At 63.0% G+C, this 57,671-nt stretch carries 43 protein-coding genes and 1 tRNA gene (2 of these 44 running past the window's edge); 14 read left to right on the top strand and 30 right to left on the bottom strand.

Going from position 1 to position 57,671, the window contains the following annotated elements:
• Both GYH35_RS27700 and GYH35_RS27695 read right to left on the bottom strand, forming a co-directional pair.
• A protein-coding gene (locus GYH35_RS27700; RefSeq protein WP_202624773.1) for a TonB-dependent receptor crosses the window boundary here: on the bottom strand, positions 1-1,218 show its 5' portion. It extends 1,104 nt beyond the left edge of the window; only the first 1,218 of its 2,322 coding nucleotides appear in the window; it begins with the start codon at positions 1,216-1,218; its stop codon lies off the left edge, out of view.
• A gap of 86 nt (positions 1,219-1,304) precedes the next feature.
• Positions 1,305-4,019, bottom strand: a complete 2,715-nt coding sequence (locus GYH35_RS27695; RefSeq protein WP_161830096.1) for a LuxR C-terminal-related transcriptional regulator — start codon at positions 4,017-4,019, stop codon at positions 1,305-1,307.
• 199 nt (positions 4,020-4,218) lie between these two features.
• Here GYH35_RS27695 and GYH35_RS27690 point away from each other — a divergent pair, with 199 nt between their 5' ends.
• Positions 4,219-5,427, top strand: coding sequence for an acetyl-CoA C-acetyltransferase (locus GYH35_RS27690; RefSeq protein ID WP_161830095.1), 1,209 nt, complete (start codon positions 4,219-4,221; stop codon positions 5,425-5,427).
• Between the two features lie 23 nt (positions 5,428-5,450).
• On the opposite strand, the gene GYH35_RS27685 is transcribed toward GYH35_RS27690, so the two are convergent.
• Genes GYH35_RS27685 through GYH35_RS27665 form a run of 5 tightly spaced genes read right to left on the bottom strand, consistent with a single transcriptional unit; the run spans position 5,451 to position 13,542 of the window.
• Positions 5,451-7,562, bottom strand: a complete 2,112-nt coding sequence (locus GYH35_RS27685; protein ID WP_161830094.1) for an acetate--CoA ligase family protein — start codon at positions 7,560-7,562, stop codon at positions 5,451-5,453.
• 23 nt (positions 7,563-7,585) lie between these two features.
• Complete coding sequence (locus tag GYH35_RS27680) at positions 7,586-9,250, bottom strand: AMP-binding protein (RefSeq protein ID WP_161830093.1); 1,665 nt, start codon at positions 9,248-9,250, stop codon at positions 7,586-7,588.
• Positions 9,250-10,392, bottom strand: coding sequence for an acyl-CoA dehydrogenase family protein (locus tag GYH35_RS27675; protein WP_161830092.1), 1,143 nt, complete (start codon positions 10,390-10,392; stop codon positions 9,250-9,252). Before GYH35_RS27675 ends, GYH35_RS27680 begins: the two co-directional genes overlap by 1 nt.
• 7 nt (positions 10,393-10,399) lie before the next feature.
• Positions 10,400-12,544, bottom strand: a complete 2,145-nt coding sequence (fadB, locus tag GYH35_RS27670; RefSeq protein WP_161830091.1) for a fatty acid oxidation complex subunit alpha FadB — start codon at positions 12,542-12,544, stop codon at positions 10,400-10,402.
• A gap of 32 nt (positions 12,545-12,576) precedes the next feature.
• The gene (locus GYH35_RS27665) at positions 12,577-13,542 is read right to left on the bottom strand and encodes an NAD(P)H-dependent flavin oxidoreductase (protein WP_161830142.1); all 966 of its coding nucleotides are present in this window, start codon (positions 13,540-13,542) and stop codon (positions 12,577-12,579) included.
• Between the two features lie 129 nt (positions 13,543-13,671).
• Here GYH35_RS27665 and GYH35_RS27660 point away from each other — a divergent pair, with 129 nt between their 5' ends.
• Genes GYH35_RS27660 through GYH35_RS27650 form a run of 3 tightly spaced genes read left to right on the top strand, consistent with a single transcriptional unit; the run spans position 13,672 to position 17,166 of the window.
• On the top strand, positions 13,672-15,315 hold the full coding sequence (locus GYH35_RS27660) for an acetyl-CoA acetyltransferase (protein ID WP_161830090.1): 1,644 nt from the start codon (positions 13,672-13,674) through the stop codon (positions 15,313-15,315).
• Positions 15,312-16,079, top strand: a complete 768-nt coding sequence (locus GYH35_RS27655) for an enoyl-CoA hydratase/isomerase family protein (protein ID WP_161830089.1) — start codon at positions 15,312-15,314, stop codon at positions 16,077-16,079. The genes GYH35_RS27660 and GYH35_RS27655 overlap by 4 nt, the downstream gene beginning before the upstream one ends.
• 4 nt (positions 16,080-16,083) lie before the next feature.
• Positions 16,084-17,166: a phosphotransferase family protein gene (locus tag GYH35_RS27650; protein ID WP_161813447.1), complete on the top strand. Its 1,083-nt coding sequence runs from the start codon at positions 16,084-16,086 to the stop codon at positions 17,164-17,166.
• Positions 17,167-17,660: 494 nt separating this feature from the next.
• Here the strand turns inward: GYH35_RS27650 and roxA are convergent, their stop codons facing one another.
• Positions 17,661-19,691, bottom strand: a complete 2,031-nt coding sequence (gene roxA, locus GYH35_RS27645) for a rubber dioxygenase RoxA (RefSeq protein ID WP_202624771.1) — start codon at positions 19,689-19,691, stop codon at positions 17,661-17,663.
• 116 nt (positions 19,692-19,807) lie between these two features.
• Entirely contained in the window at positions 19,808-20,785 is a 978-nt protein-coding gene (locus GYH35_RS27640; protein ID WP_161813446.1) for a DNA-methyltransferase, read from the bottom strand.
• 135 nt (positions 20,786-20,920) lie between these two features.
• Here GYH35_RS27640 and GYH35_RS27635 point away from each other — a divergent pair, with 135 nt between their 5' ends.
• Both GYH35_RS27635 and GYH35_RS27630 read left to right on the top strand, forming a co-directional pair.
• Positions 20,921-21,679 carry an alpha/beta fold hydrolase gene (locus GYH35_RS27635; protein ID WP_161830088.1) on the top strand — a complete coding sequence of 253 codons (759 nt, stop codon included), beginning with the start codon at positions 20,921-20,923 and terminating at the stop codon, positions 21,677-21,679.
• Positions 21,680-21,768: 89 nt separating this feature from the next.
• Positions 21,769-22,692, top strand: a complete 924-nt coding sequence (locus GYH35_RS27630) for an alpha/beta fold hydrolase (RefSeq protein ID WP_202624769.1) — start codon at positions 21,769-21,771, stop codon at positions 22,690-22,692.
• A gap of 5 nt (positions 22,693-22,697) precedes the next feature.
• Here the strand turns inward: GYH35_RS27630 and GYH35_RS27625 are convergent, their stop codons facing one another.
• The 7 genes from GYH35_RS27625 to GYH35_RS27595 form a co-directional block, all read right to left on the bottom strand.
• The gene (locus GYH35_RS27625) at positions 22,698-23,111 is read right to left on the bottom strand and encodes a type IV pilin protein (RefSeq protein ID WP_280178309.1); all 414 of its coding nucleotides are present in this window, start codon (positions 23,109-23,111) and stop codon (positions 22,698-22,700) included.
• Between the two features lie 17 nt (positions 23,112-23,128).
• On the bottom strand, positions 23,129-26,842 hold the full coding sequence (locus tag GYH35_RS27620; protein ID WP_161830086.1) for a pilus assembly protein: 3,714 nt from the start codon (positions 26,840-26,842) through the stop codon (positions 23,129-23,131).
• Between the two features lie 22 nt (positions 26,843-26,864).
• Complete coding sequence (locus GYH35_RS27615) at positions 26,865-27,425, bottom strand: pilus assembly PilX family protein (protein WP_161830085.1); 561 nt, start codon at positions 27,423-27,425, stop codon at positions 26,865-26,867.
• The gene (locus GYH35_RS27610; protein WP_161830084.1) at positions 27,422-28,420 is read right to left on the bottom strand and encodes a prepilin-type N-terminal cleavage/methylation domain-containing protein; all 999 of its coding nucleotides are present in this window, start codon (positions 28,418-28,420) and stop codon (positions 27,422-27,424) included. Before GYH35_RS27610 ends, GYH35_RS27615 begins: the two co-directional genes overlap by 4 nt.
• Positions 28,417-28,890, bottom strand: coding sequence for a type IV pilus modification protein PilV (pilV, locus tag GYH35_RS27605; RefSeq protein WP_161813440.1), 474 nt, complete (start codon positions 28,888-28,890; stop codon positions 28,417-28,419). The genes GYH35_RS27610 and pilV overlap by 4 nt, the downstream gene beginning before the upstream one ends.
• Positions 28,887-29,432 carry a GspH/FimT family pseudopilin gene (locus GYH35_RS35190; protein WP_161813439.1) on the bottom strand — a complete coding sequence of 182 codons (546 nt, stop codon included), beginning with the start codon at positions 29,430-29,432 and terminating at the stop codon, positions 28,887-28,889. The genes pilV and GYH35_RS35190 overlap by 4 nt, the downstream gene beginning before the upstream one ends.
• Before the next feature lie 269 nt (positions 29,433-29,701).
• Positions 29,702-30,106: a GFA family protein gene (locus tag GYH35_RS27595; protein ID WP_161813438.1), complete on the bottom strand. Its 405-nt coding sequence runs from the start codon at positions 30,104-30,106 to the stop codon at positions 29,702-29,704.
• A gap of 89 nt (positions 30,107-30,195) precedes the next feature.
• Here GYH35_RS27595 and GYH35_RS27590 point away from each other — a divergent pair, with 89 nt between their 5' ends.
• From GYH35_RS27590 to GYH35_RS27565, 6 genes are all read left to right on the top strand, one after another.
• Entirely contained in the window at positions 30,196-30,888 is a 693-nt protein-coding gene (locus tag GYH35_RS27590; RefSeq protein ID WP_161830083.1) for a helix-turn-helix transcriptional regulator, read from the top strand.
• Positions 30,889-31,047: 159 nt separating this feature from the next.
• Positions 31,048-32,403 carry a sensor domain-containing diguanylate cyclase gene (locus GYH35_RS27585; protein ID WP_161830082.1) on the top strand — a complete coding sequence of 452 codons (1,356 nt, stop codon included), beginning with the start codon at positions 31,048-31,050 and terminating at the stop codon, positions 32,401-32,403.
• A gap of 432 nt (positions 32,404-32,835) precedes the next feature.
• Entirely contained in the window at positions 32,836-33,408 is a 573-nt protein-coding gene (locus GYH35_RS27580) for an HNH endonuclease (protein ID WP_161830081.1), read from the top strand.
• A gap of 186 nt (positions 33,409-33,594) precedes the next feature.
• Positions 33,595-33,666 (top strand) — tRNA-Ile (locus tag GYH35_RS27575).
• 361 nt (positions 33,667-34,027) lie between these two features.
• Positions 34,028-35,173, top strand: a complete 1,146-nt coding sequence (locus GYH35_RS27570) for a slipin family protein (protein WP_161830080.1) — start codon at positions 34,028-34,030, stop codon at positions 35,171-35,173.
• A 147-nt stretch (positions 35,174-35,320) separates the two neighbouring features.
• Positions 35,321-35,788: a nitrate reductase associated protein gene (locus GYH35_RS27565; RefSeq protein WP_161830079.1), complete on the top strand. Its 468-nt coding sequence runs from the start codon at positions 35,321-35,323 to the stop codon at positions 35,786-35,788.
• Positions 35,789-35,792: 4 nt separating this feature from the next.
• Here GYH35_RS27565 and GYH35_RS27560 read toward each other — a convergent pair whose 3' ends face one another.
• The 7 genes from GYH35_RS27560 to GYH35_RS27530 all read right to left on the bottom strand — a co-directional run bounded on the left by GYH35_RS27560 (position 35,793) and on the right by GYH35_RS27530 (position 44,375).
• Entirely contained in the window at positions 35,793-36,002 is a 210-nt protein-coding gene (locus GYH35_RS27560) for a formate dehydrogenase subunit delta (RefSeq protein WP_202624767.1), read from the bottom strand.
• Between the two features lie 5 nt (positions 36,003-36,007).
• Complete coding sequence (gene fdhD, locus GYH35_RS27555) at positions 36,008-36,838, bottom strand: formate dehydrogenase accessory sulfurtransferase FdhD (protein ID WP_161813431.1); 831 nt, start codon at positions 36,836-36,838, stop codon at positions 36,008-36,010.
• Positions 36,831-39,713: a formate dehydrogenase subunit alpha gene (fdhF, locus tag GYH35_RS27550; protein WP_161830078.1), complete on the bottom strand. Its 2,883-nt coding sequence runs from the start codon at positions 39,711-39,713 to the stop codon at positions 36,831-36,833. The genes fdhD and fdhF overlap by 8 nt, the downstream gene beginning before the upstream one ends.
• A 14-nt stretch (positions 39,714-39,727) precedes the next feature.
• Positions 39,728-41,269, bottom strand: coding sequence for a formate dehydrogenase beta subunit (locus GYH35_RS27545; RefSeq protein ID WP_161830077.1), 1,542 nt, complete (start codon positions 41,267-41,269; stop codon positions 39,728-39,730).
• Positions 41,266-41,757 (bottom strand): formate dehydrogenase subunit gamma, encoded by a 492-nt coding sequence (locus GYH35_RS27540; protein ID WP_161813428.1) that lies wholly within the window; start codon positions 41,755-41,757, stop codon positions 41,266-41,268. Before GYH35_RS27540 ends, GYH35_RS27545 begins: the two co-directional genes overlap by 4 nt.
• Before the next feature lie 245 nt (positions 41,758-42,002).
• Positions 42,003-42,851: a class I SAM-dependent methyltransferase gene (locus GYH35_RS27535; protein ID WP_161813427.1), complete on the bottom strand. Its 849-nt coding sequence runs from the start codon at positions 42,849-42,851 to the stop codon at positions 42,003-42,005.
• 69 nt (positions 42,852-42,920) lie between these two features.
• Positions 42,921-44,375, bottom strand: coding sequence for a Gfo/Idh/MocA family protein (locus GYH35_RS27530; protein WP_161813426.1), 1,455 nt, complete (start codon positions 44,373-44,375; stop codon positions 42,921-42,923).
• A 347-nt stretch (positions 44,376-44,722) separates the two neighbouring features.
• Here GYH35_RS27530 and GYH35_RS27525 point away from each other — a divergent pair, with 347 nt between their 5' ends.
• Both GYH35_RS27525 and GYH35_RS34685 read left to right on the top strand, forming a co-directional pair.
• Positions 44,723-47,791, top strand: a complete 3,069-nt coding sequence (locus tag GYH35_RS27525) for a TonB-dependent receptor domain-containing protein (protein ID WP_161830076.1) — start codon at positions 44,723-44,725, stop codon at positions 47,789-47,791.
• A gap of 65 nt (positions 47,792-47,856) precedes the next feature.
• Positions 47,857-51,639 carry a glycoside hydrolase family 43 protein gene (locus tag GYH35_RS34685; protein WP_202624766.1) on the top strand — a complete coding sequence of 1,261 codons (3,783 nt, stop codon included), beginning with the start codon at positions 47,857-47,859 and terminating at the stop codon, positions 51,637-51,639.
• Here the strand turns inward: GYH35_RS34685 and GYH35_RS27515 are convergent.
• The 7 genes from GYH35_RS27515 to GYH35_RS27485 form a co-directional block, all read right to left on the bottom strand.
• Positions 51,636-52,454, bottom strand: a complete 819-nt coding sequence (locus GYH35_RS27515) for a hypothetical protein (protein WP_202624764.1) — start codon at positions 52,452-52,454, stop codon at positions 51,636-51,638. The two genes, GYH35_RS34685 and GYH35_RS27515, sit on opposite strands and share 4 nt — an antisense overlap.
• Positions 52,444-53,421 (bottom strand): 2-hydroxyacid dehydrogenase, encoded by a 978-nt coding sequence (locus GYH35_RS27510; protein ID WP_407700230.1) that lies wholly within the window; start codon positions 53,419-53,421, stop codon positions 52,444-52,446. The genes GYH35_RS27515 and GYH35_RS27510 overlap by 11 nt, the downstream gene beginning before the upstream one ends.
• A gap of 12 nt (positions 53,422-53,433) precedes the next feature.
• Positions 53,434-54,567 carry an FMN-dependent L-lactate dehydrogenase LldD gene (gene lldD, locus GYH35_RS27505; protein WP_161813422.1) on the bottom strand — a complete coding sequence of 378 codons (1,134 nt, stop codon included), beginning with the start codon at positions 54,565-54,567 and terminating at the stop codon, positions 53,434-53,436.
• Positions 54,568-54,680: 113 nt separating this feature from the next.
• Complete coding sequence (locus GYH35_RS27500; RefSeq protein ID WP_161813421.1) at positions 54,681-55,523, bottom strand: oxidoreductase; 843 nt, start codon at positions 55,521-55,523, stop codon at positions 54,681-54,683.
• A 38-nt stretch (positions 55,524-55,561) separates the two neighbouring features.
• On the bottom strand, positions 55,562-56,116 hold the full coding sequence (locus GYH35_RS27495; protein ID WP_161813420.1) for a cytochrome P460 family protein: 555 nt from the start codon (positions 56,114-56,116) through the stop codon (positions 55,562-55,564).
• Positions 56,117-56,271: 155 nt separating this feature from the next.
• Positions 56,272-57,000, bottom strand: coding sequence for a DUF899 family protein (locus tag GYH35_RS27490; protein ID WP_161813419.1), 729 nt, complete (start codon positions 56,998-57,000; stop codon positions 56,272-56,274).
• A 91-nt stretch (positions 57,001-57,091) separates the two neighbouring features.
• Positions 57,092-57,671, bottom strand: partial view of a glutathione S-transferase family protein gene (locus GYH35_RS27485; RefSeq protein ID WP_161813418.1) — the 3' portion only. 35 nt of this gene lie beyond the right edge of the window; the window shows 580 of its 615 coding nt (coding positions 36-615); its start codon lies beyond the right edge, outside the window — the gene reads right to left on this strand; it ends in the stop codon at positions 57,092-57,094.

Raw genomic sequence — 57,671 nt, 5'->3', positions numbered from 1 at the left:
CGCCTGATTGCCCCACAACAGCTGATGCGTGGCATCGATGTCTTCATCGGCGAAGTACGCGCCGAACACGTAGTCGGCCGAAGCCAGCGTGCCGTTGTAAGTGAGCTCCTGCGAGAAGAAGTCGGTGCGGAAGCTTTCGTTGATGGTGAGGACGTTGGCGCCGGTGAAATCGGCGTCCATGCCGTCCTGCTGAATCTTCCAGCTGCGGTACGCGGTCACCGAGTGCAGCGAGTTGCCCTCGCCCAGCTCCCAGTCGGCCTGCAATACCACGCCTTTATCTGTGACTTCCTGACGCGTGTCGTTGCTCAGCACCTGCTCGTAGTCATCGAAGTCCGCCGACGGCGGATTCAGTCCGCGCGCCCGGGTGAGAAGGTTGATGAAGGGCTGAAACGGTCCATCCACATCGTCGACCTGACCGTAACAGCAGTTGCTCTTCTCCTCGGAGTAGTCGGCGATCAGCCGCAAGGTCAGCGCATCGGTCGGCTCGACCAACAACTGCGCCTTGGCCGCGCGCGGCTTGCGTTCGTTATAGGAGTCGCCAGTGTTCGGGTTCTCGATGAAGCCATCGGCCTCCGACCACAACGCCGCGATGCGCGCCGCCGCCCGGTCCCCCATCGGAATATTCACGGCGCCACGCGCGAGCATCGTGTCGTAGTTGCCGTAAGTCAGCTCGAAGTCAGAATTGAAATCGCCCAGTGTCGGTCGGGTGCTGTTGATGAGCAAGGCGCCGGCGGACGTGTTCTTGCCGAACAGCGTGCCTTGCGGGCCACGCAGGACTTGCAGGCCGTCGATGTCGAGCCAGTTCTGCAGGGCTTGACCGGCGCGCGTGCGGTACACGCCATCGACGAACACGCCGACGGCGCCTTCGAAGGCCCGGCTGTTGCCGACCGTGCCGATGCCTCGAATACGGATGTTGGCGCTGTTCGCCGCGCTGTTGCTGCTATCGAATGAAATGCTCGGCGAGATCTGTTGCACGTCGCCGATGTTCTCGACTCGCGCGGCCTCGAGCGTTTCCGCCGTCACTGCGGTCACGGCGACCGGCACTTCTTGCAGGTTTTGCGCGCGTCGCTGAGCGGTGACGATGACCTCTTCGGTGTGCGCACTGGCGCTCTGGTTCGTGTTCGCGACGCTCGATTCCTGCGCAACCGCGGTTCCCGCCATTGCCAGCATGACCGCCAGTGATCCGCCCACCCGCTTGTACCCCAACTCGATAGTCATCGATTGTCCCCCGCCTCTTATTGATCAGGGCGAAGAGTGCGCCTGGGGCGGGTCGGCCCGACTCGTCGGAACTGACGATCTGGGTGTCAGGCGATGAGGTTCAGCTTGCGGGCCACGGCGATGGCCTGGGTGCGGTTATGTACGCCGAACTTGGCGTTGATATTGCGCAAATGGGTGCGCACCGTGGTCTCCGACACGAACAGGCGGCCGGCAATCGCCAGATTCGACAACCCCTCGGCCAGCAGCCGCAGAATTTCCAGCTCCTTGCGGGTCAATGCCTCGGTGGCCCCGGGCGTCGGGGCCGGCGCTTCGACCTTTTCGGTGCGCAGGCCAGCGAGCCGTTTCAGGTACTCGGCCAGGTTCGCGGTTTCGTCGAGCTCGTTCTGCTGGGCCAGCGACAACCGCTGCAACAGCCGCTGCATCGGCTCGCCCTCGTCGAGGAAAATCCTCACGAACCGTTCGCGTGCACCCAATCGGAGCGCGTCGCGAGCCATGCGCAGCGACGCCTTCGCGTTACCCGCCTTGTCCAGCGCGAGCGCCAGCAGGATGCGAAGCTTCAGGGCGCGGCGATGGCGCTTGGCGTTCTCGGCGCGCTCCAGTTCCTGTTTGAGTTGATTGACCGCTTCGTCTGCCGCGCCGCTGTGAATCATCAGGCGCAGCTGGCCTTCCAGCAACGTGTCCATGTCGTTGCCAAACAGCGCGCGGGACATCACTGGCGTCCAATCCACCGCCGCACGAGCCCTTTGCAATGCTTCACGCGCGCTCTTCACATCATTGCGCCACAACGCCAGTCGCGCCCGCTCCAGCTGCGCGTTCGCAACCAGGCGCGCCAGACTCATGCGATGACCGAAACATTCCATCTCGGTGACCGCCAGCAGCGCGCGATCGTGATCGCCGGCGTGATGAGCAATGCGTGCCAGGCTGCGATGGCCGCAGATGAGATGATCCGTCATCCCCAGTTCCTGCATCAGCGGCACATACACGCTCAGCAAGCGCTCCGCCTCCGCCAGCTCGTCCTGCTCGTAAAGCACTTCGGCGAGCAGGATGCCGGCCATGGCGTTGCCGTTCGTATCGATGAGGAACTTGCGCGAGCCGACGGCGGAGGAATGTTTGAAGCGCGCGGTCGCCTGCCTGAGCCGGCCGTGCAGCAGGTCGATCGCGCCTTCCACACACTGCGCGAAGATGGTCATGAACGGACCGGCCGGCGCATCCTGCTGACCTCGGCTGCGATCGAGCAGCTCGCGCGCGTTCGTGTACTTGCCCATGATCATGTGCAGATTCGCGAGCGACGTGCGCAGGATGCTGAAGGGAAATACCTGCTCCGCCGTGACCCGGTCGAGCGCGCCTTGAGCGGCGTCGTACGCCTCGTCGAAACGATCGAGCATCGTGAGCAACATCGGTCGCAAGGCGAGCGCATGCACTTCCAGATGCGGAGGCAGCGGCCCTTGCTCTTCGATGCGCTTCAGCATCTGCATGGCTTCCTGACCGCCCTTCGTGAAGGACAACGACCAGGCGTGCATCAATCGCAAATGCGGCCAGTTCGCCAGCTCCTGTGGCGGCACCAGGTCCAGCAGGCGCGCCAGCAGCCGGATGCGCCCGCCTTCCAACAACTGCTCGGCGATGCGTTCCAACATCGGCAACGCATAGTCGAAATCGGCCGACGCCAGCGCATGCTCGACGGCCGGCACCGGGCGATTCTGCGCGTCGTACCAACGAGACGCGGCACGATGCAGATCGGGGATGTCTTGCGGATACTGCCTTTCCAGCTGAGTGCGCAGGAAGCCTGCGAACAGACTGTGATAGCGGAACCACTCGCCGTCCTCGCTGATCCGTTGCACGAACAGATTCGAGCGTTGCAACGATTCGAGAATTTCTCGACTGTCGCGTTGACCGCGCACGGCGTCGCAGAGCGGCGCGTTGAAATGATGAAGCACACTGGTGCGCACGAGAAATTCACGCACGCTCTGGCTTTGCTGAGCGAGAACCTCCTCGGCGAGATAGTCCGCGACCAACGCGTTCGAGCCGGAGAAGTGCGACACCAACTCGACAGAGCGCTCACTGCGTTCGAGCGCGAGCGATGCCAGCCACAACGCAACCGGCCAGCCTTCAGTCGCGCCTTGCAGCCGTGCGATATCGGCGCCGGGCACATTCAATCCACGCTTGTCGCGCAGATAGTCGCCAGTCTCGGCGACCGAGAATCGAAGCTGCATCGGGTCGATCACCAGCAATTGACCGCGAGCGAGCAGCCGGGGAGCGCCGATGTCCAACATCGTTCGCGAGCCGATCACGACACGGCAGCCTTCGGGCAGGTTCTCGATCACCTGTCGCAACACCGCGAGCGACGCTGCGTTCTGTAACGACTCGGCATCATCGACGAAAAGCACGAACGGGGCCGGCGTGCAGGCAATGCGCTCCATCAAATCGAGCGCGATCACACCAGCGGCAACATCGTTCTCAGGCTCGGTGCCGGGCGCGATGCCGCTCAGCAACTTATCGAACGACGCGTCGAGGAAGGCGAGAAAGCGCCCGACATCGTTGTCGGCCGCATCGACGGTCAGCCAGGTGGTGGTGACGCCCTGGGCGCGCAAGCCGTCCATGACTTGCAGCATCAACGTGGTCTTGCCGAAGCCCGCCGGGGCTTGAATCAACACCACGCTCTCGCCGCCGGCACGGCACAAGCGTTCCTGCAATTCCTTGCGCAGAATCTGCGAAGCAGGCAGCGTCGGCGGCGTGGTCTTCGCCAGCAGCAAATGATTGCGCACGCCCGAGACGAAGTCAGAACGATTTTTTGGCAATCCCACGTACATCTATCGACCCGCGGCCGCCGGCTCAGCGCCCGGCGCCCAACCCCCTCATGAATCGACTATGTTTGATTCGCTCGCCGCCCAGTTCAGCGGGTTTGGCCGCGGCTGCAATCGTCAGATCCGACGAAGTGTTGAGCCGGCCGCTGCCTAGAATACGGGATCGCTCCCTCCAACGTACCGTCCCGAGGAATCGATCATGCCCGAAGCTTACATTGTTGCTGCCGTTCGCACCGCAGGCGGACGCAAGGGAGGCCGCCTGTCCGGCTGGCATCCCGCCGACCTCGCCGCCCAGGTGATCGACGCCCTCGTGGCTCGCGCCAAGGCGCCGAGCGACGCCGTCGACGACGTGATCATGGGCTGCGTCAGCCAGGTCGGCGAGCAAGGCTTCAACGTGGCGCGCAACGCCGTGTTGTCGTCGTGCTTGCCCGAAAGCGTGCCGGGCACTTCGGTGGATCGTCAGTGCGGCTCGTCGCAACAGGCGATTCATTTTGCCGCCCAGGCCGTCCAATCCGGATCGATGGACGTGGTGATCGCTGCCGGCGTCGAGAGCATGTCGCGCGTGCCGATGGGCCTGTCGGTCTCGCTGCCCCAGAAGCATGGCTTCGGGTTTTATGTCAGCCCGGGCATGCAGGCTCGCTATCCGAACGTCGAGTTCAGCCAGTTCCTGGGCGCGGAGATGATGGCGCGCAAATACGACCTGTCGAAGGATCAGCTGGATGAGTACGCGCTGAAGAGCCACCAGCTCGCGATCGCGGCGACCCAGGCCAAGGCGTTCGACAACGAGATCGTGCCGGTGCAGATCCGTCGCGCTCCGGTCACCATGCCGAGCGGTGAGATCGTGACGCCTGCCGCGACCGACGATCTGCACACCATCGACGAAGGCATTCGCTTCGACGCCAGCATCGAGGGCATTCGTGCCGTGAAGCTGCTGGCCGAGGATGGGCGCGTCACCGCCGCAACGGCGAGCCAGGTCTGCGACGGCGCCGCCGGCGTCATGATCGTCAGCGAGCGCGGCTTGAAGAAGCTGGGCGCGACGCCGATCGCTCGCATCCATCACATGAGCGTGATGGGCCATGATCCCGTCATCATGCTGGAAGCGCCCTTGCCCGCGACTCAGAACGCGATCCGGAGGGCCGGCATGAGCATCGACGACATCGATCTGTTCGAGGTCAACGAGGCGTTCGCGCCGGTGCCGCTGGCGTTCTTGAAAGTCACCGGCGCGGATCCGCAGCGCCTCAACGTGCATGGCGGCGCCATCGCGCTCGGTCATCCGCTGGGCGGCTCGGGAACAAAGCTTATGACGACGCTCGTGCATGCGCTCCATCGTCGTGGCAAGCGTTACGGACTGCAGACCATGTGCGAAGGCGGCGGCATGGCGAATGTGACGATCGTCGAAAGACTCTAAACTCTCGTGAGTTGCGCCGAGCGTTACGCGCTCGGCGCGCTCCATTCCGCCCAGCCATCCAGCGCCTCGATCCGCTCGCCGCTTGCGCGCAGCGGATTGATCTCCAAAGACACCAACTGCGGCCCCAGTGCCAGGGCCGCATCGCCAACCGCAGCGATGACGGCAGCCGCGGCGCGACGGTCGACCGCCGGGGTCCCGCGGAAGCCATCCAACAGCGCTTTGCCTCGCAGCTCATCTAACATCGCAAGCGCATCCGCTTGCGAGATCGGCAACAAGCGCAAGCTCGTATCGCGCAGTGCTTCGACCCAAACGCCGCCGAGACCCACGGTGATCACCGGTCCCCATTGCGGATCGCGCATCGTGCCGACGAACAATTCAACGCCGGCCTCCCGCATCGGCCCGACAGAGACGCCTTCGATGCGTGCATCAGGCACCGCTCGTCGCGCACTCGCGAGGATTTGCTCGTACGCCGCCGCGACGTTGGCATCGCCGGTGATATCGAGCTTCACGCCGCCCACTTCGGTCTTGTGGGGAATGTCGGGAGACACGATCTTCAGCGCGACAGGCGATCCAAGCGCACTCGCATGGTGGACCGCCTCCTGCGCGCTGTTGACCACCTTCGCCGGCACGACGGGAACGCGACGGGCCTGCAGATATTCAAGCACCTGGCGCTCGGACTCCGGACGCGAGTCGAGGCCCGGCAACGCGCACTTGTTATTCGCCGACGACCGTACCTCACGCGCGAGCTTCGACCATTCGATGGCTCTCGCTACCGCTCGGATACCGTGCTCCAAACCACAGGGAAGATAGTTGCAGCCCGTGGCTTCGATGATCTCTTCGCTCAACTCTGTGAAGGGCCGCACGGTGTGACTGATCAGCAACGTCGCACGATCGGCACGAGCCTGCGCCGCCGCCACTCCCGCGAGCAGCTGTCGCAACAGCTTGCTGTCATCAGCGGCCGCCGACGCTACATCCAACACAGCAAGGACCGCAGCGAACTCTGGCTCGGCGGCCACGGCGTCGAGGGACTTTTCGAGCAACGATGGATCGAGCAACGCGCCGCCGGTGACATCCAAAGGATTGTGGGGCGTCCCAAAGTTCGGCAGCGCGGCCGCGAGACGCGCCGACGTTGCCGACGACAAGGACGGCAGGCTCACACCTGCATCCGCCGCGCGATCCGCAGCGATCTCGCACAAACCGCCCGACAAGGAGATCAATCCCAATCCGCCTTCGGGCAACTTGCCCCAACGTGCCAGAACCTCGGCGGTGAGAATCAAATCTTCGAGCGATGTCACTCGCACCAGCCCGAAGCGACGACAGACCGCATCGAACACACGATCGTCGCCGACCAACGATCCCGTGTGTGCCTGCGCCGAGCGAACGGTGACTTCGCTGCTGCCGACCTTGAGCACCACGATGGGCTTGCCGGCTTGCGACGCCCGCAAGCAAGCGCGCGCGAAGGCAGGAGCGTCACGCACCGATTCCAGGAATAGCGCGATCGAACGAGTGGCCGGATCATCGACCAGATAATCGATGACCTGCGCGACACCGACGCCCGCTTCGTTGCCGGTGGACACCATATAAGTGAGCCCGATGCCCTGCCACTGCGCGAAATAGGACATCTGCGCGGCCAGCGCGCCGCTTTGAGAGACGATGGCGATCTTTGCGTCGCGAGCTCGTTGCGACCGCAGGCTCACTGTCCACACCGGCGCCTTGTTCGTGTAGTTCACGAACCCGAGACAGTTCGGCCCCAGCAACGAGATGCCATGCTCACGAGCGAGAGCCATCAGTCGTTCCTGCAGCTCACGACCGGCGGCGCCGGACTCGGCAAACCCGGCGCTCAGAATGATGGCATTGCGAATGCCCGCGGCACTGAGCTCTGGCAACGTATCGAGCAGCGTTTCCGAGGGCACCATGAGCAGCGCGACATCCACCGGCTCGCCGATCTCACGAATCGTGCTCACGGCCGGATGTCCCAGCACCTCGCCGCCCTTGCGATTGACCAGGAAGATCTTTCCGTCGTAACCGAGCGTGCGCAGATTCGCGAATGCGGCGCGCGTCCAGACGGAGCGCTCGGTCGCGCCCACGAATGCAATGGAGCGCGGCGAGAACAATGCAGCGAGTGGATGTGACATGCCGTCGTGGTCGGTCGTCGAGCTCAGGATTCCCAGATCACCGGCTGCGCCAGGTCGCGCCACTGCGCGGCCCGTGCGAGATAGCGGTCCTCGATCTGACTGCGACGAATCTTCATCGTCGGCGTGAGCAAGCCGCTCTCGATGGTCCACGGCTCTTTGACCACCACCAGGTACTCCACCTGTTCGTGATCTTCGAGCGATCCATTGACCTGCTCCAGCAATGTCGCGAGCTCGCGATCGAGCTGCGTGTGAGTAGCCGCGTCCGCTTGCGCCTGGCGATACTTGTCCGCCGCCACCATGAGCAACGCGAAGGGCTGCGGCTCGCCGTGACCGGTAACGCAGATCGCTTCGACGAACGGATGCGCGCCCAACCGATTCTCGATCGGCACCGGCGCGACGTACTTGCCCTTGCTCGTCTTGAACAGCTCCTTGACGCGGCCCGTGATACGAAGCCGGCCCGCTTCATCCAGTTCGCCGCGGTCGCCAGTGCGAAAGAAGCCGTCGGACGTAAAACATTGCTGTGAATCTTCGCTGGCCCGGTAGTAACCGAGCATCTGCCCGGGACTTTTCACCAGCACTTCGCCGTCCTCGCCGAGCCGACACTCGACACCCGGCAGAGGCACGCCGACATAGCCAGGACGCACATCCTCGCGAGGGCTCGCATGAGAAGTCGCGGCATTCTCGGTCATGCCATAGACCTCGATCAGATCCAGCCCCAGCTCGCGGTACCACGAGAGGATTTGCGCCGGCAGCGGCGCGGCGCCCGTGAATCCCAGCGTCGCGGCATCGAGGCCAAGACCCGCCAGGATGTTCTTTTTGACGATCGGGCCTTGCACCGGATCGGAAAACAACAGCTTCTGCTTCTCCGGCGGCACCTGCTGGTTCACGGCTTGATAAAACTTGGTCCACAACCGCGGCACCGAGAAGAACCGGGTCGGACGCGCCCGCTTCAGATCCTGCGCGAATGTTTCCAAGCCGAGATTGAAGAACGCCTGGAAGCCGAACACCAGCGACGGCACTTCCAGCGCCACGCGCTCGGCGATGTGAGCGAGCGGCAGATACGACAGCATTCGATCCTCGGTGCTCGTGCCCCACAACGATTTCGTGGTCAGGCACGGCGCGATCAAGGAATGGAAGCTGTGCATCACGCCCTTGGGGTGGCCCGTCGTTCCGGACGTATAGATGATGGTGGCCAGCGCGTTCTCATCGCGCTCGACTGCCTTGGCCAGCGGCTCGCGGGCGGCAATGAGATCGCCCCATCGCGGGCTGACGCTCGCGGGAGACAGCGGCAGGCCGATCTTCGGCAGCGTGGCCGGCAGCACGCGCTGTACGTCGTTCCAACTATCCGTCATGCCATCCACTCGCCCGATGAAGATCAGGCGAGCGTCGCAATGACGCAGCACGTAGTCCGCGGTTTGTGAGCTCGCGCTCGGATACAGCGGCACACTCACATGGCCAGACATCCAGATCGCCAGGTCCGCCATGATCCAGTGCGCGCAGTTCTTGCCATAGATCGCAATGCTGCTGCCGGCGGGCAATCCGAGCGAATGCAGATGCGCCGCCATGCGCCGGGCTTCGTCCCAAACGCGCGCCCAGCTGTATTCGACGACAGCGCCGTCCGGCAGCGGCTGCGTCATGTAGGTGCGGTCGGGCGTGGTGCGGGCCCAATGTTCCAGACGCTCCAACATCACAGCGTCCTCGCGATCAGTTCCTTCATGATCTCGTTGGTGCCGCCGTAGATGCGGCTCGCGCGGTTGTCGATAAAGGCGCGTGCGATTGGATACTCCAGCATGTAGCCGTAGCCGCCATGCAACTGCAGGCACTCATCGACGACGTGACACACGAGCTCGGAGGCCGTGAGCTTCGCGGTCGCCGCGGCCTCGGGACTCAGCTGATTCTGCAGCACCAGTTCCAGACAGCGATCGACGAACGCTTGCGTGACGGCGATCTTCGCTTTCAGCTCCGCCAGCTTGAAGCGCGTGTTCTGATATTCGGCGACCGACTTACCGAACACCTTGCGGGTGCGGGTGTAATCGATCGTCCATTTGAGCGCGGCCTCGGCGGCCGAGATCGAGAGAATGGCGATGATCAGCCGCTCCCATCCCAGCTCTTTCATCAGCTGCGGAAAGCCCTGCCCTTCCACGCCGCCGAGCAGATTGGAGCGTGGCACGCGCACATTCTCGAAGAACAGCTCGCACGTGTCCTGCGCCTTCATGCCCACCTTCTTCAAGGGCGATGCCTTGGTGAAGCCGGGCCGGCCATTCTCGACCAGGATCAGGGAAATGTCCTTGGAGCCCGAGCCCGAGTTGCCGGTCTTGGCCACCACCACGACGATGTCGGCGAGATAGCCGTTGGTGATGAAGATCTTGTTGCCGTTGATGATGTAATCGTCGCCATCGCGCTCGGCGCGAGTCTTCACCGCCTGCAAGTCCGAACCGGTGCCGGGCTCGGTCATCGCAACGGCGCCGACCGCCTCGCCGCTCGCCATCTTGGGCAGCCAGGCGTGCTTCTGTTCTTCGGTGCCGAAATTCAGGATGTAGTTCGCGACGATGTCCGAGTGCACGGCGAAGCCGGGCCCCGTCACACCGGCATAGCTCTGCTCCTCCATGAGCACGGTGCTGTACAGGCGGTCGCCGCCCATGCCGCCATATTCCTCGGGAACGGTGAGGCATAGGAATCCCAGCTCGCCTGCACGCCGCCAGATATCCCGGTCGACATGTTGCTGCTCCTCCCAGCGCGCGTGGTGCGGCACGCATTCTTCTTCCAGGAAGCGCCGGACATTCTTGCGGAACTCATCGTGATCGGCAGTAAAGATGGTGCGAGCGAGCATGATTGCCTCAGTAATACTTCCGTCGTTCACGCGCCATGGAGCGCATCGCGGGCGTGGCTTGATATTGCGGCCCGAGGGCAGCGTAACGCTCCGACAGCTCGATCACCCGTTCCAGGCCGAGCCAGTCGGCGTACTTGAGCGCTCCTCCCAGGTACGAAGGTAAACCCACGCCAAGCAGTAACGCCATATCCAGTTCGGCGGCGCTGGCCACGACCCCCTCCTCCAGGCACAAGGCCGACTCGATAATCAGCGGCAACATCATGCGCTCGACGATTTCCGCGTCGCTGAACGAGCGCGGGCCGTCGGTTTGCACGTCCTGCAATAGCACGCGGGCCACCGGGTCCGGATGCTTCACCGGCTTGCCCTTGGCGCTGACTTCGTAACGATAAAACCCGAGGCCATTTTTCTGACCGAGCCGGCCGTGCGCGACCATGAGTTGCAAGGGATCCTTCCAGGTCCGGCGCAACCGCTCGGGGAAACCGGCACAAATGATCTCCGCCACATGCACGCCGGTATCCATGCCGACCACATCGTTGAGATACGCGGGGCCCATCGGCCAGCCGAATGCCTCCATGGCGACATCGATCTGTTCATAGTCCGCGCCATCCGCGAGCAAACGTCCGAACGCCTGCATGTACGGCGTGAGGATGCGATTGACCAGAAAGCCCGGGCCGTCACGCACGACGATGGGCGTTTTCCCCATCGAAAGCGCGTAGCTCACCACTGTGCCGACTGCGGCGTCGCTGGTCTTCGCGCCGCGAATGACTTCGACCAGCGGCATCATCGGCACCGGATTGAAGAAATGCATGCCGACGAAATTTTCCGGACGCGCAAGCGGCGCGGCGAGATCGTCGATACGCAGGCTGGACGTGTTGGACGCAATCACCGCATCCGGTCGGCCGGCGTCCTCCAACTCTCGCAGCACCCTGTGCTTGATCTGCAGATTCTCGACGACGGCTTCGACGATCACATCGGCCGTGTTGAAGTCTTGATACGTCAGCTGCGGGACGATGGACGCGAGCACGCCGTCCGCCTTCTCTTGAGTAAGTCGTCCCGCTGTCACTTGTTTGCTGAGCAGCTTGCGCGCTTCGCCGATGCCCAGATCGAGCTGCCCCTGTGCGATGTCCTTCATCACCACCGGAACGCCGCGGCTCGCGCTGGTGAACGCAATGCCGCCGCCCATGATGCCCGCGCCGACCACGGCGGCACGCTGGACTTTCCGGCCGCTGCTCGCATGGCGCTTGGCCGCTTTCTTCACGAGCTGTTCGCTCAGGAAGATCTGCACGAGCGATCCGGCCGCTTGAGTCTTCGCGATCTTCGCGAATGCGGCGGCCTCGAGCGCCAGCGCACCGTCTCTGTCTAATGGCATTGCCTCCTGCAGCAGCTGCAACGCCGACATCGCGGCCGGCTGATGCTTCGGCATGCGCGCGACGAGCGTGCGTTCGGCTTCTTCGAAGACTGCATTTGTATCGACACCCTCGGTTCGAACCGGCCCCAGCTTCGCCGATCGGCGAGCACGCCAGTCGAGTTCACCGCGAGCGGCGCGGCCCAGAACTTCCAGCGCCGTTTCGCGCAGCGCTTCCGGTGCTGCGACGAAATCGACAACGCCTGCTTTCTCAGCCGCTGGCGCCTTCGATGGCTCACCACCGAGAATCCAGCGAAGCGCCACCTCGATTCCCGCGACGCGCGGCAAACGAACAGTGCCGCCGAAGCCAGGAAACAAGCCGAGCTTCACCTCCGGCAAGCCCACCTGGCCATCCACGGCCATCACGCGATAGTCCGCCGCGAGCGCAGCTTCAAGTCCGCCACCGAGCGCGAAACCGTTAATCGCAACGACAACTGGCACTGGCAGTCCTTCCAGCGCATGAAACACGCGATTGGAAGCCATGTTGCTCGACATGACTTCCTGCTGTGGCTTGCTGAACAATGCACCGAAGCCGCCGATATCGGCGCCGACGATGAATGACTGCTTCGCACTCGTGATCAATACGCCGCGCAGCCCCTCATGAGCCGCGGCCGCCGCGATTGCCTGCTGGAGTTCGCTGACGGTGCGCTTGTCGAACTTGTTGATCGCATCTTCCTTACGATCGAAACACAGCTCGACAAGGCCGTCCTGGAGCGCGCTGACGCGAATCGACTCGCCCTGAAACATTGGAATCCGCCTCTCCTCGCGCTCGCGCGCTATCAATTAAAACTAGCCGTGACGTGCCGCAGCCGCTCGCGGCATTCGTTCACCATGCGCTCGATGAGCTCGGCGCAGGTAGGAACGTCATCGATCAAGCCCACCACCTGGCCGGCCGCGATCACGCCGCCATTCGGATCGCCGGCGACCAGCGCTTCACGCCCGCGCTGGCCCGCCACCAGATGGCGGATGTCTTCGAACTGACAACCCTTCGCTTCGGCCGCGACCACTTCTTCGGAGATCGCGTTTCTGAGCACGCGCGCGGTGTTGTGCATGGTGCGAAAGATCAGGCGGGTGTCGCGCTCGCTCGCTGAGACCAGCGCCTGTTTGATGTTGTCGTGGATCGGCGCTTCACGCGTCGCGCAGAATCGAGTGCCCATGTTGACGCCGTCAGCCCCTAACGCGAGCGCAGCCGCCATGCCGCGGCCGTCACCGATTCCGCCGGATGCAATGATCGGCACGGACAACCGGCGTGCAGCGGCCGGAATGAGCACCATGCCGCCCACGTCATCGTCACCGGGATGGCCGGCGCACTCGAAACCGTCGATCGAGATCGCATCGGCGCCGTGCTTCTGCGCCGACAATGCATGTCGCAACGACACGCACTTGTGAATGACCTTGAGCCCGGCGGCCTTGGCGATGGCGATGAACTCGGGCGGCACCTTGCCGGCTGTTTCGATCGCGGCGACCTTGGCGCGCACGATGGTGTCGAGATAACAATCGTACGGCGGCGGATTGATCGACGGCAGCATGGTGAGATTCACGCCGAACGGCCGATCGGTGAGCGTCCGACACTTGCCGATCTCATCCCACAACGCTTCCGGCGTCGGCTGGGTCAGCGCCGTGATGATGCCGAAGCCGCCGCCATTGGAAACGGCGGCGGCCAGCTGCGCCGTGCCGACCCACATCATCCCGCCCTGGACGATGGGATACGCGATGCCCAGCATGTCGGTGATGCGCGTGCGCAGAGGATCCCCCGGTTCGTATCGTTTCGGTGCGATCAAGCTAGGGGCCGGGGGAGGAGCACGCCTCGTCGGTTCTGACGATTTTCGGCGCTGGGCCCGCGGGCAGGATGAGTCGCACAGTAAGGCTCGAGCATGGCAATCGTTCCACCGCACCGAATTCCCGTCATCGTCGGCGTCGCCGACGTCATCGACCGGCCAGCAGACCTGGCGCAAGCTCGCGAGCCTGCGGCGTTGATGGTCGACGCGCTGCTGGGCGCTTTCCACGATGCCGCCGGTTCGGCTGCGCCCTCGTTGCTCGCGGCGCTGGATTCGCTGGACATCGTGGCTGAGCACTCCTGGCCGTATGCCGCGCCCTGTGACGTCCTCACCGCCCGACTCGGTCATACGCCGAAGCGTTGTGTGTACGGTGTCGCCGGCGGCGAATCGCCGGTTCGATTCATTCACGAGGCAGCACTGCGCATCGCGTCCGGCGACAGTACCGTCGCGGCCGTCGTCGGCGCCGAGTCGCAACACTCCGTCGCCGCCGCAAGCAAACAATCGGTTCAGTTGCCCTGGTCGCCCCGTGGCTCGAACGCGGGACTACTGCGAGGCAAGGACTTGTGTCATCCCATTGCGATCAGTCATGGCATGACGCAGCCGGTCCATGTCTATCCCTTCTACGAAAACGCGGCGACGGCGGCGTGGGGACAGACGCCGGTTGAAGCGATGCGCGAGTCGGCGGAGCTGTGGTCGAATTTTTCGCTAGTCGCCGCTGAGACGCCGAGTGCGTGGTTGAAGCAGTCGTACTCCGCCGATCAGCTCGCGACACCGTCGCAAGACAATCGTCCGGTCGCCTGGCCTTACACCAAGCACATGGTCGCGAATCCGTTCGTGAACCAAGGCGCTGCGGTGGTGCTGACTTCGCTCGCCAAAGCTCGCGAGCTCGGCATTGCCGAAGAACGTTGCGTGTTCATTCAGGCCGGCGCGCGCGCGATCGAGCCAAGAGATTATTTGCTTCGCGACCAGTATCAGCGCTCGTACGCGCAAGAAGCCGTGCTGGAAGCAATGCGCGACGCCGCGACCCGGCTTCGCTCGGAGACCGCGAGATCATTCGCCAGGGAGATCCCAAGCCGGCTCGATACAGAGGGCTCTCTCGCCCGGCAGACTCTGGGCCAGATTGATATCGCGGGCTCGGGCTCTCGAAACGGGGCGCTCTTATTCGATGCCGTCGAGTTGTACAGTTGCTTCCCCATCGTGCCCAAGATGGCTCGACGCGCGCTCGCGCTGCCGACCAAGGCGCGCCTGACTGCAATTGGCGGGCTGAGCTTCTTCGGCGCGCCGCTCAACAACTACATGACGCATGCGGCCGAGGGCCTGGTGCGCCAGCTGCGAAATCAGCATGACGGCCTCGCTCTGCTTTACGGTCAGGGCGAATTCGTGACCAAACATCACGCGCTGCTGCTGAGTTCCTCGCCGCCAGAGCACGACCTCGCAGCGATCGACGACGACGTGCAGGCACGCGCCGATCGGCAGCGGCGGCCGGTGCCGGAACTGATCGATGACTTCACTGGACCTGCGGCACTGGAAACATTCACCGTCGTTTACGGGCGCGGCAGCGACCCGGACTTTGGCACGGTGATCGCTCGCACCAACGACGGTCATCGCCTGATGGCGCGCGTCGCTGCAAGCGATAGCTCGTCGCTGCAAGCGTTGACCAGCCTATCGACGACTCCCATCGGCCGCGTGGGCCAAGTGACGCGCGGCGCGGACCACCTTCTCTACTGGACTGTGACATGAGTGAACCGGTACTCGTCGAGCATCGCGGCGATGTCGCCATCGTGACATTGAACGTGCCGGAGAAGCGCAATGCCCTGGGCGCCGCGCTCTACCGTGCGCTCTCGCAAACATTGACGTCGCTGCAAGACGACTCATCGGTGCGTGCGCTGGTCTTGTACGGCGGCAAGCACTTCTGTTCGGGCGGGGATATCTCCTCCCTGGACTCGGCGCCGCTGGCCATGCGCTCGGCAATGCACGTCGGCCATCGCGCCGTGCGCGCGTTGATTGGCGGCCGATTGCCCGTCGTCGCGGCCGTCTCTGGCAGCGCATTCGGCGCCGGCTTCTCGCTCGCGATGGCATGTGACTTCGTCATCGGCGATCCATCGACGACGCTGTGCGCGGCATTCGGCAAGGTGGCCCTCACGTCCGATTACGGATTGATGTGGACGCTACCCCAGCGCATCGGCATCGGTCGCACGCGAGAGCTGCTGATGTTGTGCCGGCAAGTCGGCGCCGAAGAAGCGCTGTCGATGCAGTTGATCGATCGCTTGGTGAAGCCGGGCGAGACACTCGACGCAGCATTGCAGCTGGCCAACGAACTGGCCGCCGCGTCGCCCGGCGCGATTGCGACGACCAAGGCGATGTTGTCTCGATCGCCCTTGTCACTGGACACGATGCTTGCCTGGGAAGCGGATACGCAATCCCTGCTCGCTCGAACACAAGACCTGCAGGAAGGCGTCCGCGCCTTCGCCGAGCGGCGGCCGCCGGCATTTCGTGGAGAGTAACGCGATGTTGAACGCGGCAGCCGATACCATGCGCGCCGAAATCGAAACCGTGCCGCAGTACTGGCCGCGTCTCGCCGAGTATCTGGCGGGACTGGGCATGCAGCTGGATCTCGATACCCCGCCTCAGCAGTTCGCCGGGGGCTTCGCAAACCTGAACTATCTGATCAGGCTCGACGGTCAACCGGCCGTGCTACGTCGACCGCCGAAAGGGCCGCTGCCGGCCGGTGCATACGACATGGCGCGTGAGTTTCAAATTCTCTCGCGGCTGTGGCAGAAGTTTCCGCTCGCGCCGCGCGGCTTGCATCTGTGCGAAGAGGCACGCGTCATCGGTGCGCCGTTTCAGATCGTCGAGTATCGAACCGGCATCTCGTTACGAGACTCGCTGCCCGCGCCACTCGCGGGTGATGCGAGAGTGGGCGCCTCGCTCGGCACCACGCTCGTGGATATCCTCATCGATCTGCATCGGGTGGATCCTGCGAGCGTTGGCCTGGAAACGTTAGGCAAGCCCTCCGGCTTTCTGCAGCGTGCGACCGAAGGCTGGATCAAACGCGCAAGCGTGGCGGTCGATGGCTGGGGCACGCCGACGACATTGCAATTGATCATCGAGCTCGCGCACTGGCTGCGAGAGAACTGTGTCCCCGATGCCAGCCCGACGCTGCTCCACAACGACTTCAAGCTCGACAACGTGCTGCTCGACCCGACGAGCCTGGCGCCGCTCGCTGTCCTCGATTGGGATCAAGGCACTCGCGGCGACGGATTGTTCGATCTCGCGGTGCTGCTGAGTTACTGGACCGAGCCTGGCGATCCGGCGGCCATGCACCAGATGGCGCAGATGCCGACGGCCAGCGCCGGCTTTCCGACCCGACAGCAGGTCGCGGAGCGGTATGCAGCGGCGCTCGGGCGAGATCTCTCGACGTTCCGCTTCCATCGCGTGCTCGCTCAGATGCGCACTGCTGTGATTTTCCAACAACTTCATGTCCGGTGGCGGAGAGGGGAGACTCGCGATTCGCGGTATGAGCGGTTCGGTGAGATCGGCGAAGGGCTGTTGCAGTTCGCTCGTTCCATCGCGCGTGGTGATGTGTTTTAAGAGCGCGCCTTTTTGTTGGCGCTGCGCGGGCCATACGGCTTTTTGAAGAGCCCACCCGCCCACCCGTATTTCTTTCTGTTGGCGCTTCGCGCGCGGGCCGTCCGCCCCTTCTTGCTGCGCGAAGCGCTTTAAGAACCCACCGCCCGAATTATCTTTCTGTTGGCGCCGCGAGCGGGCCGTCTGGCCCATTCCTGCTGCGCGAAACCGCTTTAAGAACCCACCCACCCGCCCGTATCTCATTCTTCTTCGGGCGCTGCGCGCGGGCCGTCCGGCCCACGCCAAGCAGGCGCGAGGGAACTGGCACGCAGCGCCAAGCCGGCGCGAAGCGCCATAAAAATATAGATAGGGCGGGCGGGTGGGACATAGAGCCGCGTAAGCGACCGGCGCGCAGCGCCAAGAAAAAAAGTCAGGGCGGGTGGGTGGGTCTTCATCTTCAAAAGAAAACACCGCGTAAGCGCCCCCGAAGGGATCACTTACGCAGCGTAGAATCAACCCTACAGCGTCTTCATATACTCAATCAAAGCCCAACGCTCCGAATCAGTCAGCGACTGCGTAAAGTCGTGCCCGCCATTGCCGTTGCCGTACAGATAGCTGTTGTAGACCATGCGCGACTTGATCTGCTGATCCGTGACCGGCGGTGGAACCTGATACGCCAGGTTCAGATACTGAGCCGCGACGTTGTCCCACATCGAATACAGGATATCGATGGTCGCCATGCCGGCCGTGCAAGGCAGGAACGGCGAGGTGAAGATGTTGTTGCTGCAATTCACCGCCGTGTACTTCCAACCCAGCTTCTGCCAATCGTACGACGCGAAGCTGTAGTCGTATCCCGCGTTCTTGCCGAACACGCCAGGCGCGGTGTACGGCCGCTTCCACACCTTCGGACGATCCGCCGGTTTCAGCACGCCCCACAGATTGGGCACGCTGCCGTTATGGAAGTACGGAGCCGTGGCCCAGGCGCCATACAGCGGCGGCGCGATGTAGCCGATCGGCTCTTCCCAGATATTGGGTCCGAGCGGCGAATAGATCGGCCCACCGTTGTTATAAATCGCGCGCGGCACGCGACGCAGCTCGCTCTCGATGATGCTATCCGATGGGTAGCCAGTGAAGTCCGGGCTGAGACTGTTGTAAGCCCACCAGCTGCTGTTCCAGGCGCGGCGGCTGCGCTCGTCCGCCATCAGCTTCATGCGCTGCGGATCGGTGCGGATCGTTTCGATCGGGGTCACCACGCCGGCCACGCCCTTCAAACGGGGATCGGGCAGATAGTTGGGGTCTGCTGCATGCCGCGGCGAATAGACGCCATGACAGCTCGCGCAGGATCCGTTGCCGGGTGGCTTGGGAATGGCCCCATTCACGGTACCCGACCACAGATCGCGCTCGTGATAGATCACCGCGCCCTGCTCCGCCAGTGCCGTGTTGATTGTTTTTGGATAGGTCGCCGGCGACAGCGAGATCAGGAAGTTGTTGATGTCCTCGAACTCATCCTCGAGGTTGCGGCGCATGGTGGCGTCGCGGAACAGATTCGCGACACCGAACGCCATCTCCGAGTGCACGTTGTCCGAGGACAGCGAGCCATCCCAGAACTGGCGCGTCTTGAACGCTCGCGCCCACCAGGCCGGCGCCTTGGTCATGCCTCCGTGCGGACTGTCGGCGACATACTCGAGCGGGCTCGGCGCGAACGTCAGGGTTTCCATGTCGAACAGTGCGGGCAGCAGCGAGATCAGACCGATTGCATCCGAGCTGCCGCGGCCGTTACTCCAGGGAATCGGTAACAAATTACCCAGCGACGTGATCGGCGTGGTCCGGAACAGATCCGAGGCCAGCAATCCGGCATCGTTGGCGCTATTGGGCAGACCCCACTTGAACGACGCTTCGCTTACGGTGCCGAGGCGAGAGTCGTGACATGCCGAGCAGGACGCGCCGATCAGGCCCGTCCACTTGCCGCTGTCGTCCTTGCCTTGAATCAAGCCCAACGGCAGTTGTCCGCTGCCGCCATTGGTCTGGTTGGGATCCTCGCCCGGCAGCGGGTAGGGATTGCGGAACGGCGCAGGATACAAGCCATAGCGCTTCGCCACCTGCTCTTCGAAATCCGACGGACGGATCAGATAACCCCATTGCTGGTAGATGAAGTGATAGCTGGTCGCCAGCGCCATCGGCAGGAAGAACTGGCGCTCTTCGAGATTGATCCGGCCGCGAGTGGCGCTCGCACGAAACTCTCCGCACGTCTTCGGCCGCGGCGGCAGACGATTCACGAAGGGTGGCGGTGGATTGTGTAGATCGACGAAAGGCGCGTTGAAGTGAATCGCCGCGTTCGGATTGGTATTCACGCCCGATGTCACCAGCGAGCGTGGATCCACCGTCAGCGGCGTATTGTCCGGCTTGCCATTGCACCCCGCCATCAGCGGCGAGCGAATCGATGCCTGATCGAGCAACGGCAAGCTCTGCCCGTTGGCTCCCTGACCCATCAACAATATGGGCGCAGCCGCAAGCACGGCCCACGCCCTCCCTAGTCTTAGGCGTCTCATGATTCCCCCTGTACGGCCCAGCGAATGAGTTCTGTACAGGGTGAATCTAACGACGCGGTCCGGGAGCGGCTTCGTCGGAAGGGACGATTTCGAGGACGATTTTTCGGCGCGCGTCCTCAGCCGAGCGCCAGCGCCTTCAATTGCGGGAATGCTTTGCAACCCATCGCGAAGTAGGTCACGTCGCGTTCCGTGCCAATGGACAGGTAGCCCAGACGATCGGCGGCGGCGAGTGTCGAGGTGCTGCCGGCGAACGGGTCATAAACGATGCCGATGCCCAGAGGCAATGCCGCACGCACGAGCTGACGCAGGAAACGTTGCGGCTTGAGCGACGGATGAGGTGCGATCTCACGCTCGGCGCCGCGCGTCGGCGAACAAGTGATGACGTCCTTGAACGGCTCTTCGCCCGAGATCCGGCGCAGACCGCCGGTGCCCCACTTGCGCAAATTGTCCGCCGCGGTCCCTTCGAACGGTTTTCTGAACACGCCCCACGGCTCCCAGCACGAGCGGGCCATCATCGAGACGTCGGAGAATTCTTTTTCCGCGCCCTTGGGACGATCGCCACCGCGTAAAGTCTGCACGAGCCGGATCACTTCACCGCGCTTTTCGAAACCCGCGCGTTGAAAGGCATGAAACGTCATCGTGGAAAGCAAAGGATTGGACGCGAGGAACACATGCCCGCCGGGGACGAGCGCCCGGTTCAATCCGTAAGCGAGCGCCCCGAAGAAGTTATAGAGCGCGCTGATTTCTTCCTGCGAGAGCACCGTGAACCGCGGCAACGGGTTGCGTTTGGCGCCATCGAAGGACGGAGGAATGCGCCACACGCCGCCGCGACCTGCCCGCAGCTTGCGATGATTCTTTTCCTCGAACTCGACCATGCCGTAGGGCGGATCGGTCACCACCGCGTGGATGGAATGCTCCGGCAGCTCGGCGAGCCATTGGAGGGCGTCCGCCAGGACACCGGTCGCCCGCTCGGAAAGGTGCTGGCGGCGCTGCTCGCCATGCTCGCGCACTCGTTGCCAGAGCTCGTCTTGACGATCGACCAACGCTGCGCGCCAGGACTTGGCGCGGCCGGCATCGGAGGCGATTGTTTTCATGGACGGCGATTGTATCCGAACGTATCTGCACCCGCCGCGGAAACGAAGCAACACACAGCCGCAAGCGCAACCACACATCCCGGATACACGCCGCCGCTGCAATGAGCGCCCGCCGATATTCACAGAGGAGCTCACATGATTCGTCGTCCGTTACTTCGTTTCCTGGCCGCGGCCGCATTCATCGCCCACGTGCCGTTCGCTTCGGCGGGCGCCGCCGACACCACCGTCGTGCTGGTGCACGGCGCGTTTGCCGACGGCTCGAGCTGGAACAAGATCATCCCCAAGCTGCAGGCTCGCGGCCTCAAAGTGATTTCGGTGCAGAATCCGCTGACCTCGCTCGCGGACGACGTCGCTGCCGCGCGCCGCGCCATCGACAACGCATCGGGCAACGTGGTGCTGGTCGGTCATTCCTGGGGTGGCACCGTGATCACCGAGGCGGGCAACCACGACAAGGTGAAAGCGCTGGTGTATGTCGCCGCGTTCGCGCCGTCCAGGGGCGAGTCGACCGCCGATCAAGGCAAGAATTACGAAACGCCGCCGGGCATCGCCAAGCTCGTGGCCGACCCGGCCGGATTCCTGTCGCTGCCGGCCGAAGCCGTCGCCACCGACTTCGCGCAGGACGTGACGCGAGAAGAAGCCAACCTGATCGCGATCACTCAAGGCCCGATTCGGGGCGCGAGCTTCGATGAGAAGGTCTCGGCGGCCGCCTGGGAAACCAAGCCGAGCTGGTACATCGTGGCCAGCAAGGATCACATGATCCAGCCGGCATACGAGTCCAAGACCGCGCAGAAGATTCATGCGAAGGTGACGACGGTGCCGAGCAGCCACGTGCCGATGGTTTCCCATCCCAAGGAAGTCGCGGATGTGATCATCGCCGCCGCGACCAGCCGCTGACCGCCGACATGAGCAACCAGTACTCACACACCCGCCGCGGCTTTCTCGCAACGACCGCAGCCGCGGCCCTCACATCGAAGATCGCATTTATGACAACCGCGCACGCCGCCAATCCGCCCCTGGTTGCCAACCAGATCAAGGCGGGTGTGCTGAGCATTGGTTACTACGAGACCGGGCCGAGCAACGGCCCGGTCGTCCTGTTACTGCACGGCTTCCCCTACTCCATCGACAGCTACGTCGATGTCGCCCCGATGCTCGCGGCGCGCGGTGCTCGAGTGATCGTTCCGTACCTGCGCGGGCATGGCTCGACGCGCTTTCTCGACAGCGCAACACCTCGCGCAGGCCAGCAAGCGGCCATCGGTGTCGATGTGGTGGACTTCATGGATGCATTGAAGATCGAGCGCGCCGTGCTCGCCGGTTATGACTGGGGTGGACGCGCCGCCTGCGTCGTCGCCGCACTCTGGCCAGAGCGTTGCAGTGGGCTCGTGTCCGTGAACAGTTATCTCATTCAAGACATCGCCAACGCCGGCAAGCCGCTGTCACCGGCTGTCGAATCCGGGCTGTGGTATCAGTATTACTTCCAAACCGAGCGCGGCCGCGCCGGACTGATCGCGAATCGACGCGAGATCGCGAAAACCCTGTGGACCCGCAACTCGCCGAACTGGCATTTCGATGCAGCCACCTTGGCCCGACATGCCGCGGCTTTCGACAATTCGGACTACGTCGATGTCGTGATTCATTCGTACCGGCATCGTCTCGGTCTGGCGCCGGGCTACGCGCAGTACGAAGCGGTCGAGAAGCGATTGGCGGCGCTGCCGGCCATCGCTGTGCCGACGATCACGCTCGATGGCGCAGCGGACGGCGTGGTGCCAGCTACCGACGGCACGGCGTCGGCAAAGAAATTTACCGGGCCGCGATCACATCGTATCGTCGCAGGCGCAGGTCACAACCTGCCGGAAGAGGCGCCGAACGAGTTCGCTGCCGCTGTCTGGGAGCTGGCCGGCCAACGTTGATCGCCTCACCAGCATGCGTCGTTCTTCGGCTCGCGATCGCCGGTCTGATCCAGGCTCAGCTCGCCGCAATGGTTGGGATCGGTGGCGTCTTGTGAGTCGGTGGGAACGGCGGTGACGGTGTACGAGCGCCCATCGATCTCAGGCTCGGGAAACGTATAGAAGCGATCCAGATCGCTCTCGGTTTTGCAGCCGAGATCGGGCTCGGCGCCCTCGTAGCTGAGATTCGTCGTGTAGTAGCGCTCCATGAAGTGCGCATGTTGCGACAGGCAAGCGGCAGCGGCCTTGCGGTGGGTCTTCGCAATGTGAGATCGATACGACGGATACGCGATCGCGGCGAGGATGGCGACGATCGCCATGACGACCATCAGCTCGATCAACGTCATGCCGGCCGCACGCCGGCGCATCGGTTCATAGCTCATATTCATCGCCTGCAAGCTCAATTCACGATCTCGCGCCAGCTCATCCGGCCGGCGGCCGTGGCGGGCACCTGAAAGCCGAGCTGATCCTGGACGCCGCCGGTGGTTTGGAAGTGGATATCGCTGCCGACCACGGTCGTCTGGCCCGCGATGGCGTCGCCGACGGCGACACCGGAGACTACGACGCCATCCTGCGAAGTGCCCGAGCCAGACTCCATCGACATGTGGTCCAGGCTCGTGTACTTGCCGTCGCGGCTCACGTCGAAGAACGTATCGGGCATACGCGCGCCGGTGAACGGATCGATCGCCATGATGAAGCCGGTGCCGGTCGGCTTGCAGATGTCGGCCGCTTCGGGAATGCGCGTGGTTGCGAGCAACGCCGTGCCGACGAACTGATTTGGCACGATGACTCGCTCGCCCCTTGGCGCGCGCCCCGGCGAGATCAGATCCATGTACCAGCCGCGCCGGCCCTTCAGATCGCCGGCCGATCCTTCTTCGACGGCTCTTAGGGTCAAGGTGTCCCGCTGCGACTCGGCGATGATGTCTCTTTGCACCAGGTCGCCGCGCGTCGCGGTGCTGACGCTGCTGTCTTTGATGCCGTACCACGACTGCACCTGCCGATCGTTCAGGTCGGCGGCGTTCAAGTAACGGCCGGTGCCGAAGAATACCCAGACGGTGCCGGTCGATGGATCCCGTCCAGCGATCGGCGCGGCGGTGATCGGCTGAGCATTGCCGCTCGGATCGCGCGCCTGGAACATCTTGGTCGCGCTCGGCGTGCCGTTGAGGCTGCTGAACTTCCAGAGATTGCCCTTCAGATCGCCCGCGTACGCGACGTCGGAAATGCGATCGCCATCCGAATCGCGAGCCATCACCGCGCTCAGTGCATTGCTGCCGCTTGCGCCGGTGTCGGCTGTCGTCACCGCGCCAGTGATCACATTGATCATGATGAGCTGCGCCGAGCCCGCCGAGGTCGCGTGGCCGTTGCCCATCAGCACGCGCCAATCGCCGTCGGCGACTTGAGCAATGACGGGGCGGCCGATATTTTTGCCCAACGCCGGAATGTCGGCGCCGTTCTTTTCCCAAAGGAACGTCACGTCGGCCGGATCGGTGACATCCAGCGCGAACACCCCGGGTCCGCCGCGTCCCATCGTGCCGACCAGAATGGTCTTCCAGCGCTTGTCGCGGGTGTCGTAGACATCGGTCACGACCATTTCGCCGTCGACAAAATAACGATGTTCGTAGGTGGGCTCGCTGTATGTGCGCAATCCGTTGAGGATGGCGCCGTTGGGCACGAACGCGTACGTCTCCTCGCCTCGCTCCGCCTCATCGTCGCTCGCGTCGAACCCGTGCAACATGCCGTCGTTCGCGCCCACATAGACGACGGGCGTGCGCTTGGACATGCTGTTCGCAAATTTCACATAGGACGACGCGCCCGTGAACGAAGCGCGCTCATACAATGACGCATTCGGTGCGGCCACGTAGACCGGGCTGGAATTGACGATGTCACCAAGCACGCCGGTGCGCGTTCGCAAGGTGCCGTTGGTCTGCGACTCCTCCTTGCTGCGATCGCCTGCCAGGTAGTTCACCACGTCCTCCGAGCCCAGCGCGGTCTTCTGCGTGGATCCCAGGTTGTCCCAGGTGAATTCGGCGTACTGCGCGCCGGCGTTCTTGCCTTGGGGGTTGTAGAAATAGATCCGCCGGGTCGACCAATCGCGCGCCGTGAGGTTCACACCGGCACGCCACTGCGGGCTGCTCGACACCAGACCCTTCTCATCCAGCGAGTACGCACGCAGGTCACCGCGCCACGTTCCGTTGTAGAACACCGCTTGGAAGATCTTCGTATCGGTTCGCAGCTGGCTCGAGGTGGAGGACAGCGCGGTTCCCGCGCCTTGCGTTTCGGCGGCGATCTTCGCGAATGCGCGCGTCAAGCTTTCGACCATCTTGTCCGCTTCGCTCGCGACATAAAAATTCTCGGGCCGCAGATCTCCGGTCGAGAGCGTTTCGCCGCTGCTCCACAACGATGCGTCGAGCGCCTTGGTCTGCTTGTACGGTTCGTAGTCGTCCGGCACGTTGAAGCCGCCATACTTGGCCGCGAGCCAGTACTGATTGCGTGCGCGTGGCTCGAGCACCTGGGCCTCACGCACGTCCACCCAATAAGTCGAGACCGTCTGCTTGCCCTCGAGATCCGAGCGCAAATCCTTGGTGTGCGAGTCGTAAGCGAGGCCGGCGATGAACGCGGAGTTTTCGCGACCGGTGAAGGGCGTCGCGATCGTGATGCCTTCGAGCTGCGCGACCTTCTGCGTCGCCGTCACGACGTTCACCGTCTTGTCGGATGAAACTGCGCCCGGCCGGGCCGGCTCGTCGGTTGTCGAACCGCTGCCCGGCAGATCCTTGTCGCGATGAGTGTTCACATCGCCGATGCCGAGCAGCGCGTTGTTCTGACAGCTGTACTGCATCGGATCGTCCCAGTCGGTGATCACGGGGAAGCCGTCCGCATAGTTGTAGCGCTGCGAGGAGGTGCCGCTCAGCCCACTGTACTCGGGCACGTTGCCCTGGCGTTTCAGATAACGAATGGCCGCGTAGTAGAGCTCGCTCACCGGGTCGTAGCTCTTGTGATTCTGCGTGGTCATCTGGCCGAATCGGTTGATGTAATTGATCACCCCGCTGAACTTGATGGTCTGACCGACGACGCCGGCCGTCGCTGACGCATCCGCTGCATCCGGGTTCGGCACCAGGATGCCGGTGGCAGGATCCCATTCGCGGTTGCCGTTCGCGACCAGCAGATTGCTGGAGGGGTCGAGCTTGTATTCGCCGACGAATTTCTGGCGGGCGCGCAGCACGCCGCCATCTCGCAGAATGTTGCTGTCGTTGAGATAGCCGAACACGCTATAGCGGATGCGGCTGGAATATTTCTGGATCAGGCCTTCCGGCTTCCAGCCTGAAGAGTACTGCACGCAGTTGCTCTCGACGCCGATGCTCGAGTCGCACACCTTCACGCGGACGCTGACCTCATAGACTTTCGAGCCGTCGAGCGATGTGTGCGTCGAGGGATCGTAGGCAATGACGGGATCCGAGTTGAGATTGCCCGAGCGCGTGAAGCGCATGCGATTACCGAGGGTCCAGATGCGATAGGTGAAATCGCTCCAGCTGGCCGGCGTCGCGCCGCTCACCAGGCTGGAACTGCTGCCGCTCGCCGGGATGCGGCGATTCGGGAACAGACTGTTGGCGCCGTTGCCGTCGTAGCGCGCCTTTTCCAACCAGGTGACGTTGGCCTCGTCCTTCACTCGATGACCGCCGGTCAGCGCCTTGCGAAACGGATCGATGGTCTGGGTCGTCGCCCAGTTCAGATAGTTGCCGCTCCACTGCTGCAAGCTGCTGCTACAGGTGCGTGTCTCGCTCTTGCCGACCGGATAGAAATATCGATCCGTCTCAGTCGCGCTGTACGAATACTTGTAACACTTGGCCGGATCGAAATAGCCGGTGTACGCACGCGCCACGTCGTAGTTGCCGAGATTCGCCATGCTGTCGAGCGTCGGATACTCGACCGACGGCACCAGCAGCAGATTGCCGGGGACATTGCCCGCGACAGTGAGCGGGGACTGCGCCACGGTATTGCTCGCCGTTTGACCGCTCGCCGCGCCGGCGAGAACAGTCAGCAACGCACCCGCTAAAGCGTAACGAAGCTTCGCAAGAACATAGCGCCACGCCCGCGGCGTTTCTTTGCTCATCGACATGACGTCCTCGACTTGCGCCACATCAATACGCACGCTTGACGGTGGATTGCAGCACGACGATGGATCGGTCGGCGGCGTCTGCGGGAGCGCTGCTGCGCGCGGTGATTCGATAGTAGGCGACACCTTTATAGGTAGTCGCGCCGTACGCGGCCGAGTCGGCATTCGCTTCCAGATCGAAGCTGCTCTGGGCGGGACCTGTGCCCATGAACTGGACGAAATATTCCGGCGTGCCTGGCGTCTTGGCGCTGTTCACATCGTGATCCTGATCGACCGCGACCCAGTTCGCGCTGGTGCCGGTGAACGTGTTATCGGGAATCACCGGGCAAGTCACACCGGTCACGGCCCGACAATCGACACCGCGCAGAGCGTCGATGCGACCATTGGCCACGATCGCGACTTCGGCCGCGCGCAACGCCGATTCGGCGCGCTGAAAGGCGAGCGAGCGGTCGTACATATTGGCGCTCATGTGTTCCTGCAGACTGGTGCCGCGCACGGCCGCCAGACCGATGAGCGTCGCCACCACGAGCAGCACCAGCGAGACGATCAGCGCCACGCCTCGTTGATCACGGCGCGCAGTCCTCATGGCACGCGATTCCTCAAAGTGATGATATTGGTGAAGCTGCGCTCGAGCCGCCCGGAGTTCTCGCTGGCATTGGTCGACAGGCGCGCATCGACGCTGTTTAGAGTGAGCGTGATCATCACGGCGTTGACGTTGGACCAGACCGTGTCGGGCGCGGCCGGGCCGAATTCCGTCTCGCCCGCCTCGCGATAAGAGATCTGCATGTCGGCGACGCCGGCAACGATTTCTTCGGCTGCGCCGCTCAGCGAACGTCGAAACAACGATCGGCCGCCTTCGGCGGGACGCTGGTTGTCGCCGATGTACCAGTCCACGGCCTTCAGGCGCGACAGCTGCGAATTGGGTCCGTAGGTGTAGTCGTTGCCAACGGCGCCCGGTGTGTCGCAGTCGACCGGATAACCCAGACCCTTGGAGCAATTGTAAGGATCCGTCGATTCTTTCGGGTTGTGAACGACCGTGCTGTTGGCGCTGTTGTAATTGGTGATCTTGAAAATCGCCGCGTGGTCGAAGTCACAAACCATCACGATGTCGTTCTTGGCGATCGCGGTGCTCGGCACATTGATTTTGAAATTTGCCGAAGTCGCCACGTGCTGGACGACGGTCAGGCCAGTGCCTTCAATGCCCTGCAACTGGATGGAATCCGTGCCCTCGATGCGATTGGCGGGCGGCGCGCCGGCGCCGAACTCGACGGCACTGTCGTCCTCCGTGCCCTCGAAGCCCCGAATTCCGAACCAGTCCTGCCACCACAGCGCGCCCGAGTCCGATCGCAGCACGTTTGCAACCCGGCCATTGCTATCGCACCCGGTCACGCCCGCTTGCCGCACGTCGCGCGCGAGCAATTCAAACGCGGTGCGTGCGCTCTCCTGAATCTGCGACAACCCTTCGTTCGCGCGGTAACTCTGCCGATTGGCGAGAATGACGCCGGTTGCGCCGCCGATGATCACCAGCCCGAGCACCATCGAGATCATCAGCTCGACGAGCGTGAAGCCGCGCTCGCTCACAACTGCACCTCGGTCGTCACTTCCTGTTGCTGAGCCGTCTCGCGGTCCGTCGGGCCGCCGACCGAACGCTCATCGGCCCAGCGGACCGTGATCGTGCACACGCCGGAGTTCGTGCCGGTGCTGGTGCACGCGACGACGCCGCTCGCGCCCGGACCCAAGGTGTTGAGCAGATTCGCGCGCCACGTTTCCAGGGAACGTTCGGCGAAGGTCTCGCCCGTGAGGCCCGCCGCGTTTTCGGTGTCGAAGTCGAAGTCTCCGGCGAGCGCCGCGGCTCGATCGGCGCGCATCGCATCGACGATGGAATGTGTTTCCACCACGGCCAGGCTGCGCTCCATCGCGCCTTGATTGTTTCGCAGGCTGTACATTTGCAGCCCGGCGAGGCCGAGCATGCCGATCGAGAGCACCAGCAGCGAGACCAGAACTTCGATCAAGCCGACGCCTGCCTGCGCGCGAGGTCCGTTGTTCCTCATGCTGCGCAGTCCTCGTCGATCGACTCCGTCGACAGCCGGCTGCCCCGTCCCAAAGTTACGTGCCTGCCGCTGCCATTACGCGGGGCGCATACGGTGATGCGCTCATCGGCAACGAGGGCGTCGCCGCTATAAGCCAGGCCTTCCGGGCGGAACGTGACCTGATCTTCCGTCAACGTGGATCGCATGCTGATGCCGCCGGAGAACGTGTTCACCACGCCTCGGCGAATCACGTTGCCGCCATCGCCGGTCGTGACGATCCAATGAGTCCAGCGACCCGTAGCGAGCTCGCAATCCACCGCCTGTTCCGATTCGACACGACAGAACGACACACGGACATTGCGCTTGATCGCCTCGGAGCGGGCCAGGTTGAGCGCGGCGACGACTTCGTTTGCTTGCGTCGTCAGCCGGCTGTTGACGGTCATCTGAGTGAAGGCCGGCACCGCCAGGGCGAGCGTGATGCTGGCCACAGCCACCGTCACCAGCAGCTCGATCATGGTGAAGCCCGACCCGAGTCGGTGGGCGCGATTGATTGGAACGGTCACGAACATCGCGTGCAGCGGCATTGATCCCACAACAATACGGCAAGAATAGGGACTTGCTATCTGCAATTCGCGAATTGGGTCGCAAGTGCCCGCATGCAAATGGCAGCAGGCAGGACCGTATTACGCGTAGGGGAAGCGCACCTCGCTGCACGGGCGATGCGCTTAGCGCTGCTTGAGGGAACGACTGCGCCGTCGCTGCGATCAAAGCGCAGCGACGGCGAAATGTTTGTAATTAAGTAACGCGCAGTTTCTGCACTGTCGGAGTCGACCTACAAATAACTCGTGACCTTCGGCTCGTGAAACCAGTCGTAGTCGCGGCCATTGAGATATTTGATCGGCAGCGCGGCCAGCTCTTCATCCGACACGCCGTCGAGGCACGCAATGTTGATGGAAACGAACGCGCCGCCGATCTCCGGCACGTTGCCGCGGCTGAACGAACGCAAGCCGCAACTTTTGCAGAACAGCTGGTGACCTTGCTTGGAGGCGAATTGGTAATCGCCGAGCTGCGCCTCGTCGGTCAGAAGGCGGAAGGCCTCGGGCTTGATCACCGTGCCCCAGTACCGCGTCTTCCTGCAGATCGAGCAATTGCACCGGCTCGTGCCCTGGCTCAAATCGATGTCCGCCTCGTAGCGAACGGCGCCGCAATGGCAGCTGCCCTGGTAGGTTTTCAACATGGGTCGGCTCTCCGTGAGGTGAAACGCTATGCTTGCCGGCAGTGTAGTCGGCACTGCTGTCAGATCCTGTCAGCAGCCCTGTCCCATCAATGAATAAAACTGAACGCCTGTTCGCCCTCATCGATGTCTTCCGCCGGCACCGCCGGGCGGTCACCGCCGCGGTGCTCGCCGAGGAAATGGGCGTGTCGCTGCGAACCATCTATCGGGACGTGCAGACCCTGATCGGCCTGGGTGCGCCCATCGATGGCGAGGCCGGCACGGGCTATCTGCTGCGCCCGGGGTTCTTTCTGCCGCCGCTGATGTTCGATCCGAGCGAGCTCGAAGCGCTGCGGCTTGGCGCTTACTGGGTAGAGCGACAGGCTGACGCCGGGCTGGCGCGCGCGGCCAGCAATGCCATCGCCAAGATCGCGATGGCGACCCCCGACGACCTGCGCGAGCAGATCGACTCGATCGGCCTGTATGCCTTTCCACAGCCGAATGAGCCGACGCGCCTGCCCGTCCTGCCCATCATTCGCGAAGCCCTGCGCAAGGAAGAAAAGGTGACGATCGTCTACCAGGGACCGGACGGCGCGCGCACCGAGCGGACGGTGTGGCCGCTGGTCATCGCCTTCTATCATCAGCCGTCGTTGGGCGCGTGGTGCGAGCTGCGCCAGGACTATCGGACCTTTCGCGTCGATCGCATCGAAAGCGCGGCGGCCACCGGCCTGCCGCTGCCGGAGCGCAGGACCACGCTGTTCAAGGCCTATCTGGAGCACATCTTCGCCGCCTCAGGGGAACCCTGAACCGCGCAGCCGGCGGCACCTTCATTGCGCTTTTGCGAGCCACTTCACTCAAGAGTCCGGCCGCCGCTTCGATTAAATACGCATCACGCTCTGCTTCTGAAGCAGCCGAAACACTCGGCAGACAGAATCAACGGCGAACCGAAGTTCGAGTGATGTGTTGTGACGACCGCCACAGATACTGACCCCTGGCGCACCAAGTACTACGACAGCCTGGGCCGGCTGGAAGAGCAGCAACTGCAGTTTCGCGCCATGGAAACGGCGCTGAAACGGCTGGTCGGCCGCCTTTGCACGGCCGCGCTCGGCCTGGCGCCGCCGCTGGATGAACAGCTTCGCAAGCTGCAGGCCGTCATCCGTCGCGAGACCACGGCGGAGGAGCTGGAAAAGCTCACCCCGGCGCTCACCGAAGCGATCGGCGCACTCGATCATCCGCTGCCCCCACCCCTGACGAACTCATCGGAGAGTGGGCTCGCCAACGACGAGCGCGTGCGCTCCATTCTCGGCGCCCTGCTCCTCGAGCTGCGGCGTGATGCCGAGTTGGTCGAGCAGGCGGATGCGTTGGATCAGAAGCTCTCGGCCGCGCTGACCAGCGAGCAGTTGCCCGACGTGCTCGCCACCCTGACCGACATGGTCGGCAAGCGCATCCAGCACATCGAGCGCGCCAAGGAGGAAATCGAAGCGCTGCTCGGTCACATGGTCGGCAAGCTGGACGAGATCGGCCAGTTCGTCGCCGAACAGCACCAGAACCAGGCGCAGTCGCAAGCCAGCAGCGAGACCTTGAACACGCAGCTGGTCGGCGAGATCAAGGCCATGGGCGAGACCGTCGAGACCGCCAAGGATCTGTTGCAGATCCGTCATCAGGTCCGCAGCCGCATGGATGCAATCGACAAGCACCTGAAGGACTTCCGGCAGCGTGAAGCCACCTTTGCCGCAGCCATCAGCACTCGCAACGAGCAGATGCGCTCCCGCATCCTCGAGCTGGAAGCCGAAGCCAAGCGGCTGCAAAGTCAGTTACAGGATGAGCAACGCGCCTCGACGCTCGACGTGCTCACCGGGATTCCCAATCGTCAGGCGTACGACAAGCGCGTCGATGACGAGCTGCATCGTCTGCGTCGTTTCAAACAAGCGACTTGTCTTGCCGTGTGGGACGTGGATCATTTCAAGCGCATCAACGATACCTACGGGCATCGCGCCGGCGACCGCGTGTTGCGTGTCGTCGCCGACTGTTTCGCGAGTCGCATCCGTTCGACCGACTTCATCGCACGCTACGGCGGCGAGGAGTTCGTGATGATTCTGCCCGGCACGCATCTGGAAGATGCCTTGCGCTTCGGCGAGCAAATCCGCACGGCCATCGCCGAAATCGGCTTTCACTTCCGCGGCTCGCCGGTCTCCATCACGATTTCCAGCGGCGTGACCGCACTGTCGCCCGACGACACCGCCGGCACCGCGTTCGACCGCGCCGACAAAGCGCTGTATCGAGCCAAGCAAGAAGGCCGCAATCGCTGCGTGACCGTCTGAGGGCGCGAGCGAATGAAACATTACGTAAATCGTTGCGTCGGACCTGACTCACAATCACAAAACAGTTGTGCCCAAAAAATAGTTGTGAATGAAATATTCCATTGCTAGACTCGCCGCCGGTTTGAACTTTCGTCAACCCCCGAATTCCATGCACCTGAGACACGGCAACGCCCTCGAAAACACGCAACGCGAATCAGATCGCGGCGTGTTCGGCTGCCCATGGCATTCAGGTAGCAAGTAACGTCTTCAGGGCTCCTGCCCCGAAGGCGACAGCCGGACGGGACACCAGGAGCCAAGCCGCACGAGACTTCTCTCGGCGCCGGCCAACCTCCTCCAGTGCCTCGACCGCGAGGTTTTGTTTCAAGCACGCACGCGTGAGGCCGCCCCTCAGCTGCAACCTTTGTTTCGCTCACTGGACCAGGAGGAGCAACGATGAGTCCGCACATTCTCGCGCTTGACGTCGCCGGCGCTCCGCACCGGTGGGTGAGCGTTCGCCAGGCCGCGCACTACTACGCGACCGACATGATCGCGTGGGCCGCCGGTCAGCACGAGTTCGTGCTCCACGGCGGCATGCAGCGGGTCACGGGCCTGCAGTCCATGATTCGCGCCAGCTCGATCATCGCGATCAAGGGCCGGGACTTCATGGTCCGGCACTTCGATGTGGTGCCGACGCTGAACAAGGACATGCTGCTCGCTCGCGATCGATACATCTGCGCGTACTGCGCTCAGCGGTTTCGCGCCGATCAACTCGATCTCGAGCACATCGTGCCGAGGTCCAAGGGCGGCGCGGACACGTGGACGAACCTGGTCGCTGCCTGCAAGGCGTGCAACCACCGCAAGGCGGACCGCACGCCCGAGGCGGCGGGCATGAAGCTGCACTATGTGCCGTACGCGCCGAACCGATATGAGGCGTTCATTCTGAGCAATCGCAAGATTCTGGCCGACCAGATGGAGTTTCTGCTCATCGGCGTGCCGCGCAATTCGCGATTGCATTTGAGCGCATGAAACACGGGCAGTTGGAAATGTTTCCAGCTGCCCTCGAACGAAGAATTTTGATGAGCGCGCGAACACTCGCTCATCGATACCGTGGTCTGGTTGTCGTTTTGTGTCAGCGGCTGTGGGTCTCACCACACTGGCACGCTGCAACGCTGTTGCTGTGTGTACCGCGCAGGACGATTGCCTGAACCTCCATGCAATGTAGCTCAGTGGTAGAGCAAGCAGCTCATAACTGCTCGGTCGAGGGTTCAAATCCCTCTATTGCGCAAAACGACCTGAAACGTCGTTGGGAAAGCCGCAAGGCTGGGGTTCGACTCCCCCTGTCGATGCCAGTTGCATCTCCACCGCGAAGCGCAAGCTTCGCAACCGAGGCGCCCCTGCGGCCATGAGCCGCAGCGCGTATCGAGCCCTGAGCGTCGATGCTCGATGCGGCCCGGCCCGGTGCAGCGTGATCGTTGAATATGCGCTCGCGTAGGGAGGCGAGAGCGATGACGACGATGACCGCACCGGCGAAGACCGCATCGAACGCGATGACCGCGCGACAGGCGTGGGGTGGCCTCGGACTTTTTTTGGATTGCGCCCATGGGTGGGCGCATTTTTTCTGGGCGACAACAAAGGAGATAAAAACATGACTATCAAGCGAGTAATCATCGCCCAGCACGAGCGTGCATTGGTATGGAAGAACAAGACCTTTGCCGGCGTGCTGGAGCCGGGCAAGCACTGGCTGATTGCGCCGTTCAGCGACGTCGCGATCCAGCTCCAGGACCTCACGGTGCCGGAGTTCGATCACCCGCGCGTCGACTTCATGCTGAAGGAGGCGCAGCCGTTGATGGAACGTTACTTCGACATCGTCGAGCTCACCGACAACGAGGCGGGTCTTGTTTATAAGAACGGCAAGCTCGCCGGCGTGCTCGCGCCCGGCAAGCGGCAGTTGTATTGGAAGGGCCCGATCGAAGTGAAGATCGAAAAGATCGACATTTCGCAGGATGTCGACGTGCCGGCGCGCGTCGCCAAGCTGCTGGCTCGCGCCAGTCAGCCGCTGCTCACTCGGGCCAACGAGGCGATCAGCTCGATCGAAGTGCCGGATACGTCGGTGGCTTTGCTGGTCGTGGACGGCAAGTTCAGCCGGCTGCTCGAGCCGGGCCTGCACGCGTTCTGGAAGTTCCAGCGCACCGTGAAGGTCGAGCTGGTCGATCGGCGTGTGCAGACCATGGAAGTCTCGGGCCAGGACATCCTGACCCGCGACAAGGTCAGCCTGCGCGTCAACCTCACTGCTTTGTGGCAGGTGGAAGACGTGGTGCTGGCGCGCTCGGCGCTGCAGAACTTCGTGGAGTTCGTTTACAAGGAACTGCAGTTCGCGCTGCGTGAGGCGATCGGCAGCCGGACGCTCGATGAGTTGCTCGGCGCGAAGGGCGAACTGGATCGCGAGATCCAGGGCTCGGCGCGCATCAAGATCGAGCAGCACGGCATTCGGCTGGCGAGCGTCGGCATCAAGGACGTGATCCTGCCGGGTGAGATGAAGGAAATTCTCAACCGAGTGGTGGAAGCCGAGAAGGTTGCACAGGCCAATCTGATCAAGCGTCGAGAAGAGACCGCGGCAACGCGTTCGCTGCTCAACACCGCGCGACTCATGGAAGAGAACCCGACGCTGCTGCGCCTGAAGGAGCTGGAGACGCTGGAGAAGGTCACCGAAAAGGTCGACAAGCTCACCGTCTTCGGTGGCCTCGACGGCGTGTTGAAGGACATGGTGCGCATCCAGGTCCCCGCGACCTGATGCGCGACACGGGCTCGGCGCGGAGCAGGACTGCGCAGCGCAATGTGAGCCATGGAGGCACCCTCGCCCGGCGGACAACCGCCGGGCCTGGTTTTCTAGCGCTCGGCGCAATCGTCACCGGCGCCCGCGGGTGTAGAATGCACCCCCATGAGCACCTCCTCCGAAATCTTCCAGTTCGAAAAGGACTTTGCTGGCGCCTTGTACTGCATTCCGATGGCCGTGCGGCGCAAGCTCGATCTGTGCGGCGTCAAGGTATCGTTGAAGCAATGGAATCGTTTCGCGCTCGAGGAGCGTGAGCAGATGGTTGCGCAGAATTGCGAGACGGCGGGCGAGATCGATGACTACGGCCGCTATGTCATGAACGTGATCGAGCAGAGAACAGCCGAGCCGGCGCAGCTGCTCGAAAGGGACAATGGCGCGGAATGGAATGGCACGAGCAGCGTGCCTCAGCGCGTCGTGGATTATTCGATCGAGCGCGACGTGGCTCCGCCAACGCCGGCGCAATGGGCCAAGCTCAGTCCGTTACAGCGCTTCGCGATTTTCAAACTGACCCGCCCCGGCCACAGCAACGAGAACTTCGTGCCGGCGATGCGTGAGTTCGGCTTGATTCAGTAACGGCTCAAGCCTTGGCCGCCGTTTGCTCCGCGAGCCGCTGAACGGCGGTCCGGACCGGCCCTTCGAGATCCTTCCCGCCCGTGTCGTTGTAGTAGCCGACAATCCGCGAGCGCATGCGCGGATCCCAGAACTTCTGGATGTGCTGGCGAATGGCTTCAGCCGCGACGCCCTGATCCTGCTCGCTGGCGAAGAAGGCGCCGATGTCATTGGCCATGCGGACTAGATAGTCGATGTGCATATGAGTCGCGAAGGATGAGCGTAAACCACATGCTGATGCTCGCGCGCGAAACCGATCAATGTCAGGCCCGCAGTCTCGGCCATGCGAATGGCAAACGCCGTGGGCGCCGACACAGCGGCGAGCAAGGTGCCGCCGACGGTGACGGCCTTCTGCACCATTTCATAACTTGCGCGGCTCGTCACCACGAAGTATCCATACTTGAAGTCGCCCCCCGCGCGGATCACCGCCCCGATGACTTTGTCCAACGCGTTGTGCCGCCCGACATCTTCGCGCACCAGCTTGATGCCCGACTCCGGCAGCACCCAGGCAGCGGCGTGAACGCTGCCGGTGCGCAGGTTGATCTCCTGACGATCTCGCAGATCCCGCAAGGCGTCGTGCAGCGATCGCGCATCGACGTTCACTCCGCCCTGCACCGGTGTCGGCTGGCGAATCGCGTCTTCGACCGTCTGCGCGCCACACAGGCCGCAGCCGGTCCGGCCGGTCAAATTTCTTTGTCGTCGCAGCAGCTCCGATAGCTTCGATGCGGTGATGCCGATGCGAACTTCCAAAGTCCCGTCGTCTCGCGTCGCCGCCTCGACCGATACGATCTCTTTGGGCGAATCGACGATGCTCTCGCTCAGCGTAAATCCAACCGCGAGATCTTCCAGGTTCGCCGGCGTCGCCAGCATCACCACATGCGGGACGCCGTTGAACACCAGCGCGACCGGCAATTCTTCGGCGACCTGATCGGCGACGCGCTCGACATCGCCATCGCGCCAGCGATGCACCGTGACTTCACAGCTCGTCGCCGGCGTGGGACTGCGGTCAAGCATGCACGCCGGCACTCCGCCGAATGCGCGTATTGCGCTCGGTCAGCTCGCGATAGCGCTTCTGCCATTCCGACGGCTGATTGACCTTCACCACCTGCACTGCCGTCACCTTGTACTCGGGACAGTTCGTCGCCCAATCGGAGTTGTCGGTGGTCACGACGTTCGCTCCGGACTCCGGGAAATGGAACGTCGTATAGACGACGCCCGGCTGCACCCGATCCGTCACCTCCGCACGCAGCACCGTCTCGCCGGCCCGGCTGGCGATGCCAACCCAGTCGCCGTCGAGAATGCCGCGCACATCGGCGTCGTGCGGATGAATCTCCAACCGGTCCTCGTCGTGCCACACCACGTTGTGAGTACGACGCGTCTGCGCGCCCACATTGTATTGAGTGAGAATGCGCCCGGTCGTTAGCAGCAACGGGAAGCGACTCGTCGACTTTTCGCGGGTCGGCACGTAGTCCGTCACCCAGAACTTGCCCTTGCCACGCACGAACTGACCGATATGCATCGTCGGGGTGCCCGCGGGCGCTGCCTCGTTGCACGGCCATTGGATGCTGCCCAACTTATCGAGCTTCTCATAGGTCACGCCCGTGAACGTCGGCGTGAGCAGGGCGATCTCATCCATGATCTGCGAGGGATGCGTGTAGTTCATGGGATAGCCGAGCGCGTTCGAGAGGAGCACCGTGACTTCCCAATCCTCATAACCGCCGAGTGGCTGCATGACCTTGCGCACGCGTCCGATGCGCCGCTCAGCGTTGGTGAACGTGCCATTCTTCTCCAGGAACGACGAGCCGGGGAAGAACACGTGCGCGAACTTCGCCGTCTCGTTCAAGAACAGATCCTGCACGACGACGCATTCCATCGCGCTCAGCGCCGACGTGACATGCGTCGTGTTCGGATCGGATTGCGCGATGTCCTCGCCCTGTACGTAAACAGCGCGGAAGCTGCCATCGAGCGCCGCCTCGAACATGTTGGGAATGCGCAGACCCGGCTCGGACTGCAGCTGCACGCCCCACTCTGCTTCGAACGTCGCGCGGACCGCATCATCGGAGACATGACGATAACCGCTGAACTCATGCGGGAACGAGCCCATGTCGCACGAGCCCTGCACATTGTTCTGACCGCGCAGCGGATTCACACCGACGCCGACGCGACCGAGGTTCCCCGTCGCCATCGCCAGGTTCGCGATAGCCATGACCATCGTCGTTCCCTGACTGTGCTCGGTGACACCGAGACCGTAATAGATCGCGCCATTCGGCGCAGAGCCATACAACCGGGCGGCGCCTCGCACTGCCATCGCAGGCACGCCGGTAACGGCTTCCATCGCCTCGGGCGAGTTCTTCGGATCGCTGACGAACGCCTTCCACTTCTCCCAGGACTCGGTTTCGCAGCGATCGATGATGTAATCGTCGTGAGCCAGTCCCTCGGTCACGATCACGTGCGCAATCGAATTCATGAGGGCGACGTTCGTGCCCGGCTTCAGCTGCAGGTGATAGTCCGCCTCGATGTGTGGGCTGCGCACGAGCTTGATCTGACGCGGATCGATGATGATCAGCTTCGCCCCCTGCCGCAGCCGGCGCTTCATCTGCGAAGCAAACACCGGATGACCTTCGGTGGGATTGGCGCCGATCAGCATGATCACATCGGAGTACATCACGGAGTCGAACTCCTGCGTACCGGCCGACTCGCCCAACGTATTCTTCAGTCCGTAGCCCGTGGGTGAATGGCACACGCGGGCGCAAGTATCGACGTTGTTGTTGCCGAACGCCGCGCGCACCAGTTTCTGTACGAGGAATGTTTCCTCATTGGTGCAGCGGGAGGATGTGATGCCGCCCACGGAGTCGCCGCCGTACTGCGCCTGAATGCGCTTGAACTCGGAAGCCGCGTAGTTGATGGCTTCGTCCCAGCTCACTTCGCGCCACGGGTCGGTGATCTTGCTGCGGATCATCGGCTTGGTGATGCGATCCGCATGCGTGGCGTAACCGTAGGCGAACCGCCCCTTCACGCAGGCATGGCCGTGATTCGCATGACCGTCTCGATACGGCACCATGCGAATGACCTGCTCACCCTTCATTTCGGCCTTGAAAGTGCAGCCGACGCCGCAGTACGCGCACGTCGTGGCAACCGCACTCTCCGCCTTGCCGAGCCCAAGGACCGACTTTTCAGTGAGCGCCGTCGTCGGGCACGCCTCGACACACGCGCCGCAGGACACGCACTCCGACTCGAGAAACGACTCAGACTGACTCGCCGACACTTTGGAACCGAACCCGCGGCCTTCAATGGTCAGCGCGAACGTCCCCTGAACCTCATCGCACGCGCGCACGCAGCGAGAACAGACGATGCAGGCGTCCTGATTGAAGACGAAGTAAGGATTGCTCGCGTCCTTCACCGAGTGCTGATGATTGCAACTGGCAGGCACGCCATCGGCCGCAGGCAATGCATAGCGCGATTCGGTCACGCCCGCAGCCGCGGCCATTTCGTGCAGCTCACAGCGGTTGTTGCTGGCACGGCATTCGGCCTCGGACGGGTGATCCGACAGATACAGCTCGAGCACATTATTCCGCAGCTGGCCGAGCTTCTCGCTCTGCGTGCGGATCTTCATGCCATCCGCGACCGTCGTCGTGCACGATGCCGGATAGCCTTTGCGGCCTTCGATCTCGACCAGGCACAAGCGGCACGAGCCGAATGCTTTCAGTGAGCTCGTCGCGCACAGTTTGGGAATTTGATTTCCGAGCAGCGACGCAGCGCGCATGATGGACGTGCCATCGGGCACGGTCACTGTGAAGCCGTCGATCTCGACGGTCACCTGCTTGATCGCCCCGTCGGCGGGGCGCGGCACGGCCGGTGTGCCTGGGTCTATGTAATCGAGTGCGTGCATGGCTTGGACTCCGGCTACTGCACAGTCTTGCGAAAATCTTCGGGAAAATATTTGAGCGCGCTCTGCACGGGGAACGGCGTCATCCCGCCCAGGCCGCAAAGCGAGCCATGTAACAGGGTGTCGCACAGCTCTTCGACCAACTGCAAATTGCGTTCGCGATCGACGTTGGCGAGCACGCGATCCATCAGCTCCACGCCTCGCGTCGAGCCGATCCGGCACGGCGTGCATTTGCCGCACGATTCCTTCGCGCAGAACTCCATCGCATAACGCGCCATGCCGGCCATGTCGACGGTGTCATCGAACACCACGACGCCGCCATGGCCGAGCAACGCACCAATGGCACTCAGCGCTTCATAGTCGATCGCCGTATCGAATTGTGACGCGGGGATATACGCGCCCAGCGGCCCGCCCACTTGCACGGCGCGAATCTCGCGCCCCGAGGCGGCGCCGACGCCATAGTCATAGATCAGCTCGCGCAACGTGAGACCGAACGCCCGCTCGAACAGGCCACCGTGTTTGATGTTGCCCGCGAGCTGTAATGGAATCGTGCCGCGCGATTTGCCGGTGCCGAAATCTTTGTAGAAGTCCGCGCCTTTCGCGAGGATCACCGGCACCGATGCCAGCGAGATCACGTTGTTGACGATGGTCGGCCGGCCGAACAGCCCCTTGATCGCCGGCAACGGCGGCCGCACACGGACCTCGCCGCGCTTGCCTTCGAGACTTTCGAGCATCGAGGTCTCTTCGCCGCAAATGTAGGCGCCGGCGCCCAGCCGGACTTCCAACTCGAACTGTTTGCCGCTGCCGAGAATGTTGCTGCCGAGATATCCGGCGGCGCGAGCCGAGGCGATCGCTTCGTTCAACGCGCGATGCGCATGCGGGTACTCGGCACGTAAATATATATAGCCCTGCATGGCGCCGACCGCGATACCCGCGATGGTCATGCCCTCGATGAGCATGAGCGGATCGCCTTCCATCAGCATGCGATCGGCGAAGGTGCCCGAGTCGCCTTCATCGGCGTTACAAGTCACATACTTTTGCTGAGGCGGCTGGTCGAGCACCGTCTTCCATTTGATGCCGGTCGGAAAGGCGGCGCCACCGCGGCCACGCAGGCCGGATTGAGTCACAGCATCGACGATTTCTGCGGGCGACATCGCGAGCGCACGTTTCAATCCTGCATAACCACCGTGAGCAACGTAGTCGTCGACGGAAACCGGATCGATGATGCCGACCCGTGCGAATGTCAGCCGCTGCTGGCTCTTCAGCTCCTTGATCTCTTCGGTGAGCCCGAGGTGCAGCGGATGTGGCTTACCATCCAGAAAGCCGGCATCGAACAGGCTCGGGATGTCCTGCACCGTCACCGGACCGTACGCATGACGCCCTTCGGCGGTCGCGACTTCGATCAATGGCTCGAGCCAGAACAACCCACGCGAGCCGTTGCGAACCAGCTGGACTCGAAGGCCGCGCCGGCGAGCTTCGCGATCGATGGCCGTGGCCACACGCTCCGCACCCAGCGACAACGCGGTTGCATCTCGGGGAACATAGACTTTGATATTCATGACAGCGGTGCGATCAGCGCGTCGAATGAATCCGGTGTGACACGGCCGTGCAGCTCGCCGTCGATCATCACGGCCGGACTGCAGGCACAGTTCCCCAGGCAATACACGGGCTCGAGCGTGTAGCGGCCGTCCGGCGTCGTGCCATGCAGCTCGACGCCCAGCTTGCGCTGCGCATGTTCGGTCAGCTTCTCGCAATGCATGGAGCGGCACGCCTCCGCCTGACACAGCTGAATGACGTGCCGGCCGATCGGCGCCTGCCGGAAGTGATGATAGAAAGTAACGACGCCGTGCACGTCGGCGCGAGACAGATTCAATACTTCCGCGATGAGAGGAATAGCTGCGGGTGGTACGTACCCGAGGCGATTCTGAACCTCGTGCAACACCTGCAACAGCGGCCCGGGCCGGCCTTGGCACGCCGCCAGTGCGGCTTCGACCTGCTCGCGTGACAGGTCATCCAGCGGATCGCGGAGCGCCCGATCTGCACTCATATGATCACCCCCCACCAGCCTTCGGCGAGTGTGACACCGTTGTGCAGAATCGACCACCGCAGCCGCGTCATTCGACCGGGCGGTCTGGCTGGATCGTGCGAATGAGCGCGGTTTCTATCGATACCGGGCCATTCGCCCCTCAGCTGTCGAGCCGATCCCGGACCGTACGCAACCTGCCGGGATTCTGCTGACTGCCGGTGCTTTTCACGTGGGCCGGACAGCCGCCGTGCTTCTCGACCCAGGGATCAGCGGCCGCCTTTGCTCGCCAGCACGCCATCGCCGTGGAGTCTGGTTTTCAGGCCGCTGCGCTTCAGGCGTGCCGCCACTTCGGTGGGAACGTCGCGCCCGGTCGTGAGTTTGTTCGGCGCGCCGGTGTAATGAAACATTCGCCCGCCGCGTTTCAACACTCGCGCGAGTTGATCGTAGAACGCTTGCGAGTACAGCTCGCCGGCGATGCCGAAGCGCGGCGGGTCATGCAGGATGGCATCGAACGAAGCATCCGGCAGCTCGGCGATCTTTTCCGATACATCGCCTTGAGTCAGCGAGAGCGCGCCGCCCGCTTGCGGCGACCAGGGATTCAAGCCGCGCAGCCAGATGACGTCCGGATTCTTTTCGAACGACACAATCCGCGCCGCGCCACCCTCCAAACACCAGGCCGCGAAATAGCCCAGCCCACCGCAGGTATCCAGCACCACCTTGCCCCGCGGCTCGATCAACGCCACTTTCGCCTGTGCATCCTGATAAGGCGACAGCTTCTCACTCACCAACATCTTGATGCCGTCGATCTCGAACGTCGGCGTGCCCCATTCGGTCGGCACCAGTTTGATGAGCGAGGAGCTGTAGCGAGACACCGGCGCGAACTCGCCGTCTCTCCAGTAATAGACCGTGCGCTCCTTGCACTTCTCCAGGTACGGATAGCGCTGGCCCTGCCAGCTCCACCCGGATTCATCGAGCGTCACTGTGGAGGTCGTTCGATCCAGGTCCAGCGAGCATGTGAGCTCAGCGACACCGGCGCGCCGTGCCTTCTGCAGCTGGTCGTGAACCTTCGATGTCAGCAGCGGCCCCGGCGTTCTTCGTTCAATCGATTCGGTCATGCACGCGCATGATAGCGCGTCGGCAGAGAGCGATCGCGCCTGAGCGAGAACGCCCCCTGCCTTTTTCCGTTACGGCATTTTCACTTTCATCGGCATCGGCAACGATGTCGTGCGACTCGGCATCGGCGCGCGCTCTGGCGCCGTCAGCCCGGTCACCAACTGATCGATGCGCACCGACTGACCCGTCTTGAAGCACTGATTGGCCGCGGCGCCCACGAGCATCGAATAGGCACCGCCGCGCTCGTCCGATGCACGCTTGTATTTATCCGCCGGCGCATCGCCGAATATCTCGGTCAGCATCACGTCATCGCCGCCGCCATGACCGCCCGTTCCGGTCCAAGGCTCGATGTCACGCGGCGCGCCTCGCAATGGAATGATCCGCGTCGTCACGCCATCATCCTTGATCTTTCCCTGCGTCTCGTCGGCGCCCGCGACACCCGCCTGCTCGACGATCGAATGCTCGATGCGGCCCTTGGTGCCGTTGAACGCGATGTGATAGCCCTCCCACGAGTTGAACGCATTGAGCGAATAGCTGAGCGTCGTGCCCGTGTCGTAGCGAACCACGACGTTCATGGTGTCTTCGATGTCGATTTCCGGCCGCCACACGCACTGATCGCGGAAGTAGCCATCGTGCTGCTCGTTGTCCAGATACAGCGCCTTCAATCCCGCGTCGGCCGCGAGATCGAAATAGAAAGTACAGGCGCTCTTCTCGGGACAGGTCCGGCAGCGCTCATGCGGCCCCTTCAGCCCCATGCGCTTCGCCATCTCGGGCGTATAGAACTCGCGCTTGCCGACCGCGACGACCGACTGCGGCTGCGCCCCCAGCCACCAGTTCACCAGATCGAAATGATGCGTGGCCTTGTGAATCATCAGGCCGCCGGAAATCGCTTTATTGCTGTGCCAGCGGCGGAAATAGTCGGCGCCATGCACCGTGTTCAACAACCAGTGGAAGTCCACCGAGAGCACCTCGCCGATCTCGCCGCTCATCAGCAGGTCCTTGATCTGCGTGCGCGGCGGGGAATATCGGTAATTGAAGGTCACCCGCACGTGCCGGCCGTTGCGCTTGCAGGCATCGAGAATGGTCTGGGCCTTCTCGGGCGTCGTGGTCATCGGCTTCTCGGTGATCACATCGCACCCGGCATCCAACGCACGCACGATGTAATCGTTGTGAGTGGCGTCCGGCGTGGTGACGATCACCGTCTGCGGCTTGGTTTCGCGAATCATCCGATCGAAATCGGCCGCGCTGTAGGCCTTGGGTTTGCTCGCGCCGGTCGCGGCAATGGTCTTCACCGCGAGGGCTGCACGACCCGCATTGTTATCGCTCACTCCTACCACTTCGTTGGAGTCGCGAAATTTACCGGTGATCGCGTGCGTATACATGCGTGAGCGCGAGCCCACTCCGACCACGGCGAAGCGCTTTCTAGGCGCGGCCGCATAGGCCGTGCTCGCCATACCGAGCGCGACAGCACCGGCCGACTTCAGCACGGTGCGTCGATCGAGGCCGACAGGATCTTGGTCATTCATGCATGAAACCCCTGGAAAATAAGTATTTTGTCGCGGTCCACGCGCGCCGCGCCGGAACCACGGCGAGCACCATCGCAGAAAGATTTGTCTGCTTAATGCGCGCGCCTCGGTTGATTGTCGCAGGCATGGCCAAAGTCGCGAGCGACATGACCGGCCTCTAGCCAACTTCAATCAACTATGATAATTCTCGCTCATTGCCGGTCATGGCGGCAAGAAATGATAGCGGTAACTCGCAGGGGGAACGAACCGGGGTCGCCGGCATGAGCCGGTAATCATCAAAACGATTCAAAACCGCTCACGCCGTCGGCGCGGGTGGCCAACAAATTTCTTCATAGGGGGCTATGAAAATGATCGGGAGATGTAAACATCGCCGGCGAGCGGCTGCGCTCGGCTTCGGCGTGGTATTCGCGGGTTCCACTTTAGGCGCAGCGGCACTGGCACAAGACACGCAGCGCGCGGAAGTGGAAGAGGTGCTGGTGACGGGCTCGAGAATCGCGCGCGAGGGCATCGACACCTCGACGCCGGTCAGCGTCATCGGTGTGGAAGAAATAAAACTCTCGGGCGCACCGAACGTCGAAAAGATCCTGAGCGATGCGCCTCAGTTCGTCGCCTCCACCAACGGCGGCGCCTCGGCAAACACGGTGCCGGGCGGCACCGCCGATGTAAATCTTCGCGGCTTCGGCGCATCCCGCAACCTGGTGCTGGTCAACGGCCGACGCTTCGCCATCTACGGACCGGAACAGGTCACCGACCTCAACACCATTCCGACGGCGCTGATCGCACGCACCGAAGTCGTCACCGGCGGCTCCTCGGCCGTGTACGGCTCCGACGCCATCACCGGCGTCGTCAACTTCATCATGCGTGACGACTTCGAAGGTGTCGAAGCAACGGCGCAAACGAGTTACGACAGTCCGACCACCACGCCGACTTACAACATCGACCTCACGGTCGGCGGCAACTTCGCCGAGGGTCGCGGTAATGCGGTGGTGTCTGTGAACTATCTCAATCGCGGCGCCATCACTCGCGGCGAGCGCGGCGAATGGGCGTACGACTCTCTGTCCGATGGTTGCGTGACTCCCGCCTCAGCGAGCCGCAATCATGCAGGCGTTCCGGTCGCCGTGCCCTCGGGCTCGACGTGTCGTGCCGCGGGCGGCGTGCCGGGCCTCATCGCGGGCGGCAGCGGCGATATTCCCAACGGCCGTTTCACCGGCGTGCCCACCTTCAATTCGGGCACGTCGACTCCTGGTTTGAACGACGCGCTGGCGGCCGCGGGCCTGACCGGCATGGGCTCGCGTGGCTTCACATTCAGCGACGACGGCACCACCGTGCGCCCTGCCCTCACACCGCAGGATGATTTCAACCTCGGCCCGGACAACTATCTGCAAGTGCCGCAGGAACGCTGGATGGTGAACGCGTTCAGTCATTACGACTTCACCGACAAAGCGACCGGCTATCTGGAGTTCCACTTCAGTAACAACCGCGTCGATCAGCAGCTCGCGCCGACCAACATCAGCGGGCCGTTCCTGTTCAACATCAATAATCCGTACCTCGCGGATATTCCCGGTATGAATGAGGTCCTGCGACAGCTGGACCTGGCGGAGCCCCGGTCGACCACGGTGACGACCGGCTCGAGCTCGCGCGTCAACAATCCGAATGACGGCTTCGCGGTAATCAACGTCGGTCGTCGCCTGGTTGAAGTCGGTCTGCGTGAGAACGTTTCCGACCGCAACGTGTGGCGCATGGCATTGGGCGTGCGCGGCGACATTGGCGATGTCTCGGAGAATTTCCTCAGCAACCTCGCCTACGATGTCTACTACACCTTCGCGCGCACCGAAGAGACGAGCCGTCAGTCCGGCAACGTTTCTCGCAGCCGGTTCGCGAGTGCACTGCTGATGAACGGTAGCGCGGACCCGCTGCTCAACATCTTCGGCCAGAACATTTCGGAAGCCGGCGTCGACGCCATCGCGATCGGCGCGACCAACTCGACCGAAGCGGAACTGCAGGTCGCAGCCGCAACGCTGTCCGGCCAGATCATCGATCTGCCCGCCGGTCCGCTGGCCTTCTCGCTCGGCGCAGAGTGGCGGTATGCATCGTCGCAGTTCGTGCCGGACGAGTTCCTGCGCTCGGGCGATGTCGTCGGCTTCAATCCTGGCCTGCCCACCGAGGGCGATGTGACGGCGAAGGAAATCTTCGGCGAGTTGCGCATCCCGCTGCTCGGCGGCTTGCCGTTCATCGACGACCTCACGGCGAACGGCGCGTTCCGTATGTCCGATTACGATCTGGAGGGTGTCGGCAAGGTCTGGACGTATCTCTACGGTCTCGACTGGCGCTTGAACGAAGACGTCGCGTTCCGCGGTCAATTCCAGCGCGCCATTCGCGCACCGAACGTCAACGATCTGTACGGCGGTCTGCGTCAGAGCGTCGAGCCGGCAACCGATCCTTGCTCCGACAAGCAACCCGCTTCCGGTCGAACGGATGACGTGCGTGCGCTGTGTGTCGCGAGCGGCGTTCCGGCGGCGTCGGTGTTCACGGCCGGCGTGCAGCCGAACACCATCATCCCGGCATTGTTCGGCGGCAATCCGGAAGTGGGCGAAGAAGAGTCCGACACTCGCACTTTCGGCATCGTCGTCACGCCGCAGATACTGCCGAAGCTGGCAGTGACGCTGGACTACTTCGACATCACGCTGGATGGCGCGATCGCGCAGCTCGGCGGCGGCCTGAACAACACGTTGAACCTGTGCTTCAACGTCATTCAGGACATCGACAGCGAGTTCTGCCAGGCCATCAACCGCAATCCCGTGACGGGCGAGATCAGCGTGCCGTACTACGCCGAGATCCGGCAGGCGAACACCGGCGGCCTCGAAACCTCCGGTTACGATCTGTCGGCTCGCTACGGCTTCGACTTCGGCTTCGGCTTGTTCGGCAACGGCAGCACGTTGAACATCAGCACCGCGTGGACCAAGACCAATGAGTTCACTTCGACGCCGGTGCAGGCGTTCCCGAACGTGAAGAACCGCTGCGTCGGCTCCTATGGCACCACTTGCGGCGAGCCCATTCCCGAATACAAGGGCGTGACTCGCTTCACCTGGACGACCGGGCCGCTGAGCCTGAGCCTGCGGCATCGATTCATCGACGATGTGACGGTCGATCGCTATCTGCTCCCGACCCGTGCGGGAACGACTGCGCCGGCCTACGCCGACCTGGTGAATCCGCGCCTGGACTCGCAGAACTATCTGGACTTCTCGTTCTCTTACGAGTGGGGCCAGCAGGTGGAATTCTTCGGCGGCGTGAACAATCTCGCCGACGACGATCCGCCGGTGGTCGGCAGCGCGCAGATCCGCGCCAACACGTGGCCTGCGACCTACGACTACAACGGCCGCACCATGTTCATCGGCATGACCGTGCGCACGTTATGATCGAAAGGTGGCGGTGTGACGGTGCCCCCCATTCCGTCACGCCGCCACAGGGATTTGCAGAAAATATGAAGTCGATTGCCCTTGCCCTGAGCGGTGCTTTGCTTCTGGCCGCGACGCTCGTCGACCCGACGGGCGCCGCGCTCGCCGACTCGCCCACGGCCTATCGCAATCCCATCCTGCATTCGGACTACTCGGATCCGGATGTCATCCGCGTCGACGACAGCTACTACATGGTGGCCTCGACGTTTCATTTCTCGCCGGGCGTGCCGGTGTTGAAATCCAAGGACCTGGTGCACTGGACGCTGCTCGGTCACGTGCTGCCGCGGCTGGATTTCGACGCCAATTACGACCTGCCCGGTCCGGTGGAATTCGACGACACCACCGAGCGCATTCCTTTCAACACCAGGATGGGCCACCGCTACGCCGCCGGCGTGTGGGCGCCGTCCATCCGTTTTCACGAGGGGCGCTTCTATGTGTACTTCGCAACGCCCACCGAAGGCGTGTTCATGGCTAGCGCCGCGCGTGCCGAAGGACCGTGGAGCGCTCCCGTCAAAGTCATCGACGAACCCAATCTCGAGGATCCGTGCCCGCTGTGGGACGACGATGGCAACGCCTATCTGGTTCATTCGCGCGTCGGCGCGGGTCCACTGATCCTGCGCCGAATGAGCGCCGACGGCACGAAGGTGCTCGATGCCGGCAAAGTGATCGTCGAAGACAAAGTGCGGCTGCCGATTCTCGAAGGACCGAAGCTGCTCAAGCGCGATGGCTACTACTACATCTTCGCGCCGTACGGTGGCGTCGGCGAAGGACCGCAGGCGGTGCTTCGATCGAAGAACATCTACGGTCCTTATGACATCCGCACCGTGCTCTCCAAAGGAACGACGCACGTGCAGGCGCCACATCAGGGCGGTTACGTCGAAACACCTTCGGGCGAAGGCTGGTTCTTGCATTTCAACAGTACGGGAGCGTATGGGCGCATCGTTCACATGCAACCGGTGCGCTGGGAGGACGGCTGGCCGGTAATGGGCGAGTTGATCCCGGGCGCGCCGAACGGTCAGCCCGTATTGTCACACCGCGCGCCAGACATCGGTGGCAAGTTCGAGCCGGTGCAGATTCAAACATCCGATGAATTTTCGGACCCGAAGCTCGGCGTGCAATGGGAATGGAATCACAACCCGGCGGACTCGAACTGGAGTCTGAGCGAGCGTCGCGGCCACCTGCGGCTGAAGGCGATGCCGGCGAAGAACTTCGTCAGCGCCCGAAACACGCTGACTCAAGTGCTGCATGGCCGCTCATCGCAGATCACGACGCGCATCCTGGTGAGCGAAATGCGCGACGGTCAGAAGGCGGGGCTCGCTATGTTTGGCAAGCGCCCGAGCTGGATCGGCTTGACGCAACAATCGGGCAAGCGCCGTCTCACCTTCTCTTATGCAGGCACGGATACGGTCGGCGACGTCGTCAGCGCAGAGTCGCTGCTACTGCGCGTGAACGTCGATGACGAGTTCGCCCGCTACTCCTACAGCACCGACGACGGCAAGACGTTCAAGCCGTTTGGCACTCGCGCGAAGCTGATGTTCAGCTGGTGGAAAGGCGCGCGGCCGGCGTTGTTCACGTTTACTCCCAACCAGGCGGGCGGCATCGCCGACTTCGACTGGGTGCGTGTCGAGGACACGAGCATCGATCGCCAGGCGCTGGTGACCCGAAACCATCCCACGTTGACGAGCATCGATCCGGCCTCGCCGTTCATGGTCGGCAACGGCAACATCGCATTCACCGCCGACATCACCGGCCTGCAAACCTTTCAGGAGCAGTACTCCTCGCTGACACCGCTGCTGACGCAGGCGCAGTGGACCTGGCACAGTTTTCCCAATCCGAAGCAGTTCAAGTACGGGGACAGCCTGAAGACCATCGACGTTCGCGGTCAGCGACAGCAATATCCGTGGCTGCGCGATTGGTCGGAAGCGAAGCGTCCGGAGATTCAGTGGCTGCGAGAGAATCCGCATCGCTTCTCCCTGGGTCGCGTGTCGTTGCATCTGCTGTCGACCAATGGCAAGCCGGCCCAGTTCTCCGATCTGAAGGCGACTCGACAGACGCTCGATATGTGGAGCGGGACGCTGCACAGCCATTTCGAGTTCGAAGGCCAGCCCATCGATATCGAGACGAGCGTGCATCCTCGGCTCGACATGCTCCATGTGAGCATCAAGGCGCCGACGATCGAGCCTTCGCGGCTTGGCGTCGATCTGAAATTTCCGGGCGTCGCGGCTCAGCTCAATCCGAATCCGGCGGACTGGGAGCATCCGGAGCGTCACACGACGGAAGTGCTCAGCAAGAGCGCGCGCCAGATCTCCTTGCAACGTCGCCTCGACGACACCCGTTACTTCGTCGCGGTCGCCAGCGATGCGGATGCGAGCTTCGATTCTGTCGGTCCGCATTCGATTCGAGTTCGACCCAAGGATCGTGACGGCGTCTTCAGCTTCAGCGTGCTGTTCTCTCCCGAGCGGCACCAGCAACCATTGCCCTCGGCGTCGGACACTCACGACGCTGTGACCACCCACTGGAATTCCTATTGGAACAACGGCGGCGTGATCGATTTTTCCGGCAGCACGGATCCGCGAGCGAAGGAGCTCGAGCGGCGCGTCGTGCTCTCTCAATATCTGATGGCGCTGAACGGCGCCGGCACGTTGCCTCCGCAGGAAGAAGGCCTGTTCTCCAACAGCTGGAACGGCAAGTTCCACATGGAGATGCACCCCTGGCACGCTGCGCACTTCGCACAGTGGGGTCGGACCGAGCTGCTCGAACGCAGCATGCCCTGGTATCAGCAACACCTGCCTCAAGCCAAGGCGCGCGCGGCCTCGCACGGCTTGAGCGGTGCGTGGTGGCCGAAGATGGTGGGACCCGAAGGGCGCGAAAGCCCGAGCACCATCACGCCATTTCTGATGTGGCAGCAGCCGCATCCGATCTTTCTCGCGGAGCTGATCTACCGCGATCGACCGAACCCTGTCACCTTGGCCCAGTATCGGGAGCTCGTGTTCGAAACGGCCGATCTGCTCGCATCCTTTGCGCACTATGACGAAAAAACCGACCGCTATGTGCTCGGTCCGCCGCTCATTCCCGCGCAGGAAGTGTTCCCGCCGCTTACGACGTTCAATCCCACGTTCGAGCTTGAATATTTTCGCTTCGGCCTGGCCACGGCGCAGAGCTGGCGCGAACGGCTGAAGCTGCCGCGCAATCCCGAATGGGATCGTGTGCTACAGAAGCTCTCGCCGCTGCCGCAGCGGGATGGTTTGTATCTGGCGGTCGAGTCGTTCCCTGAACAGTGGGAGCAAGCACGCAGTCCAGAATGTTCCAGCGGAAACACGGCCGAGGCATGTTGGAATCGCGATCATCCATCCTTCCTCGGCGCTCTGGGTCTGCTGCCGGGCTCGAGCGTCGACCGAGAAACCATGCGTCGCACGCTGCGTGCGGTGGAATCCCATTGGGATCTGAGACAGACATGGGGCTGGGACTTTCCACTGCTCGCCATGACTGCGGCGCGCCTGCACGAGCCGGACAAGGCTGTGGACTTCCTGCTGTCCCGCTCGAGAAATTTCCAGTTCGGCGTGAGTGGCATGACGCCTCGAGTGCATCTCAATGAGCACGCAGCGGATCTCGTGCCGACATCGACTGGCAACGCTAACGCAGATGCGGGTTACCGCCGCCTCGCGGAAACTTACTTCCCCTCCAACGGTGGACTGCTGCTCGCTGTTGGATTGATGGCGGCAGGATGGGACGGCGATCTCACTTATCTACCCGGCTTTCCGAAGGAAGGCTGGCGCGTGCGCGCCGAGGGCTTGCGGCCGCTGCCTTAGAAGCGGCCGAGCACCGCACGCTCAGGCGACAGGCGAATCACCAGATCGGCGCGGCCGGGCATCTCGATCAAGATGTGACGGGTGAGGCGCTCGTAGTGCTGAATGAAACGCACCAGCGCCGCGTCGCTCATGACGCCTGACTTGTTGCCGGACTGGTCGCGCAGCTCGTGCTCCTGCTGAGTGCGCCATTTCAAAACGACATCGAACGAGGGCGCCGCGAGCAGCACCAGGAAATCGATCTTGCCGAACAGGCGCTGATATTCACCGCCGAGCGCATCGTTCACGTAGCGGCGCCAGCGGCCATCGACATCTTCGTTCGCTTCGAGGGCATTCACCGGCTGATCCAGCGGCCCGAGTGTTTGCGGCCGCGCGCCGACGCACCAGCCCTCGAACAGCACCAACTGCACCGGCCCTTCGACCGAATCCCATTGGGCCTTGGGCCGACGATCGTCGATCGACTTGTCGAAGCGAGGCAGCGGCACTTGTCCGCCGTGACCGAGCGCATTCAATGTGTGAACGCCGAGTTTCGTGTCGTGCGTGCCGGGCACGCCCCGCGTACGAAGCAGCGGATGCACGTGCTTCGCCAGCGTCACCCGCTCAGCGAGCGGCAAATACAAATCGTCGAGAGAAAGATTCGCGACCTTCAGGCCCGCTCGAGTGAAGCGCGTCGTGAGTGTCCCGCAGACGGTGCTCTTGCCGCTGCCCTGACTGCCACACACGCCGACGATGAGCGGATGCCGGGAGTGCGTAGACGCGAACTTCGCCCGGATGGCGTGCTCGATGATGTCGGCGGCGGATTGCGATTCAGGCGACACGGTTCGGGGGCGTTCGGCCGGCGAAAAAGCTGTCCAGATTGTCCGCCATTTGCATGCCCATGGCAGTACGCGCTTCCAGCGTTGCGCTGCCGAGATGCGGCAAAAGCACGACGTTTTCCAGCTCCCGCAGCGCTGGCGACACGGCCGGTTCGCGCTCATACACATCCAGACCCGCCGCCGCGATCTGCCGTTGCGCGAGCGCGTTGGCCAAGGCGTCCTCATCGACCACGCTGCCACGCGCCGTGTTGATCAGGATTGCGGTCGATTTCATCCGGGCCAATGTATTCGCGTTGATCAAGTGACGCGTGGCCGCGCCGCCCGGACAATGCAACGAGATCACGTCGGACGCGGCGAGCAAACTCTCGAGCGTTGCGTGATGTTCGGCGCCGAGCGCGCTCTCTTCGTCAGCGCTGGCCCGACTGCGCGAGTGATACGCAATGCGCATGCCCAACGCCGCGCGAGCTCGACGTGCCGCTTCCTTGGCGATGCGACCGAAGCCCACCAGGCCCAATGTCTTGCCCTTCACGTCGGTGCCAAGCAATTGAGTCGGGGCCCATCCCGTCCACTTGCCTTCACGCACTAGACGCTCGCCCTCGCCCGCTCGACGAGACGCCATCAAGATCAGCAGAATCGTGAGCTCCGCGGTCGCGTCGGTCAGTGCATCGGGCGTGTTGGTCACGACCAGATTCGCTCGCTTCGCTGCTTCGAGATCGATGTGCTCGAAGCCCGCGCCGAAGTTGGCGATGATGCGTGTCCTCAATCCGGAATTGAGCAGCAGCGCGGCATCCAGCTTGTCCGTGATCGTCGGCGACAGCGCATCGAAGCTTCGCAGCGCCATCAACAACGCCTCACGTCCGAGCGCACGATCGTCGGGATTCACCGTCACTTCATAACTGGCGCGCAGGCGTTCCAGCACCGACGCGGGCAACCGACGGGTGATGAGCAGACTCGGACGGGACATGAGCATCTTCCTTGTGAATCATGACGCGAGAATCGAGCGATCGATCTCGCTCACGTTGCACACGCTGGTCAACGCCATCGCCACTCGCATTTCCTTCGCGAAAATCTCCAGCAACTGACTGACGCCGGCGCCGCCGTTCGCGGCGAGCGCGAACACCCAGGCGCGGCCCAGCATCACACCTTCGGCGCCCAACGCCATCAGGCGGACTACGTCGAGGCCGGATCTGACGCCTGAGTCCGCGAGAATCGTCAGCTTGCCTTTCACTGCGTCGGCAATCGCAGGCAACGCGCGCGCCGATGACAGCACGCCATCGAGCTGGCGGCCGCCATGATTGGAAACAACGATGCCATCGGCGCCGATTTTCGCCGCCTCGATCGCATCTTCAGGATCCAGAATGCCTTTGAGGATGAGCGGCCCATCCCAGGCCTGTCGCAACCAATCCAGATCGGCCCAGCGAATCGAGGGATCGAAATTCGCGCCGAGCCAGCCCATGTAATCGCCGAGCCCGCTCTTCGCCCCCAGCACCGATTTGAGATTGCCCAGCGAATGCGGACGGCCATGCAAGCCCACATCCCAGGACCAACCGGGCCTGCCCATGGCCTGCATCACTCGACGCAGCGGGGAGTAACGCCCCGACATGCCCGAGTGAGCATCGCGATAGCGAGCGCCGGGCACCGGCATGTCGACGGTGAACACGAGCGCCTGGGCGCCGACAGCCTTCGCGCGCGACAGCATCTCCCGCATGAAGCCGCGATCTTTGATCACATACAGCTGATACCAGATCGGCGCCGGACAATTCTTCGCGACTTCTTCGATCGAGCAGATGGAGACGGTCGAGAGCGTGAACGGAATGCCGGCATTGCACGCAGCTTGTGCGGCTTGCACCTCGCCGCGCCGAGCGGACATGCCCGAGATGCCGATGGGGCCGAGCGCCACGGGCATCGACAACTTGCGGCCGAACAGCGTCGTGCTCAGGTCGATGTTGGAAACATCGCGCAGCACCCGTTGCCGAAGCGCGATCTCGGTGAGATCGCTGACGTTCTTGTTCATGGTGCGCTCGTCGTAAGCGCCGCCATCGATGTAGTCGAACAGAAAGCGGGGCAAGCGGCCGCGAGCCGCCCGATGGAAATCTTTATAGGAAGCGAGAATCATGCGGTCAACCTGTCCTCCGCGCGGCCTGGATTCGATTTCGTATATCAGCCCCCGCTCTTAATATATCAGACAGCCGACGCCGCGTTCGCGCACGCAATGAGACCCCGCGGCCCCTATTTCTGGGCCGCTTGCGGAAAGTCGGTCGATACGCTGAGCTCGCGCCATCGCTGCAGGTCAGCCAGCTTCGCGCGATCCGCCTGTTCGATCAGCTTCACCGCGTCGCTTCCCAGCGGCAGTCTGAAGGGCGGCTCATCCATCGCAGCGATTTGGAGAATGACCTGAGCGGCACGCTGCGGATCGCCTGGCTGACGACCGTCGTACTCGCGCTGCGCCCTGGCGGTTGCGCCGACGACCGCGTCATATTCGGCGCGCCCGGTGTGAAGCATGGTCGACGATCCAGCAAAGTCAGTGCGAAAGCCGCCCGGCTCGATGACCGTCACCTTGACGCCGATCAGCGCCATTTCCTTCGCGAGTACTTCCGAGAAGCCCTCCACGCCCCACTTGGCCGCAGAATACGGTGCGCGGCCCGGCGCGCCGATGCGGCCGCCCACCGAGGAGAACTGGATGATGTGGCCGGCGCGCTGTTGGCGCATCACGGGAATCGCCGCTTTCGTGACGATGATCGTGCCGAACAAGTTCGTTTCGATCTGCCTGCGGAAGTCAGCGAGCTCCGTGTCTTCGATCGAATTCACGTTGCCGTAGCCCGCGTTGTTCACGACCACGTCGAGTCGGCCGAAGCTGTCGACGGCGAGTTGAACTGCAGCCTCCGCAGCGGCGGGGTCGGAGACGTCGAGCGCCGCCGTCCGCACCGCGTCGCCATAACGCTCGACGAGATCGCTCAACGATGAACGATCTCGCGCCGTCGCCACCAGGAGATGGCCAGCGTCGAGCACGGCTTTGGACAATGCACGTCCCAAGCCGCGGGAGCTGCCGGTGATGAGCCATCGTTGTTGCATGGGGCTCTCCTTTATATGTCGCGCGGTTCAAGGACCGGCTAGCGCTTGGGAAATTCGGTGAAGACGTAGTCTCGATTCTTCACGATCGTGTGACAGGCGAACCCGCACTTGGCATCGTTGCCCTGCGGCGGACGGTCGGAGGTGTCGCTGGGCCGGAACGTGGCGGTCGCCTCGTCGAACTGGAACGCGCCATATCCCCAGCCGCCGGAGTCGGCGAAGCGTTGCTTGTCCTTCACCATGAAGTCGACGTCGTGGAGCGCGCCGGCGACCAGCGGCGCATTGGGATACGACGTCTTGGATGCGATCCAATGGATCTTCGCCATCTTCGCCCCGTCGGGGAACGGCTTGCCGTTGGCGGGTATGCCGGCCTCGAAGGCCTGGATCATCGCGGGGTTACCGAGGATCGCCGCGAGCTTGTCACCATTGTGACTGAGAGAAATCACCTGCCAGCTCTGGTACCCCTTGAACTCCGAGAACGACAGTCCGCCCGGCACCTTCACGCTGTAGCGATCCTGAGCGGCGAGCGCCGCTGTTGTCAGCACGGCCAATCCGATTGCTACACCTGCGCCCATCAACATGTTGTTCCGCTTCATCGCCACTCCTGCATTGGGAAACCATGGCGACTATGCTGCGGCGGCCGGGCACGAAAAGCCCGTGATGGCTCGTGAGGAGCTGTTAGTTCCTGCGCACGAGGGCTCGCGCCTGCGCACTGACCGTCGGCGCAAGCACGAGCCACTACCCTGAGAGATTATTTCGGATACTCGAGACTCGGATACCAGTCGGACTTGCGGCCTTCCGGGGTCATGTCGAGCACGGTCCACAGCGGCATGAGGTCGGGCGCACCGCGCGGATCCTGACCGGGATCGGCCGTTTCGAAGCCCATTTCGCCCGCCCAGAAGTGCCGAATGACGCCATCGCGCTTGGTGAACACGTGGATCGCGGCGTTGTCGGCGAACTCCGGCGTGTTCGCGAGATAGTCGACACTGTACTCGCGGCTCGTGTCCGAGTAGAGCTTGAGATTGCGCCAGCCACGCTCCTTCTTGAACGCCACCAGCCGCTCGATCGGCGACTGCGCAATGACCGCGAGCGCGACGTTCTGCTCGATGTCCTGTGCTTCGCCATCCCACGCGCTGAGCAACGACGTGCACATCGGGCACGGCCGCGCGCGCTCCGGACCATACATATAGCTGTAAACAACCAGCGTCTGCTTGTCGCCGAACAAGTCGGCGAAGGTGACCGGGCCGCGCTCGCTCTGAAACTGGTACTTCTTTTTCACTTCGCCGCCCGGCGGCAATGCGCGACGCATCTCGGCCACGCGCTCGATGTGACGGCGCAGCTCGATTTCCTCGGCGAGCAGTTCATTACGCGCCCGGCGATATTCGGCGCTCTCGTTCGGAAGACGGGTCTGGTTCCTTGCCGCCAGCTCGGCGGCCGGGACCAAGGGCGGAGTCGATGTTTTCGTCTGTGCCTGGGCCATCTGGGTCTCCTTAAGATAGGACCGGTATGACCCAAGGACGAGCCACACCGGCCAGTTCCGACAGCGCCAGCCAATTCTTTTTTGCGGACATTCAGTCGTGCGTCTGCCCCCACAGCGGCGTCGCGACCATGGACTCGCGCTCGCTGAACCGATCGAACCAGAGCGTCAGGCGCGGCCGGTGCCGGAAGGTCGGCAATTCTCGAAATTCCAGCCAGCTCAACGCCGTGGCCAGCGCGATGTGACCGATATCGACGGCGCCCTCGGTGTCGAGCTCCCGCTCCAGCCAGTCATAGCTCGCCAGTAGTTTTTCCACGTAGCCGTCGCGCAACGCCGGATAGCGCAACTCCTTCGGCCGGCGCTGGGTCTCCCAACGAATCGCGATGCCGGCATCGGCCAGCCCCTGCGCAACTGCCTGGACTTGCAACGCCCGCCAGCGCGTCTCACCCACGGTGGGAATCAACTTGTGGCCGGTATGAAGCGTGTCGAGATAGGCGCAGATCACGTCCGAATCGAACAAGGCAGGCAGACCCTCTCGCATCAGCACCGGCACTTTGCCGAGCGGATTGGCGGCGAACACCGCTTCATTCCGCCGCAGCGGACTGGTTTCGTGATGAATGACTTCGATCCGGTCGGCCAGCCCCGCTTCATGCGCGAACACCAGCGCCTTGCGA

The organism is Steroidobacter agaridevorans, assembly GCF_009932555.1.
Taxonomy (GTDB): Bacteria; Pseudomonadota; Gammaproteobacteria; order Steroidobacterales; family Steroidobacteraceae; genus Steroidobacter; species Steroidobacter agaridevorans.
The sequence above is the reverse complement of the archived record's forward strand: the minus strand, read 5'-3'. Positions and strand labels throughout refer to the sequence as shown.

What these genes read in the sequence shown, in the direction of transcription:
- fdhF (WP_161830078.1), bottom strand. Translation starts at nt 39,713, where the DNA reads ATGCACGCACTCGATTACATAGACCCAGGCACACCGGCCGTGCCGCGC.
- GYH35_RS27510 (WP_407700230.1), bottom strand. Translation starts at nt 53,421, where the DNA reads ATGCTCATGTCCCGTCCGAGTCTGCTCATCACCCGTCGGTTGCCCGCG.
- pilV (WP_161813440.1), bottom strand. Translation starts at nt 28,890, where the DNA reads ATGAGGAACAACGGACCTCGCGCGCAGGCAGGCGTCGGCTTGATCGAA.
- GYH35_RS27615 (WP_161830085.1), bottom strand. Translation starts at nt 27,425, where the DNA reads ATGAGGACTGCGCGCCGTGATCAACGAGGCGTGGCGCTGATCGTCTCG.
- GYH35_RS27660 (WP_161830090.1), top strand. Translation starts at nt 13,672, where the DNA reads ATGGCAATCGTTCCACCGCACCGAATTCCCGTCATCGTCGGCGTCGCC.
- GYH35_RS27625 (WP_280178309.1), bottom strand. Translation starts at nt 23,111, where the DNA reads ATGAGCTATGAACCGATGCGCCGGCGTGCGGCCGGCATGACGTTGATC.
- fdhD (WP_161813431.1), bottom strand. Translation starts at nt 36,838, where the DNA reads ATGCTTGACCGCAGTCCCACGCCGGCGACGAGCTGTGAAGTCACGGTG.
- GYH35_RS27675 (WP_161830092.1), bottom strand. Translation starts at nt 10,392, where the DNA reads ATGCTCGCTCGCACCATCTTTACTGCCGATCACGATGAGTTCCGCAAG.
- GYH35_RS27590 (WP_161830083.1), top strand. Translation starts at nt 30,196, where the DNA reads ATGAATAAAACTGAACGCCTGTTCGCCCTCATCGATGTCTTCCGCCGG.
- GYH35_RS27620 (WP_161830086.1), bottom strand. Translation starts at nt 26,842, where the DNA reads ATGTCGATGAGCAAAGAAACGCCGCGGGCGTGGCGCTATGTTCTTGCG.
- GYH35_RS27640 (WP_161813446.1), bottom strand. Translation starts at nt 20,785, where the DNA reads ATGAAAACAATCGCCTCCGATGCCGGCCGCGCCAAGTCCTGGCGCGCA.
- roxA (WP_202624771.1), bottom strand. Translation starts at nt 19,691, where the DNA reads ATGAGACGCCTAAGACTAGGGAGGGCGTGGGCCGTGCTTGCGGCTGCG.
- GYH35_RS27690 (WP_161830095.1), top strand. Translation starts at nt 4,219, where the DNA reads ATGCCCGAAGCTTACATTGTTGCTGCCGTTCGCACCGCAGGCGGACGC.
- GYH35_RS27500 (WP_161813421.1), bottom strand. Translation starts at nt 55,523, where the DNA reads ATGCAACAACGATGGCTCATCACCGGCAGCTCCCGCGGCTTGGGACGT.
- GYH35_RS27525 (WP_161830076.1), top strand. Translation starts at nt 44,723, where the DNA reads ATGATCGGGAGATGTAAACATCGCCGGCGAGCGGCTGCGCTCGGCTTC.
- GYH35_RS27580 (WP_161830081.1), top strand. Translation starts at nt 32,836, where the DNA reads ATGAGTCCGCACATTCTCGCGCTTGACGTCGCCGGCGCTCCGCACCGG.
- GYH35_RS27565 (WP_161830079.1), top strand. Translation starts at nt 35,321, where the DNA reads ATGAGCACCTCCTCCGAAATCTTCCAGTTCGAAAAGGACTTTGCTGGC.
- GYH35_RS27630 (WP_202624769.1), top strand. Translation starts at nt 21,769, where the DNA reads ATGACAACCGCGCACGCCGCCAATCCGCCCCTGGTTGCCAACCAGATC.
- GYH35_RS27650 (WP_161813447.1), top strand. Translation starts at nt 16,084, where the DNA reads ATGTTGAACGCGGCAGCCGATACCATGCGCGCCGAAATCGAAACCGTG.
- GYH35_RS27570 (WP_161830080.1), top strand. Translation starts at nt 34,028, where the DNA reads ATGACTATCAAGCGAGTAATCATCGCCCAGCACGAGCGTGCATTGGTA.
- GYH35_RS27655 (WP_161830089.1), top strand. Translation starts at nt 15,312, where the DNA reads ATGAGTGAACCGGTACTCGTCGAGCATCGCGGCGATGTCGCCATCGTG.
- GYH35_RS27530 (WP_161813426.1), bottom strand. Translation starts at nt 44,375, where the DNA reads ATGAATGACCAAGATCCTGTCGGCCTCGATCGACGCACCGTGCTGAAG.
- GYH35_RS34685 (WP_202624766.1), top strand. Translation starts at nt 47,857, where the DNA reads ATGAAGTCGATTGCCCTTGCCCTGAGCGGTGCTTTGCTTCTGGCCGCG.
- GYH35_RS27595 (WP_161813438.1), bottom strand. Translation starts at nt 30,106, where the DNA reads ATGTTGAAAACCTACCAGGGCAGCTGCCATTGCGGCGCCGTTCGCTAC.
- fadB (WP_161830091.1), bottom strand. Translation starts at nt 12,544, where the DNA reads ATGTTTCAGGGCGAGTCGATTCGCGTCAGCGCGCTCCAGGACGGCCTT.
- GYH35_RS27495 (WP_161813420.1), bottom strand. Translation starts at nt 56,116, where the DNA reads ATGAAGCGGAACAACATGTTGATGGGCGCAGGTGTAGCAATCGGATTG.
- GYH35_RS27545 (WP_161830077.1), bottom strand. Translation starts at nt 41,269, where the DNA reads ATGAATATCAAAGTCTATGTTCCCCGAGATGCAACCGCGTTGTCGCTG.
- GYH35_RS27540 (WP_161813428.1), bottom strand. Translation starts at nt 41,757, where the DNA reads ATGAGTGCAGATCGGGCGCTCCGCGATCCGCTGGATGACCTGTCACGC.
- GYH35_RS27560 (WP_202624767.1), bottom strand. Translation starts at nt 36,002, where the DNA reads ATGGCCAATGACATCGGCGCCTTCTTCGCCAGCGAGCAGGATCAGGGC.
- GYH35_RS27490 (WP_161813419.1), bottom strand. Translation starts at nt 57,000, where the DNA reads ATGGCCCAGGCACAGACGAAAACATCGACTCCGCCCTTGGTCCCGGCC.
- GYH35_RS27535 (WP_161813427.1), bottom strand. Translation starts at nt 42,851, where the DNA reads ATGACCGAATCGATTGAACGAAGAACGCCGGGGCCGCTGCTGACATCG.
- lldD (WP_161813422.1), bottom strand. Translation starts at nt 54,567, where the DNA reads ATGATTCTCGCTTCCTATAAAGATTTCCATCGGGCGGCTCGCGGCCGC.
- GYH35_RS27685 (WP_161830094.1), bottom strand. Translation starts at nt 7,562, where the DNA reads ATGTCACATCCACTCGCTGCATTGTTCTCGCCGCGCTCCATTGCATTC.
- GYH35_RS27680 (WP_161830093.1), bottom strand. Translation starts at nt 9,250, where the DNA reads ATGTTGGAGCGTCTGGAACATTGGGCCCGCACCACGCCCGACCGCACC.
- GYH35_RS27635 (WP_161830088.1), top strand. Translation starts at nt 20,921, where the DNA reads ATGATTCGTCGTCCGTTACTTCGTTTCCTGGCCGCGGCCGCATTCATC.